51 protein-coding genes, 1 pseudogene and 1 riboswitch (2 of these 53 only partly in view) are annotated in these 57,671 nt (G+C 48.3%); of the genes and pseudogenes, 22 read left to right on the top strand and 30 right to left on the bottom strand.

The window, feature by feature from the left end; genetic code table 11:
* Positions 1 to 1,910: the 5' portion of a septation ring formation regulator EzrA gene (locus SB752_RS14355; RefSeq protein WP_410716298.1), read on the bottom strand. The gene continues 544 nt to the left of window position 1, outside the view; the window shows 1,910 of its 2,454 coding nt (coding positions 1-1,910); it begins with the start codon at positions 1,908 to 1,910; its stop codon lies beyond the left edge, outside the window.
* A gap of 23 nt (positions 1,911 to 1,933) precedes the next feature.
* Complete coding sequence (gene refZ, locus SB752_RS14350; RefSeq protein ID WP_410716297.1) at positions 1,934 to 2,563, bottom strand: forespore capture DNA-binding protein RefZ; 630 nt, start codon at positions 2,561 to 2,563, stop codon at positions 1,934 to 1,936.
* 209 nt (positions 2,564 to 2,772) lie between these two features.
* On the opposite strand from refZ, the gene SB752_RS14345 reads away from it, so the two are divergent.
* A complete protein-coding gene (locus SB752_RS14345) occupies positions 2,773 to 3,591 on the top strand; it encodes an endonuclease/exonuclease/phosphatase family protein (RefSeq protein WP_410716296.1) in 819 nt (272 codons plus the stop codon).
* Positions 3,592 to 3,682: 91 nt separating this feature from the next.
* Here SB752_RS14345 and SB752_RS14340 read toward each other — a convergent pair whose 3' ends face one another.
* From SB752_RS14340 to SB752_RS14325, 4 genes are all read right to left on the bottom strand, one after another.
* Positions 3,683 to 4,588, bottom strand: a complete 906-nt coding sequence (locus SB752_RS14340) for a hypothetical protein (protein WP_410716295.1) — start codon at positions 4,586 to 4,588, stop codon at positions 3,683 to 3,685.
* A 125-nt stretch (positions 4,589 to 4,713) separates the two neighbouring features.
* Entirely contained in the window at positions 4,714 to 5,709 is a 996-nt protein-coding gene (locus SB752_RS14335; protein WP_410716294.1) for an MBL fold metallo-hydrolase, read from the bottom strand.
* A gap of 76 nt (positions 5,710 to 5,785) precedes the next feature.
* A complete protein-coding gene (locus SB752_RS14330) occupies positions 5,786 to 8,029 on the bottom strand; it encodes a sensor domain-containing diguanylate cyclase (protein WP_410716346.1) in 2,244 nt (747 codons plus the stop codon).
* A 104-nt stretch (positions 8,030 to 8,133) separates the two neighbouring features.
* Positions 8,134 to 8,712 (bottom strand): histidine phosphatase family protein, encoded by a 579-nt coding sequence (locus SB752_RS14325; RefSeq protein WP_410716293.1) that lies wholly within the window; start codon positions 8,710 to 8,712, stop codon positions 8,134 to 8,136.
* 229 nt (positions 8,713 to 8,941) lie between these two features.
* Here SB752_RS14325 and SB752_RS14320 point away from each other — a divergent pair, with 229 nt between their 5' ends.
* The 6 genes from SB752_RS14320 to SB752_RS14295 all read left to right on the top strand — a co-directional run bounded on the left by SB752_RS14320 (position 8,942) and on the right by SB752_RS14295 (position 18,111).
* A complete protein-coding gene (locus SB752_RS14320; protein WP_410716292.1) occupies positions 8,942 to 11,239 on the top strand; it encodes a YcdB/YcdC domain-containing protein in 2,298 nt (765 codons plus the stop codon).
* A 296-nt stretch (positions 11,240 to 11,535) separates the two neighbouring features.
* A complete protein-coding gene (gene rpsD / locus SB752_RS14315; RefSeq protein ID WP_049742482.1) occupies positions 11,536 to 12,135 on the top strand; it encodes a 30S ribosomal protein S4 in 600 nt (199 codons plus the stop codon).
* Positions 12,136 to 12,411: 276 nt separating this feature from the next.
* Positions 12,412 to 15,549, top strand: coding sequence for a transglycosylase domain-containing protein (locus tag SB752_RS14310; protein ID WP_410716291.1), 3,138 nt, complete (start codon positions 12,412 to 12,414; stop codon positions 15,547 to 15,549).
* Positions 15,550 to 15,632: 83 nt separating this feature from the next.
* Positions 15,633 to 16,265 (top strand): N-acetyltransferase, encoded by a 633-nt coding sequence (locus SB752_RS14305; protein ID WP_410716290.1) that lies wholly within the window; start codon positions 15,633 to 15,635, stop codon positions 16,263 to 16,265.
* Between the two features lie 38 nt (positions 16,266 to 16,303).
* Entirely contained in the window at positions 16,304 to 16,948 is a 645-nt protein-coding gene (locus SB752_RS14300) for a CBS and ACT domain-containing protein (protein WP_410716289.1), read from the top strand.
* Positions 16,945 to 18,111, top strand: coding sequence for an acetoin utilization protein AcuC (locus SB752_RS14295; protein ID WP_410716288.1), 1,167 nt, complete (start codon positions 16,945 to 16,947; stop codon positions 18,109 to 18,111). The genes SB752_RS14300 and SB752_RS14295 overlap by 4 nt, the downstream gene beginning before the upstream one ends.
* Positions 18,112 to 18,494: 383 nt before the next feature.
* Here the strand turns inward: SB752_RS14295 and SB752_RS14290 are convergent, their stop codons facing one another.
* The 4 genes from SB752_RS14290 to SB752_RS14275 form a co-directional block, all read right to left on the bottom strand.
* Entirely contained in the window at positions 18,495 to 19,427 is a 933-nt protein-coding gene (locus SB752_RS14290) for a 5'-methylthioadenosine/adenosylhomocysteine nucleosidase (protein ID WP_410716345.1), read from the bottom strand.
* A gap of 43 nt (positions 19,428 to 19,470) precedes the next feature.
* A complete protein-coding gene (gene ccpA / locus SB752_RS14285) occupies positions 19,471 to 20,481 on the bottom strand; it encodes a catabolite control protein A (protein WP_213024890.1) in 1,011 nt (336 codons plus the stop codon).
* Between the two features lie 116 nt (positions 20,482 to 20,597).
* The gene (locus SB752_RS14280) at positions 20,598 to 20,906 is read right to left on the bottom strand and encodes a metal-sensitive transcriptional regulator (protein ID WP_103109385.1); all 309 of its coding nucleotides are present in this window, start codon (positions 20,904 to 20,906) and stop codon (positions 20,598 to 20,600) included.
* Between the two features lie 116 nt (positions 20,907 to 21,022).
* Complete coding sequence (locus SB752_RS14275; RefSeq protein WP_410716287.1) at positions 21,023 to 22,120, bottom strand: bifunctional 3-deoxy-7-phosphoheptulonate synthase/chorismate mutase; 1,098 nt, start codon at positions 22,118 to 22,120, stop codon at positions 21,023 to 21,025.
* 276 nt (positions 22,121 to 22,396) lie between these two features.
* Between SB752_RS14275 and SB752_RS14270 the strand changes: the two genes are divergently transcribed.
* Complete coding sequence (locus SB752_RS14270) at positions 22,397 to 24,574, top strand: cell division protein FtsA (protein WP_410716286.1); 2,178 nt, start codon at positions 22,397 to 22,399, stop codon at positions 24,572 to 24,574.
* Between the two features lie 208 nt (positions 24,575 to 24,782).
* On the opposite strand, the gene ytxJ is transcribed toward SB752_RS14270, so the two are convergent.
* The 3 genes from ytxJ to SB752_RS14255 all read right to left on the bottom strand — a co-directional run bounded on the left by ytxJ (position 24,783) and on the right by SB752_RS14255 (position 26,320).
* Entirely contained in the window at positions 24,783 to 25,109 is a 327-nt protein-coding gene (gene ytxJ / locus SB752_RS14265; protein ID WP_410716285.1) for a bacillithiol system redox-active protein YtxJ, read from the bottom strand.
* A gap of 421 nt (positions 25,110 to 25,530) precedes the next feature.
* Positions 25,531 to 25,929: a hypothetical protein gene (locus SB752_RS14260; RefSeq protein WP_410716284.1), complete on the bottom strand. Its 399-nt coding sequence runs from the start codon at positions 25,927 to 25,929 to the stop codon at positions 25,531 to 25,533.
* A gap of 157 nt (positions 25,930 to 26,086) precedes the next feature.
* A complete protein-coding gene (locus SB752_RS14255) occupies positions 26,087 to 26,320 on the bottom strand; it encodes a hypothetical protein (protein WP_049742494.1) in 234 nt (77 codons plus the stop codon).
* A 247-nt stretch (positions 26,321 to 26,567) separates the two neighbouring features.
* Here SB752_RS14255 and SB752_RS14250 point away from each other — a divergent pair, with 247 nt between their 5' ends.
* Together SB752_RS14250 and SB752_RS14245 are read left to right on the top strand one after the other, a co-directional pair.
* Positions 26,568 to 26,660, top strand: coding sequence for a YjcZ family sporulation protein (locus SB752_RS14250; protein ID WP_103109379.1), 93 nt, complete (start codon positions 26,568 to 26,570; stop codon positions 26,658 to 26,660).
* A 166-nt stretch (positions 26,661 to 26,826) separates the two neighbouring features.
* Positions 26,827 to 27,939 carry an aminopeptidase gene (locus SB752_RS14245; RefSeq protein ID WP_410716283.1) on the top strand — a complete coding sequence of 371 codons (1,113 nt, stop codon included), beginning with the start codon at positions 26,827 to 26,829 and terminating at the stop codon, positions 27,937 to 27,939.
* A 166-nt stretch (positions 27,940 to 28,105) separates the two neighbouring features.
* Here SB752_RS14245 and SB752_RS14240 read toward each other — a convergent pair whose 3' ends face one another.
* Positions 28,106 to 28,645 carry a PadR family transcriptional regulator gene (locus tag SB752_RS14240; protein WP_103109378.1) on the bottom strand — a complete coding sequence of 180 codons (540 nt, stop codon included), beginning with the start codon at positions 28,643 to 28,645 and terminating at the stop codon, positions 28,106 to 28,108.
* Between the two features lie 321 nt (positions 28,646 to 28,966).
* Between SB752_RS14240 and SB752_RS14235 the strand changes: the two are divergent.
* Positions 28,967 to 29,377: pseudogene (locus SB752_RS14235) on the top strand (S1C family serine protease); the annotation flags it as partial.
* A gap of 41 nt (positions 29,378 to 29,418) precedes the next feature.
* On the opposite strand, the gene SB752_RS14230 reads toward SB752_RS14235, so the two are convergent.
* Positions 29,419 to 30,531, bottom strand: a complete 1,113-nt coding sequence (locus SB752_RS14230) for a YheC/YheD family endospore coat-associated protein (protein ID WP_410716282.1) — start codon at positions 30,529 to 30,531, stop codon at positions 29,419 to 29,421.
* A gap of 249 nt (positions 30,532 to 30,780) precedes the next feature.
* Between SB752_RS14230 and SB752_RS14225 the strand changes: the two genes are divergently transcribed.
* The 3 genes from SB752_RS14225 (at position 30,781) to SB752_RS14215 (ending at position 32,967) form a co-directional block, all read left to right on the top strand.
* Positions 30,781 to 31,101: a winged helix-turn-helix transcriptional regulator gene (locus SB752_RS14225; protein ID WP_410716281.1), complete on the top strand. Its 321-nt coding sequence runs from the start codon at positions 30,781 to 30,783 to the stop codon at positions 31,099 to 31,101.
* Positions 31,102 to 31,214: 113 nt separating this feature from the next.
* Positions 31,215 to 32,672 (top strand): recombinase family protein, encoded by a 1,458-nt coding sequence (locus tag SB752_RS14220; RefSeq protein ID WP_410716280.1) that lies wholly within the window; start codon positions 31,215 to 31,217, stop codon positions 32,670 to 32,672.
* A gap of 16 nt (positions 32,673 to 32,688) precedes the next feature.
* Entirely contained in the window at positions 32,689 to 32,967 is a 279-nt protein-coding gene (locus tag SB752_RS14215) for a S1C family serine protease (protein ID WP_410716344.1), read from the top strand.
* A 30-nt stretch (positions 32,968 to 32,997) separates the two neighbouring features.
* On the opposite strand, the gene SB752_RS14210 is transcribed toward SB752_RS14215, so the two are convergent.
* Positions 32,998 to 33,144 (bottom strand): hypothetical protein, encoded by a 147-nt coding sequence (locus SB752_RS14210; protein ID WP_410716279.1) that lies wholly within the window; start codon positions 33,142 to 33,144, stop codon positions 32,998 to 33,000.
* Positions 33,145 to 33,206: 62 nt separating this feature from the next.
* A complete protein-coding gene (locus tag SB752_RS14205; RefSeq protein WP_049742501.1) occupies positions 33,207 to 33,488 on the bottom strand; it encodes a DUF2325 domain-containing protein in 282 nt (93 codons plus the stop codon).
* A gap of 288 nt (positions 33,489 to 33,776) precedes the next feature.
* On the opposite strand from SB752_RS14205, the gene SB752_RS14200 reads away from it, so the two are divergent.
* Positions 33,777 to 34,376 carry an IMEF encapsulin system ferritin-like cargo protein gene (locus SB752_RS14200; protein WP_410716278.1) on the top strand — a complete coding sequence of 200 codons (600 nt, stop codon included), beginning with the start codon at positions 33,777 to 33,779 and terminating at the stop codon, positions 34,374 to 34,376.
* Positions 34,377 to 34,412: 36 nt separating this feature from the next.
* Positions 34,413 to 35,261, top strand: coding sequence for a family 1 encapsulin nanocompartment shell protein (locus tag SB752_RS14195; protein WP_410716277.1), 849 nt, complete (start codon positions 34,413 to 34,415; stop codon positions 35,259 to 35,261).
* Between the two features lie 71 nt (positions 35,262 to 35,332).
* On the opposite strand, the gene SB752_RS14190 is transcribed toward SB752_RS14195, so the two are convergent.
* The 9 genes from SB752_RS14190 to SB752_RS14150 all read right to left on the bottom strand — a co-directional run bounded on the left by SB752_RS14190 (position 35,333) and on the right by SB752_RS14150 (position 46,315).
* On the bottom strand, positions 35,333 to 36,430 hold the full coding sequence (locus SB752_RS14190) for a GerAB/ArcD/ProY family transporter (protein ID WP_410716276.1): 1,098 nt from the start codon (positions 36,428 to 36,430) through the stop codon (positions 35,333 to 35,335).
* Positions 36,431 to 36,655: 225 nt separating this feature from the next.
* Positions 36,656 to 37,864 carry a Ger(x)C family spore germination protein gene (locus SB752_RS14185; protein WP_410716275.1) on the bottom strand — a complete coding sequence of 403 codons (1,209 nt, stop codon included), beginning with the start codon at positions 37,862 to 37,864 and terminating at the stop codon, positions 36,656 to 36,658.
* On the bottom strand, positions 37,861 to 39,402 hold the full coding sequence (locus tag SB752_RS14180; RefSeq protein WP_410716274.1) for a spore germination protein: 1,542 nt from the start codon (positions 39,400 to 39,402) through the stop codon (positions 37,861 to 37,863). Before SB752_RS14180 ends, SB752_RS14185 begins: the two co-directional genes overlap by 4 nt.
* A 161-nt stretch (positions 39,403 to 39,563) precedes the next feature.
* On the bottom strand, positions 39,564 to 40,772 hold the full coding sequence (locus SB752_RS14175) for an aminotransferase-like domain-containing protein (protein ID WP_410716273.1): 1,209 nt from the start codon (positions 40,770 to 40,772) through the stop codon (positions 39,564 to 39,566).
* Between the two features lie 209 nt (positions 40,773 to 40,981).
* Positions 40,982 to 41,452 carry a hypothetical protein gene (locus tag SB752_RS14170; protein ID WP_289139741.1) on the bottom strand — a complete coding sequence of 157 codons (471 nt, stop codon included), beginning with the start codon at positions 41,450 to 41,452 and terminating at the stop codon, positions 40,982 to 40,984.
* Positions 41,453 to 41,678: 226 nt separating this feature from the next.
* Positions 41,679 to 42,860: a pyridoxal phosphate-dependent aminotransferase gene (locus SB752_RS14165; RefSeq protein WP_410716272.1), complete on the bottom strand. Its 1,182-nt coding sequence runs from the start codon at positions 42,858 to 42,860 to the stop codon at positions 41,679 to 41,681.
* 96 nt (positions 42,861 to 42,956) lie between these two features.
* Positions 42,957 to 43,084: riboswitch (SAM riboswitch) on the bottom strand.
* 394 nt (positions 43,085 to 43,478) lie between these two features.
* A complete protein-coding gene (locus tag SB752_RS14160) occupies positions 43,479 to 44,738 on the bottom strand; it encodes an MFS transporter (protein WP_410716271.1) in 1,260 nt (419 codons plus the stop codon).
* A 3-nt stretch (positions 44,739 to 44,741) separates the two neighbouring features.
* Positions 44,742 to 45,224 (bottom strand): cyclic pyranopterin monophosphate synthase MoaC, encoded by a 483-nt coding sequence (gene moaC, locus SB752_RS14155; RefSeq protein WP_410716270.1) that lies wholly within the window; start codon positions 45,222 to 45,224, stop codon positions 44,742 to 44,744.
* Between the two features lie 143 nt (positions 45,225 to 45,367).
* Positions 45,368 to 46,315 carry a DNA-3-methyladenine glycosylase family protein gene (locus SB752_RS14150; RefSeq protein ID WP_410716269.1) on the bottom strand — a complete coding sequence of 316 codons (948 nt, stop codon included), beginning with the start codon at positions 46,313 to 46,315 and terminating at the stop codon, positions 45,368 to 45,370.
* Between the two features lie 186 nt (positions 46,316 to 46,501).
* Between SB752_RS14150 and SB752_RS14145 the strand changes: the two genes are divergently transcribed.
* From SB752_RS14145 to SB752_RS14125, 5 genes are all read left to right on the top strand, one after another.
* A complete protein-coding gene (locus tag SB752_RS14145) occupies positions 46,502 to 47,050 on the top strand; it encodes a methylated-DNA--[protein]-cysteine S-methyltransferase (protein ID WP_410716268.1) in 549 nt (182 codons plus the stop codon).
* Complete coding sequence (locus SB752_RS14140; RefSeq protein ID WP_410716267.1) at positions 47,043 to 47,756, top strand: 2OG-Fe(II) oxygenase; 714 nt, start codon at positions 47,043 to 47,045, stop codon at positions 47,754 to 47,756. Before SB752_RS14145 ends, SB752_RS14140 begins: the two co-directional genes overlap by 8 nt.
* 11 nt (positions 47,757 to 47,767) lie before the next feature.
* Positions 47,768 to 48,586, top strand: coding sequence for an SPL family radical SAM protein (locus tag SB752_RS14135; protein ID WP_410716266.1), 819 nt, complete (start codon positions 47,768 to 47,770; stop codon positions 48,584 to 48,586).
* 105 nt (positions 48,587 to 48,691) lie between these two features.
* The gene (locus tag SB752_RS14130) at positions 48,692 to 49,399 is read left to right on the top strand and encodes a molybdenum cofactor biosynthesis protein (protein WP_410716265.1); all 708 of its coding nucleotides are present in this window, start codon (positions 48,692 to 48,694) and stop codon (positions 49,397 to 49,399) included.
* A gap of 4 nt (positions 49,400 to 49,403) precedes the next feature.
* Positions 49,404 to 50,429: a ThiF family adenylyltransferase gene (locus SB752_RS14125; RefSeq protein WP_410716264.1), complete on the top strand. Its 1,026-nt coding sequence runs from the start codon at positions 49,404 to 49,406 to the stop codon at positions 50,427 to 50,429.
* Between the two features lie 40 nt (positions 50,430 to 50,469).
* On the opposite strand, the gene SB752_RS14120 is transcribed toward SB752_RS14125, so the two are convergent.
* From SB752_RS14120 to SB752_RS14110, 3 genes are read right to left on the bottom strand one after another with little or no spacing between them, the layout of a single operon-like run.
* Entirely contained in the window at positions 50,470 to 51,552 is a 1,083-nt protein-coding gene (locus tag SB752_RS14120) for a HAMP domain-containing sensor histidine kinase (protein WP_410716263.1), read from the bottom strand.
* Positions 51,549 to 52,226, bottom strand: a complete 678-nt coding sequence (locus SB752_RS14115) for a response regulator transcription factor (protein ID WP_410716262.1) — start codon at positions 52,224 to 52,226, stop codon at positions 51,549 to 51,551. The genes SB752_RS14120 and SB752_RS14115 overlap by 4 nt, the downstream gene beginning before the upstream one ends.
* Positions 52,227 to 52,228: 2 nt before the next feature.
* Entirely contained in the window at positions 52,229 to 53,983 is a 1,755-nt protein-coding gene (locus SB752_RS14110; RefSeq protein WP_410716261.1) for an ABC transporter ATP-binding protein, read from the bottom strand.
* A gap of 337 nt (positions 53,984 to 54,320) precedes the next feature.
* Here SB752_RS14110 and acnA point away from each other — a divergent pair, with 337 nt between their 5' ends.
* Complete coding sequence (gene acnA / locus SB752_RS14105; protein WP_410716260.1) at positions 54,321 to 57,053, top strand: aconitate hydratase AcnA; 2,733 nt, start codon at positions 54,321 to 54,323, stop codon at positions 57,051 to 57,053.
* Between the two features lie 197 nt (positions 57,054 to 57,250).
* Here the strand turns inward: acnA and SB752_RS14100 are convergent, their stop codons facing one another.
* A protein-coding gene (locus SB752_RS14100; RefSeq protein ID WP_410716259.1) for an ABC transporter ATP-binding protein crosses the window boundary here: on the bottom strand, positions 57,251 to 57,671 show its 3' portion. It continues 1,490 nt past the right edge of the window; only the last 421 of its 1,911 coding nucleotides appear in the window; the start codon falls outside the window, past its right edge — the gene reads right to left on this strand; the stop codon is at positions 57,251 to 57,253.

Genomic DNA, 57,671 nt, shown 5'->3' with positions numbered 1-57,671 from the left:
ATAACAAGCTCGTATTCATCTTCCTCCGCAGGCTGTTTTTCTATCACTGGCTGTGGTTCAACTGCTTTACTGTGTGGTTTTGAGCTTTCTGGTGGCGCAGCTGTTTTCTTCGACTGCTGTACTGCCTGGAGCAAGACAAGTCTTTCCGCCTCGCTCAGCTCCGTGGTGGTCATGTGCGGCTGTGCTGCATCCTCAACCGGCTGTGACCTTTTCTCTTCTACACGAGAGGTCTCCCGTTCGACGGTCTGTTCCGACTCTGTATCCCACTCAGGCAAAATCACATCTTCTGCTCTTTCTTTTGCCGAGACCTCTTGCTGCTTCGGTTCTTCAAACAATGGAGCAAGCTCGACTGGGTCATGAAGCACAATCGGCTCTTCTAGAATCGGCTTCGCTACCTCCACATCGGCAGGCGCTGTCGCAGTAGCTGCAATTTCACGCTTTGCAACGAGGCCTTCTTCTATCGTTTGGTATGTGGTGTCAATCAATACTTCAAATGCCTTTTGATGAGTAACCAATGTTTCCAGACTGCCTTCTTCCAAGGCGCTTTTGGAAGCTGAAAGAAGCTGCTTCGCCTGCAATAGAGAATTTTCCAGTGTATCCTGATTGAAATCATAACCGTCTCGGACTGCCTGATCGATTCCTTGTTCCAGCTGCTTGAACTCTTCTGGCATTTCTTTTTTCACGCGATGGACGAGGGTTGGAATCTGCTCCATCGTGCTGCTGATTTTCTCAAGCTGCTGCTGTGCTTTCAGAGTCGTGTTGTAGGCTTGCAGATCATCTCCTGCCGCTCTGGATGTTTTGATCATGCTGCGCATCGTCTCTACCTCATCAAGCGATGCTTTCAGCTCGTGAAAAGACAATCCGTATTCCAGTCGCAAATCAGACAAACGCCGCTCAATCTGCTCAACCAGCTTGCCGATTTCAGGGATGACGACTTTGTTTTCCTGTTTTGTCACTGCCACCTGTGTTGTATCTGTCTTTAGCTCACCTAGTTCCTGTTCAATCTGAGTGAGTGTTTCCCGTGCTTCATCCAGCATCCCCAAAGCGAGAGAAAAACGGAAACGGTCGCATGCTTCCTCCGCGTCCAAAATCATCATCTCAACATCGGGAATACGGTTGCGCAACAGGTTTTCCTTTTGATCCGCCAAATGATGGTAGCGCACTTCTGTTGTACCGCTGGAACGACGCATTGGCTTATCAACTTCGATCACATTGATCTTCTCTACTAACTCTTCCTTCCAATCCTCTACATCATCTACTTGGGCAAAAATGGAGCGTCGGCGAATCATCGCATAAATCAAACCGATCGATAGTCCAGCAAATACTGCTCCAATCACGTATATCCACCAAGGAATGCCGCCGAGTGCCGATGCGTCCTCCTTTGGTTCTTCTTTTGCTGTATTCGTCGTGTCAGTAGCCGCTGCTTGTCCTGATTTCCTCTCCAAACGGTTGATTTCCGCATGAATTTCCGAAATCAACGTTTGGATTCCGGTCAAATATTGCTTTTGGTTGCGGAAGGGCTCGTAGTAGGAAGTGATTTTTTCCTTGATCATCTCCTGGTTAGCCCCTTTTTCTTGCAGGCTAGGTCCAGCGTATACGCCGAGCGTCTCCGTCTCCATATTAAGAACGACCATGAGTGCATCGTCAGACAAATTATAGTTATTAAAAAGCTTGTTGGCGTAATCCTCAGGATTCTCTGCTTCTGGAGAAGTGCTCTCTACAACGACTACCTTGTAGGTTCCTGGCGTATCCTTCAGCGAAGCTTCGAATTTGGTAATGTCGTCTTTTTTCAGATATTTGTCAGAGTCCTGAACGACTTGGTCCGTTTTATCGGGAAATGGTGTGGCATAGGCCGGATTCGTATATAGCAACATGCCTGCCAAACAGAGCATGAATAGTTTTCGTTTCACTTGTTATACAACCCCTTAGCGTATTAATTCATGGGAGGGCGTAGCTGCGTGTCAACTGGAAGCAAGCAGCCTTGCAAATAACGCATTGCCGAAGCTTCCAGCCACCGAGCAAACTCCTCATCGGATGGTTCCAAATCATATACTTGGCGAACCATTTGCGGTTGCAAAAATGGATAATTCATCAGGCTTCCAAGAGCCAAAACAACCCGATCAACCGATACGGACAAAAAATCGCCAGAAGCAATTCCGCCCTCGATTACCTGCGAAAGACCATGCTTCCAACGACTAATATACAGCGTCAGTACTTCACGTGCCAGCATAGACTCGACACTCAGCTCTCTTTGTATAAACCTCGTGATCGCCGCATGCTCTGTTTGAAAGCTCACATAGAGATGAACCATTTGTTCCAGCTGTTGGTAGGAAGACGCACTCTTTTGCTCCTCTACCAATTCTTCGACGCGCCTAAATAAAGTCTCGAAATAGGAGGCTATCAAGGTTTCCAGCACACCCTGTTTCCCATGAAAATGATAGGAAATTAATGCGGAGTTTACCTGAGCCTCCTCGGCAATATGTCGAACAGACGTTCCTTTGTAGCCATGTATGTCAAACAGCTTCGCGGCTGCAGACAGAATACGTAATTTAGTTTGATCCATTGCCTTTCTTTTCCTCCTGTTCCGATTTTAAGAAAACGGACCAGACACCAAGGCCAGTCAGGCATCTTTCCCATTGTACAGATTGTTCGACGTAAAAAGATAGTCCTGTTGTATGTTCGACAAAGTTTTCTAGTATTCCTCCTATCTATTGAGGCGCTATGATAAAAATACCTCTACCGAGGACTTTTCATAAAAGCGGAGGTGAGTCCTTGCGCAAAATCTGGCTGCCGCTCACATTGTTTCTTATCCTCTTCCATTTTTCGCAAGGCACGGCGCTCATCCACAACTTGACCTCTTCTGCACCTGCTGTCCAAAGTTATTACGTAGATCGACTCCAAGTTGTTACGTACAATATTCGCGGCTGCAGGGATGATCAGGGATACGCCGACCCCAAAAAGGTTGTGGCTGCCCTCCGCCCGCTTTCGGCAGATATCATCGCATTGCAGGAGGTGGACAATACCCTTCCGCGCTCATCGTTTACCAATCAGGTCGCCGCCATAGCAGCGAGCTTGCACATGAATTATGCCTATGCCCCGTCCATCAATTTTCTTTTCGGCACGTACGGCAATGCTGTACTTAGTAAATATCCGATCCTGCATGCAGCTTCTACCCCGTTGCCAGCAACATGGGAGCCTCGCAGTCTGCTTGATGTGAGTGTGGATTGGTACGGAACACCCCTGCATGTATACACAACGCATTTGGGCGTAAAAGCGTCTGAACATCCCGAACAAATCCAATCGCTCTACACTTATTTGCAAAAAAAATCTGGAGATACTGGCGTATTGCTCGGTGATTTTAATATGTATGCGGACAATTCCTTGCTGGATTCGGTGCGTAGCCTGCTCCAAGATCCCTTGTTTGAGCAGCATGTCGTGCTCGGCACCTTAAGAAGCAAGCAATCACTCAAGGAGCTGGATCGTATCTTCCTTTCGCATGACCTGCAATTTCTCCAGGCAACCGCGCCTCCTATGGGACCGTCTGATCATTATCCTGTCCTCATGGAAATTGCCAAGCGTTCAGCCCCATGAGAAAATCTGGCTACGCCATGTCGTAATATCTTATCTGAGAAAAAGACGCTTGCTTTCCGCTGAATGAAAGGAAAGTGAGCGTCTTTTCTCGTTAACCTTCTGTCGTTGCTTCAGCAGGAGTGGGCAGCGGTTGTACTCGTCCATAGTTTTGCAGGTACGTCTCCACTTGCGAATGCTCGTGAACACGCTGATTGTTCAAATCATACACAGAGCGAATTGACATCGTCAAATTCGTCGGGAGCATGCTAGTTTTATTGTAGTAGATCGTGTATTCCGCTTCCAGATCCATTTGATCTACAATTTCGTTTACATCCGGATTCGCTTTGGATTGGATAGCTGGTCCAGCCTGTTTGGCATGCGTTCTTTGCCAAGCTCCTCCAGAAAGAGCCATTGCCAGCTTTAGTTTGGGCTTATGCATGAAGTCAGATGTAGACTGGATACTAGTCCCGGAAGCTGTCTGCTCTCTCATCTGCGTAGCCAGCCAGCTCTTCAGCTTTGCTGAATCAAGTGTAACCCGGATGGCTTCCAAGTCATCATTCGGATTTTCATCAGGCAAAGTCCGAACATCTCTCTTCATATCATCCATTTGCTGAAACGAAAAAACCGGACTCCAGTTATTCATTTCCTGCTGCAGGGCCACATCTTTTTTTGCTACGTTTTTCCAATCCTGGTTATCGCCCTCTTTGGCGTACAGCTTATCTCCCTGATGCAAGAGGGACAGTGTGTCGATCCGCTTCTCATCAGGAACCGATAGCTTTACCTTCATATACACGGCATCGCCATCTTTTCTTCCCGAAAAATTGACCATGTTGGCATTGGAGCTGTTTGCCGTCAATAGCTTCGTGCGGCCATAAAATGCGTAGGACTGCTGCTGCGAAAAATGATCGCGTATTTGATCGTAGGCAGAACCTGCATTTTGCTTGACTCCCATCTGATTGCAGCCAACCAGTGCTGTACAAAGCAGTGTCATCATACAAAGCGTCCAGCGCTTGCGCATAGTTGCCCCTCCTTCCGCGTGTTTCGGCAAACCCTGTTGGGTACCTCCAAGGCGGTCTCGTCCCCCTTATCGTTTCCGGGGAAGAAGGGGCTTATTCTGCTGGCTGGTCGGCTTATATGACTCACCTACAAGTAGTAATACACAATGCCGTTTTGCTCGCGGACCTCAACCTGGTGAAGAATGGTCAAGAGATCGATGTGACCAAGGGTTTCCGAAAGGGTTAGCGGCAGTTCTTTTTCATACAGAGTGGGAAAGAGCAATGCGGTAAGCTCATAGGCTGATTTTTCACCATCGGCTAGCATGCGGCGCAGTGTATCCGTCCGCTCCCAGTTTTTTTGCAAGCGCGTGAGCACCAGCTCCCGATGATTGGCGACCGGCTCTCCATGACCAGACAGCACGAGATCAATCTCCTGATCTGCACACATCTGCAAAGCAGTTCGGTATTGGACCAGCGTTAACGGGCGGGCCTCTGAACGATCACGCGGTGGCTCGATAAAGGCATTTGAAGAAATGTGCTTTATAATATGGTCTCCGCCGATCATGACACGGTCTTTTTCTCGATACAAGGAAAGATGGCTTTGACTGTGACCAGGCGTGTACAGTACCTTCCAGTCAGTCAAATGAGGGACTACCTGCTCATGCTTTAGCAATCCGTCAATTTGGCTAGGCTCCGAGAAGGTTTTCATGAGTTGATGAAATTTTTGAATGATGATCAGCTTCTCTTCTGGGACACCGGCTTTTTTGTACAGCTCTGTAAAAAAGCGATCGTGAAAAGCGATGAAGTCTTCATCCTGCTCTACGTAAGGAGCAGCCTGTGGATGTGCAAGTGTCGTTGCGCCAGAGACTTGTCTGACTTTTTCCAGCAAGCCGCAATGATCCACGTGATGGTGTGTCAAAACTACCTGCTCAATGTCCTCCACGCTGTGACCGATGGAAGCTAAACCTGTCGTAAGTGCCTGCCACGCAGCCTCTATTAGCGGACCGACATCCACTAACGTCAGCTTCTCTCCTTTTACCACATACACATTGACTGGCCCCACATTAAACGGGGTTGGTATCTCCAGACAAAATACATCCGGGGCCATTTCTGTCACGCTCTCGTTGCTTCGACCTGCTGTCATCTATTTATCACCCAACCTTCTCTTCACTATTTTTCCAGTGCCTGCTAAAAAAGAGAAAAGAGCCACTGTTTTGGCTCTATGCTAACACAACTTGATTTCTCCCTGAATTTTTCGCTTCGTACAAGGCCACATCCGCCTGATGGAACAAAGCTTCTACGCTAAGATTTACGTCGAGCTCCTTATTCCATTTGGCGAGGCCGCACGAGATCGTCACTCGCGGAGATGTTTGCAGCTCTACGCACTCCCGAATTCGCTCGGCGACGGTATGTGCCATAGCCTTGTCCACTCGCGGCAAATAAACTGCAAGCTCCTCTCCACCCCAGCGCGCGGCAATATCCGTGTCGCGGATACTGTGCCGTATAAGATCGGATACCTGAATCAATACTTCATCGCCAACCTGGTGGCCAAACGTGTCATTCACCGTCTTGAAGAAATCAATATCAATCAGGATCAGTGAGCCGTACGGGTCCTTTTCCAGCGAGGACCTGACTCTTTCGTTCAGATGCCTGCGCGTGAACAGCCCTGTTAGGTTGTCCGTAATCACCATGCGCTCCATTTCGTTATGCAGCACAGCATTGGTCATCGCCAGACTCGCATGTTGTCCGAATATCTCGAGGAGCTTGTAGTCGTCAAAACTAAAAAAATGATAGCGTGAATCAGCGACTAAAAGGACTCCACTGACTTCTCCCTCGACAACTAGCGGTACGCCCATCAGCGAAGAACAAGGCATCAGTGAAAACGGTAGCGGTCCAGTACCTGGCTGCGCCAAAAGCAATGCCTGTTTGTTCAAGAGTATTTCCTGAAATGGCTTTTCTGAGGCCTGAATACTCATGCCATTATACGCAGGAATCGAAGACGAAAGGACCTGAAAATTGTCTTCCCCGGGCGTCTTGTTTAAGATCGCACAAAATTCTGCATCAAACGTAGCCCGCATCATGGTGGTCACAAAGTCCAAAATCTCCTTTAAATTGAGACTTCGGTTCAACTGCCTCGCCATTTCGTTGATCAATCGTAGCTCACGGATCAAATTACGTGATTGCTGGTATAGTTGTGCATTTTCAAATGCAGTCCCAGCCGTATCAGCCAAAATCGCGATGTAGTTTGTTTCGTGCTGACTCAAGGAAACCAGCTGATCCGATGTAACCTGCAGCACTCCGTATATTCCTTGCTTGCCGAGAAGTGGCGCTGCGATCACCGTCACCTGCTGATCGCCTTGCTCGATTTCATCAACAACCAGCCTGCCTTCCAAATATGCCTTGGTACTAGTCGATGGCTCCTCCTCATGAAAGGAAAGCTGTTTCACCGGAGTAGTTGCATTCGGTTCCACCGTCAGGAACAGCTCCACGGATAAGTAAGGATACAAAATCGGGATGCTGGTCACGATCTCGTGTAGAACATCGTTCACATCAATCGATGCCTGAATCTTGGACATCAGTTGGTACAAGAGGTCCTTTTTGCTCGCTTCCCGGCGCAGTTCGTCAGACATCATCGCTCGCCAAAGGGCACAACTCGCTTTGCCCGCTACCTCTTGCAAAAACGCAACATCCCGTTCATCATACTTGTAATCGTGCTCGTCCGGAGAAAGATGTAAAAATAGTGCGTATAGCGGACTATCGTTGAAGCTGATCGGAACGACAACAATCCGATTATTGTCCAGTACGGCAGGCGTGACCGGATTAGTACCGAAACGGGATACCAAATGGGTAATTTGGATCAGTCCATAATCTACTTCTTGTGTTGTGACAAACTCTTGGGGAATCAACAAGCCATTTTCCGATAGCTTTACTGCCGAGCAATAGCCCTTTTGAATAATTTCACTGATCTGGCCCGTCAAGCTTTCTAGTAATTCTCGCGTGGTGTCATGCAAGGTCAAATCCATGACGATTTGACTAGTAACATGCTGGATGTATGCGTCATATCCCATTCGGATCAACGGCTCCAGCCCACGCATGTACGAGGTAAGGTCGAAATCAATTTCCGCCCGGGGAGTTACCATCCCAACCACTGCACGTATCTCACCGTCCTGCTCGTGCAGAGGAAATGCTCCGTAGACAAGTGAATCCTCACTACTGACCTTCACTACGATCTGACTCGTGCTGATTGTTTCCATTACGAAGTCATTCAACTCCCCGATTGGCGGAGAATCTTTTCGCAGTTCAAGCTCTTGAGGGTTCCATGATTGACCAACCTGCATCTCTATGATGTTAATGACACGGCCCCCGGAATCTGTCAAGAAAAGGATGCCTGGGCGCTTTTCCGGCCAAGATTGCAAAATAAAATGGGCCGTGTAGGAAAAGACTGTCTCTAACTTCCCCAACATTTTACTTGACACGAGAAACTCCCTCTCTCAGCATTTTCTCAACGTGTAAAAAACGGTTAGCACCTTCACCCGTATGAAAGCATTTTGCTTAGGTCCTTCTGGAATTAAGATTCCAAATGGTCTGTATCATTCACTTGCAAAACATTCCAAAAATCTGTAAAGCAAAATTTGGTTATCCCGGTATTGTCTATACGAGTAATCCCAGTTCCTTGCTCCCCTGATGTTACAAAATGTAAAAAGCTGTTGATAAGCCCGCCGTGAGATACAACGACAATTGTCTCGTTCGGATGAGCTTTCGCCAGCTCCGTTAATGCAGTTACAGCTCGTTTTTGCATACACTCAAACGTTTCAATTCCGCAAGCTGCTTCATCTTGGTTTTCAAAACGAGCACGAATCTCCTCGTAGGTTAGCCCCTCCCACTGACCATAGCAGCGCTCACGCAAGGTTGGGAGTGTGGATACAGTAAAATCGAAGTTTTGGGCAATCCTCGATGCAGTTTCACGTGCGCGGCTTAAATCACTCGAGTAGACAGCGTGAACCGATTCGCCCCGAAAACGACGAGCCACCTGTTCTGCCTGACGCAATCCCAGCTCATTTAAGTCAATATCGCTGTGCCCTTGTATGCGCCGGATCTGATTCCACTCTGTTTCTCCATGGCGAATGAGATACATGATGGTTTCCAAGACGACAAATCTCCTTTTATAGCAAACTGTGGATAGTACTCTTTATTATATAAGAAGCATGTTCACAATTCTAGATTGATCAATAAAACATTTGGTACAAAATTCCTATATCATCCATCGCTTTTACCAATGCCCGGACACATTTTTCCTGAAATGGATGAAACGAATGGAAACTTTTACTCGTCAGAGGTGATAAGTGAAAGATACTGACATCGTTGGAGGGGTCCACATGAAGCCATGGTTTATTCGATCAAGCTCCGTTTTATTAACCGCAAGTCTTTTGTTACCGATTGCACACGCACAGGCACAAACGCCTTCTACTTCAGTCAGCAAAATGGCATCTGGCAGTACACAAGGCAACAACACCGTTTTCGCTGCTGCCAGCAAAGTTAAGCTAACAAAGGAGGCCGCGCTCTCCATCGCCAGCAAGCTTGTTCCAACTAGCGGGCTGGAACTGAGCAATGTCTCTTTGCGCTCATCCGATTCCTGGCGTACATTTCCAGAATGGTCGTTTAGCTGGGTCAAAAAAGAAGCGAACAGCCAGGATATCAATCTCTCCTATAGCGTCAGTATTCACGCCGACACTGGTGAGTTAACTAGCTATTCCCGCTATGATCGCACAGATTCCAGTCTTCCTTATGCAAAACGAATCTCTTATCAACAAGCAAAAGGCTTTGCTGAGAATTTTCTCGCGAAGTACAACGCAGGCAAAGCTGATGAGACACGCCTGTATTTACGTGAGATGCCAGAGCCTAAAACACCATTGAACAATGATTTCTCCTACACGTTCCGCTTCGTTCGAGTCGTCAATGACGTCCTGTTCCCGGATAACGGCATTGACATCTCGGTTAACGGTGCTGGAACCGTTACGAATTACTCGCTTTCCTGGAATGACGTAAATTTTGAAAAGGCGACCAATACCATTTCTGAAGAAGAAGCGGAAAAGAAGCTGTTCGGTCTGGCAAAGGCCAGCCTCTCTTATCAGTTGTCGTGGGAGCGCACAGGTGCGGACCGCAATAAGCCGATTTTAGGCTACATGAACCCCTTTACGTTTTATGTGGATGCCGTGGATGGAAAAGCTCTGGGCCCATCTCTTTCACCTCGCAGCTCCACCACTGATCCGATCCCGGTCAGCACCAAGAAGCTGCCAGCGCGTCATTCGGGCAAAGCCCTTTCCCAGGATGAAGCTGTCAACATGGCAACGAATTTGTTTGATCTAAATGGCTACAAGCTGAGATCCAGCAATTACAGTGAGACCGATTATCGCGGCAACCGTCCTGTCTGGAACCTGGAATTCATGAGCGAGAGCAAATCGGACGTCCGCTACGCTTACGTATCCATCGACGCGGAAACAGGTGATATTTATTCCTATAACAAGGACCTTCCGATGGTAAAAGAGAAAGACAGCGAGAAGTCCGCGAAGAAGCAAAACCCTGAGAAGCTCAAGGAAAAGGCGATGGAATCGATCCGCAAATGGACGCCGACCTCTGCAAACGTGTTGTTCTTGAACGACAATAACCCTGGTGATGAGCAAATTTACAATTCAGATCGTTATCACATCAGCTTTACCAGATATATTGGCGATATTATGGCTGCAAGCGGTTCTGCGTTCTTCTCTTTTGATACCGAGTCGGGCGAAATCTTGTCTTACAGTACCGAGAGTGGAAGCGAGTCTTACCCAGAGCAGCCACCGAAGCATATCTCTGCCGAAGAAGCTGTCGACGCCTGGTCGAAGGAAGCGGAGGTTGAGGCTGTTTACATGCTGACTCCTTTCACTCCGGAAGAACAACAGAAAATACAGCAACAGTCGTCCTATACTCCGAAACGGTCTGCAAAGCTAGTGTACCGTGCGACTACGACTCCTATGGATCAGCCGTATTTTCTGGACGCGACCACAGGTGAATGGCGTTCCCTCGCATCTGGCAAAACCCTAAGCTTGCACCGTGCTGCACCTGAGGATTTAAAAGGACATCCTGCCGAAAAAGAACTGATGCTGATGTACGAATATGATGCACTCTCTCTGGAAGATGGAAAAATCATGCCGCAACAGCAAATTACGCGTGGTGAAATGATCGAAATGCTGATGATCAGTCTCAATCAAGGACGCCATTATCCGATGTACGCAGCAGACCGAAAAGCTACGTATAGTGATGTTGCCAACGGTTCCCGCTACTTCTCTGCTGTTGAGTCAGCGGTCGATCGCGGGCTGCTCGACAAAAATGCGTCCAAGTTAAATCCAGATGAAGCCATCAATCGGGAAGAGCTGGCTGATATGATTGTACGCGCTCTTGGTTACAGCAAGCTTGCCGACTACTCCGGCATGTTCCAATCCCAGCTCACTGACATTGCGGGTACAAAGCATCTCGGATCTATCGTCATCGCAACCACTTTAGGTATCGTTCCGACAGAAAAACAAATGTTCCAGCCACAAGCTAAAGTGTCGCGCGCTGACGCTGCCATCACCTTTACTCGCTTCCTCGAAAAACGAGGCGAGCAGGATACACAGCCTATCGTTTTCCGCGACTAAGAAGCTCGGTAAAAAAAGCCATCCAAGCCACTGCTGGCAATGGATGGCCCTTTCTTTTTGCTTGACTTACAGATGCCTATCCGAGTATTATTGATTGTATGTGTACAGGGTAGCATTGATTGTAGGTAAAAACGGAAGGAATCATCCTCTTAGTTCCCTCCCTTTCAGGCAGCGGCTGAACTACCTGTGAGGAGCACGATGCGGAAACGCTACCGTCTGAAGTTCGTGTAGATAAAGTAGGAACTAACCTGCCGGAAGTAAACACCTGCGAATCCATATTAAAGGAGAATGAAATTATGTCACGTTACACAGGACCTCGTCACAAACTGGCCCGTCGTCTGGGTATCTCTCTCGATGGTACAGGAAAAGACATCAAACGCAACTATCCTCCTGGTCAACACGGTCAAAACAACCGTCGTAAACTGAGCGAGTATGGTCTCCAGTTGCAAGAAAAGCAAAAGCTGCGCCACATGTTTGGCCTTAACGAAAAACAATTCCGTCGCACTTTCGACCATGCTAACAAAATGGCTGGCGTAGTGGGCGAAAACTTCATGAAATTGCTGGAATCCCGCCTGGATAACGTAGTTTACCGTATGGGCTTTGCACCAACTCGCCCTGCTGCTCGTCAGCTGGTAAACCATGGTCACTTCCTGGTAAACGGCAAAAAAGTGAACATCCCATCCTACCGTGTACAACCGGGTGATGTGATCACGATTCGTGAAAAGTCCCGTGGTCTGCAATTGATCAAGGACTCCCTGGAAAGCCGCAATTTCCTGCCGAACTACATCACATTCAACGATGCTGCAGCTGAAGGTACTTTCACTCGTCTCCCAGACCGTGAAGAAATGCCAGCTGAAATCAACGAAGTTCTGATCGTTGAGTTCTACAGCCGTTAATCGTTTGAGGATTAAAAGAGTAGCGCCGCTCATCGGCCTACTCTTTTTTGTTTTTTACCTCACTCCTCTCCTCGCACAAACCAATCCTCATTCGACTTTTTTTGCCAACTTCCGCCTTTCAGACGATCTCTTTTAGGGAGCATCCTATTTTTCATCGTTATAGTGACAAAATCGCTATTCATGCATACAAACTTGGATCTGTCAACTTCCCAGCTTCTATCCCTACAGGTTCCTCGTATGGTATAATCAGGGGGTATGCTAGGGGGTCGTAATAATATGTCGAATAACCACACATCTTCCTCTGAACCGCCAAAGAAAAAACGCAGACGCAGCCGTGGAAGGACGATTTGGATCATCGTTCAGCTGCTATTTCTGCTTGGGCTAATGGGAGCCGCGGCGGCCGGGGGAATCGTGACAGGTTATGTTGCCTCGCTCGTAAAGGACGAGCCTGTTCGCAACAAAGCGGAGTTGGAAAACAAGATTTTCACGAACTACCTTACCGGATTCGCCTACTACAATGACGGCACTCTTATCGGGCAATTACGCGCCGAAGAGGGCGATCGGCGGTTGGTGAAAAAAGCAGATGTTTCGCCCTATTTGATTAATGCCATCATCGCAACCGAGGACAAAAATTTCTACCACCATAACGGGATAGCATTTCAATCTACGCTACGCGGGGCGATCCAGGAATTTACCAATCAACCAGTCGTAACTGGTGGTAGTACGATCACACAGCAGCTAGTAAAAAATACGATTCTCTCCGCCGAAGTAAGCCATACCCGTAAAGTACGGGAAATCTTCAGTGCGATGCGGATCGAGCGCATGTTTTCCAAAGACCAGATTCTAGAAGCCTACATGAACGAAATCTACTTTGGGAAAAACGCCAATGGCTCCAACGTTTACGGCGTTCAGGCAGCAGCAAAAGGGATCTTTGGAAAAGATGTTAAAGAGCTGAATCTCAGCGAAGGATCTTATCTGGCAGGCATGATTCAAAATCCGGGCGCCTACACTCCTTTTGGCAATGAAAGCTATACGCGAGGCAAGGAACGCCAAAAAATGGTATTGGACCGCATGCTGGAAAATGGTTACATCACCCAAAACCAATACGATGCAGCCTACAAAACAGATTTAAAAGCGCAATTGGCCAAACCAACTCAACAGGCATACCGTGAAGTTCCGTTTTTGATGATGGAAATTGAAGAACGCGCCGCTAGACAGTTAGTTGACGCCGACCTCAAGGAAAAAGGTCGTGACAAATCAACAATCGGACGTAATGAGTACCGTCAATTGATTGAAGAAAAACGACGCGACCTCCTGCGAAAAGGCTACAAGGTCCATACAACGATTAACAAGAACGTGTATGATATCATGCAGAAAATCGCAGCTGATCCGAACAACTTCGGAAAAAATCGTTCGTATACGATCCGCCGCTCAAACGGCAAAACGGAGAAAATCGAGAATGCCCTAGAAGAAGTCGGCGCTATGCTGATCCATAACAAAACGGGTGCGATTCTCGGAATGATCGGTGGGCGTGACTTTAAAGTTGAACAGACGAACCATGCTACTGCTCCACGTCAGCCTGGTTCGGCGATGAAGCCGCTCGCTGCTTATGCCCCGGCATTTGAGCTCGGCATTTTGCAGCCAGCCTCTCCACTCGATGACTCACCAGTGCTGCTCGCAGATGGCCAAAACGGCTCTCACCTGCCGAAGAACTGGAATAACAAATGGCAAGGAATCATGAGTGCACGTGAAGCGTTGCGGATGTCATGGAACATCCCGGCAATCAAGACTTACCTCAAGGTTGGCATACCGACAGCACTTGAATACGTTAAGAAAATGGGAATTACCACCTTGGTTGATGCAGACAACTACGCTGCCACGGGAGTAATCGGCGGACTTACATACGGTACGACCGCTGAGGAAATCACAAATGCCTATGCTACCTTTGCAAATAATGGCTCTTTTGTGGATGCCTACCTCATTGACCGTATCGAGGATAGTCAAGGGACTGTCATTTACCGTCACGAATCTCAGCCTGTACAAGTTTACAGCGAGCAAACCTCTTACCTGATCACTGACATGATGCGCTCCGTCGTGAATGCAGGTACAGGTACACATATTCGCAAATATGTACCTCGTAAAGTAGATGTAGCAGGTAAAACCGGTACAACCAATAACAGTAACGACCTCTGGTTTGTCGGCTATACTCCTGAGCTGTCAATGGGTGTTTGGGTTGGCTTCGACGAACCGTATCCGATGCCAGATGCAGACAAGTACGTGCCCATGGTGGTATGGGGCAAGGTCATGAAGGAAATTATCGAGAAGCAGCCAGAGCTCTCTCCACCTGATGCTACCTTTAAAAAACCGGAAGGAATCGTAAGTGCAACCGTCGACTCGAAGTCCGGTTTGCTGCCAAGCGAGCTTTCCAGAGAAGCAGGCCACACCATTACCGACATATTCAATCGCCGCTTTGTTCCTTCGAAAGTAGATGACTCCCATCAAAAAGCGCGCTTGATTACGTATAATGGCGAGAGATACTTGGCCAAAGAAGGAACACCTGATGATTTTGTATCAGAAGGCGTCTTCTTCCGTTCACCTGATCCGCTCCCAACCAAGGAGCAAATCCAGGCGAAGAACTCTAAAGTGGCTGTCCAACCGCCAGACTGGGAGCAGCGACTTCCTGATCGCGAGGATCCACGTACAGAAGTAGCGGGAGCCCCTTCTGCTCCGAGTGGACTTACTGCCAATAACAATGGCAAACAGGTCGTTCTGAGCTGGCAATCTGCCAAGGAAGCTGACCTGCTTGGCTATCGCATCTATCGCGCGGACGGTCAAAACGGATTTGTTCACGTCTCCACTGTGAAGGATCCTTCTGTATTAACGTTTGATGCAGGTGCAGGCGGTAATTTCGGTTACTATGTCACTTCTGTTGATATTTCCGGAAATGAATCTCAGCCTTCTGAGATCGCTTCGGTCGGCTCGGGCTCGCATATATGGGAGCTTCCAGATCCAAATGCCGGCACTGAAAATCCAGATGGAAATGGAATATCTAATCCTGGTACAAACAGTGGACAAACAAATCCACCAGATATGACTACGCCACCTGATGGTCAAGAGGGCAATGGATCAAATACGTCCAATGCAGTTCCTCCTACTGCTCCTAAATCGTTGTCTATCAAGGCCAATGGCGGTAGTCTGAAGCTGCAATGGAAAGAAAATAAAGCGGCTGACCAAGTGATTGCCTACAACATATATTTCAGTCCAGACGCTGCCAGTGGCTATCTGCTTCTCGACACAGTATCGGCTACGAGCTACACCCATCCAACAAACGTAACAAACGGTACCTACTACGTCACTGCAGTCAATAGTTACGGAGAATCGTCACAATCCAACAGCGTATCCGCGACACCATAGAATAAACTTACAGCAAGAACTCACAGAGATGGTTATCACGCCATCTCTGTTTTTTACACAAAAGGCTAAAACAGGAGGTACGAATGGACCACGTCAAGCGCTATTATTCCACGAGAATGACTGTGAATGGAAAAGAACTGTTCATTGAAGGTCCCATTTCTGGAAGCGATCTGGCAGCATTGCGGTTTGACGAGGGGCTCAAGGCTTTTCGTGTTCCAGAACAACAGCACGAGGCCCTCATCGAAATTGCTGATCTCCCTGAGGGCAGGATCATTGTTGCCCGCGATGGCAATCTCGTTCTCGGCTATGTCACCTTTCTCCATCCGGACCCACTCGAGCGCTGGTCGCAGGCAAAGCTTCCGGATCTCCTAGAGCTAGGCGCAATCGAAATCTGCCAATCCGTAAGAGCTGGCGGTGTGGCAAAAAAACTTCTTGAGGTCTCCTTTTCTGATGATGCCATGGAAGACTACATCGTGATTGCAACCGAATATTATTGGCACTGGGATCTGAATGGGACTGGCCTGGACGTGTGGCAATACCGAAAAGTAATGGAAAAGGTGATGGGCAGTGTCGGTATGAGCTGGGTAGCCACAGACGATCCCGAAATATGCTCCCACCCCGCCAATTGCTTGATGGCCAGAATCGGCAGCCGCGTCCCTCCAGAAACCGTTGTGGCGTTTGACGCCATTCGCTTTCAAAATCGGTTTCTGTACTAATTCTGTCGTCCTCTCTAGGAAAAAAGGAGGTCTCTCTCATGCGCGTAGAAGATATCATGCGAAAAACGGTGATCACCGTAAATCCCACGACCCCGATCGGGGAAGCATTACTCCTGCTTAGAGCCAACAGAATCCGGCACCTACCAGTTATCGAGAGAGACATTCTTGTCGGCATCGTCTCTGACCGTGACCTGAGGGATGCCTTGCCTTCTCGTCTCATCACTCACGATGATGACGAAACGGTCCTGCAAAAACCGGTAGCGGACATCATGAAAAAGCATGTCATCACCGCTCACCCGCTTGATTTTATCGAAGATGCAGCCCTCCAGATATACGAGCATAAAATCGGCTCTCTCCCGATCGTCGAAGGCAACCGGCTCGTCGGCATGATCACCGAATCTGATCTGTTTTCCAGCCTGATTGAATTGTTTGGTGTGAACAGACCGAGCTCCCACATCGAGGTGGAAGTCGATGATCGTGTCGGAATGCTCGCAGAAGTAAGTCAAATCTTTCGCGAAGCACATGTGAATGTATCGAGCGTCATTGTTTATCCATGCAAGAAGGCAAACAAAAAGAATCTGGTTTTCCGCGTACAAACGATTGATCCGCGCGCGGTCATGCAGCTGCTTACTGACAAAGGATTCAAGGTTATCGGTCCGACGGAAGGAGAGATATTCCTGTGAGCCGCAATGCTCGTCTAATCTACTCTCCGGACTACACGCAGTATTATTTTAACGATGATCATCCTTTTAACCAGCGTCGTTTGCTCCTTACCCACGATCTGATGAGCAGCTTTGGAATTCTCACGGAGCCAGACATCCTTGCTCCCCGGCTTGCCACTGATGAGGAGCTCACCTTGGTGCATGATCCGCGGTACATCCAGTTTGTACGCGATCAGGGGCACAGTGAAAAAGAGCTTCCTCAAGCAGCAAGCTACGGTCTGGGCACGGAAGACGTTCCTTGCTTTGCCAATATGCATGAATCCGCAGCGCTCATTGTTGGCGGTACGCTGAATGCGGTGGATGCCGTGATGAAGGGGCAAGCGCAGCACGCCTTTAATCCTGCTGGCGGATTGCATCATGCCTTTTCTGGGCGTGCTTCGGGCTTTTGCATTTACAACGACTGCTCTGTAGCGATAGCGTACATGCGCAAGCACTGGAATGCCCGTGTCTTGTATATTGATACAGATGCTCACCATGGAGATGGTGTACAATGGTCCTTTTACGACGATCCGAATGTACTCACTATCTCCATGCATGAGACAGGTAAATATTTGTTTCCTGGTACCGGAAATACGACTGAGCGTGGAGACGGGTCTGGGTACGGCTATTCGATCAACGTTCCCTTGGATGCGTTTACAGAGGACGATTCCTTTATAGACATTTATCAAGAGCTAGTGTCTAAGCTTGTCAAGGGCTTCAAGCCTGATGTTATCCTGACTCAAAACGGTTGTGATGCACACGCTTACGACCCGCTTACGCATCTCTCCTGTACGATGAAAATTTATCAGGAGATTCCCCGGCTCGCCCACCGCTTGGCCCATGAATATTGCGATGGACGATGGATTGCTGTCGGTGGTGGTGGATACGATATATGGCGGGTCGTCCCTCGTGCCTGGACACTCTTATGGAGTGAGATGAGCGATCAGCCCTTGAGCGACCAGCCTCTCCCCAAGGAATGGCTGGAGCGTTGGCAGCCGCAGTCTGAGCTGCAATTACCACCCCGTCTGTTTGACGAAGGGTTTCCTGCGATTCCTCGGCGCGCAGAAATCACGGAAAAAAATCGGCTGACGCTGGAGCGGGCAATTATGTATGGGCCTACCGGGACGAATTCAAGCAAGGAGTAATAGATTGTTCGTTCATACTTCTGTGGAGGAGAGGAAAAAGGAGAAAATGCTCCAGCTTCTTGGGGATCTTGCATGGGGGTCATTCCTGTACAGCTACATGGAAAAAGAGAAACCGCGTCCAAAGTGGTTGGTTCAAGAAGCTATTCAGAGGTGGACGCTTAAAACCGTGTTTCTCTTTTTCCATTTCGCTTCGGCTGGTCCCCAAAGAGCTTCGCCTTTTCTCCTTTTTCCTCAGCCAGCTTTTGGTTTGCACCATCGCTTCCTTTTGGGGGATGGTCACGGTGGCTTTTTGGGGACGGTGAGGGATAAGACATGGATGTAATACATTTGTATAGAAAAACGGCCTCTCCGGAGAGAAGCCGTTTTTTAGTGTGTTTTATTTTTTATTTGTTGCCAACTAGCTCTTCCAGCTCGGATGGAGCATAGCCTTTTACGGCTTTATCTCCTACTACGGTTACTGGTACGCCCATGAAGCCGAAGCGTTCGACTTCTTCCTGGTAGGCGCGGCTGGTCATGACATCACGGACCTCGAAGGAGATTCCTTTGGCTTTCAGCCATTCCTTAACCAGATTGCAGTCTACACAATTTTTCGTGGAATAGACGATTACTCCAGCGTCTTGAGAGGTTGCTTTGAGCATATTGCGAACGATCGCGTACGAGCGCTCAGAAGCGAGCTTGGTAAACTCAGCAAAGTTGACGTGAGCGGAACCGTCAGCCTTGTCCGACATAGAACGGACAACAACGAATGGTACGCTGTTCATCGCGCACACTTGTCCAACAGAAGCGCCCTCCATCTCCGTGCAGTGTGCTTGAAATTGCTCGTGCAGCCATTGTACTTTTTCCCGGCTTGCCACGAATTGATCGCCTGACAGAATTCGTCCGCTAACTACTTGTATACGGGCATCCAGCTCTTTTCCCGCATCGATTGCTTGCTGAATCAGGTCCTGGTCTGCACTCCAGATCCACTGTTCTGTAAACGGTATCTGACCTGGCGCGAAGCCGAGCGGCGACACATCAATATCATGCTGAATGCAATCGGTTGAGACGACGATATCACCAATATTCAGGTCAGGGTGGACTGCACCGGCTACTCCTGTAAAAATGACACGCTCTACTTGAAACGTATCAATCAAAATTTGGGTGGTCACTGCTGCATTTACTTTGCCGACACCCGATTTGCACAGAACGACTTCTTTGCCTTCCATTACACCAGCATAGTAAGTGATGCCAGCCTTTACTGTTTTCGTCGGCTGCTCCATCGCTTCCAAATACAGCGCAATCTCCTCATCCATTGCGCCGATAATTCCGATCCGCATCATCCATCCCCCTCTTGCTGCTATTCTACTCGTTATCCGTGAATCAAGACTGCTCCGGTCTAGTGCTTTCCCGGTACTCGATTCGATGCGGCAGAAGTACGACATGCTCTTCGACGTTTTCGTTATTCATATATTTGGTCAACAGGCGCATGGCCACAGCACCGATATCATACATAGGCTGTACGACAGAGGTCAGTCGTGGGCGAACCATTTCCACCAGGCGAATATTGTCATGACCGATCACTTCAATATCATTTGGTACATGAAGCCCGGAGTCTTGAATCGCATGAATCGCTCCAATCGCCATTTCATCATTCGCTGAGAAAATCGCTGTAGGCGGTTCCGCCAGCTTGATGAAGTCCTTTGTCACGCTGAGACCTGACTCATAAAAGTAATTTCCAGTAGCAACCAGCTCATCGTTCAAGCCGATTCCTGCGTCCACCAAAGCTTTTTTGTAGCCTTCAAAGCACATCAGACCACCCAGCGGATCATTCAGCGGTCCTGTAATCATGGCGATACGCTTGTGTCCGCGATCAATCAGAGCTTGTGTCGCGTCGTAAGCGGCCTGGAAGTGGTCGATACTCACAGACGGCAGTACGTTATCAGCGTCGCGTGTAGCGGCTAGAACGGTCGGTACAGAGGTGCTGGTAAGTGCCTGCAGGTGATCTTCCTTAATCTCCGCACCCATGAACAAGAGCCCGTCCACCTGCTTTTCAAGCAAGGTATTGATCAGTTGCAATTCCTTTTCCATGCGTTGGTCGGAGTTACACAAAATGATGTTGTACTTGTACATCGTAGCGATATCTTCAATTCCGCGTGCCAACTCAGAGAAAAACAAACTGGAGATGTCCGGGATGATGACACCGACTGTTGTTGTTTTTTTGCTGGCGAGACCACGTGCGACTGCATTGGGTCGATATCCCAAGCGATCAATTGCAGCCAACACCTTTTTTCGGGTTAAAGGTTTTACGTTTGGATTCCCGTTTACAACACGGGAGACCGTCGCCATAGAAACCCCCGCTTCTCTTGCCACATCGTAGATAGTAACCGGCATCACACACCCTCACTTTCCCCATATAATGGTTTTCATAATTATTTTCATAAATATATGCACTTATGATACGACAAGCTGTAAGTGGTTGCAATCGTTTTTACAGCTTGCGTATCCTCTCACTTCATTAGTTTGTTCATTGTTTTCAAGAGCTCGTCAATGACCTCGCTATCGCCCTGCTGAATACGCTCCATGACACAGCTTTTCATGTGTCCCTCAAGGAGTATTTTACCAACCGCATTCAGTGCAGATTGAACAGCTGCGATTTGATTGAGAATGTCGTCACAGTAAACATCCTTCTCCACCATCCCGCGAATTCCACGTATTTGTCCTTCTACGCGATTAAGTCTGGATACGAGATTCGACTTGATTTTATCCGTCCGGGGAGTGGCTCGTTCAGACGAGCAGCATTGGTCGTGTTCATTCATCTGGCACATCCTCCTTCGCCGATATAGCACGTACTCCTAGCTTACTTGGTCACATGTTTTTCGTCAAATGAGAAAGGCCCTCCCGTATGCTGGAAGGACCTTTCGTTCAGACTGATTTATCCGCGTGAAGCAACTGCTTCACCTTTGTACAGTCCAGAAGCAATCAACTCGTCTACAAATTCATTGAATTGCGGGATGTTCAGCTGTTGCTTCGCATCGGAGAGAGCCACGTCTGGATCAGGGTGAACCTCAACCATGATACCGTCAGAGCCAACCGCGATACCAGCCTTCGCGCAAGGCAGGAGCAGATCACGACGACCTGTGGAGTGCGTCACGTCTACGAATACAGGCAAGTGAGTCTCTTGTTTGAGAAGCGGTACAGCAGAGATGTCCAGTGTGTTGCGCGTCGCTTTTTCATACGTACGAATACCACGCTCACATAGCATGACTTGTGTATTGCCCTCAGAGAGAATGTACTCTGCAGCGTAAATGAATTCTTCGATCGTTGCTGCCAGACCACGCTTCAGCAAAATCGGTTTATTTACACGACCAGCCGCTTTCAACAGCTCAAAGTTTTGCATGTTGCGCGCACCGATTTGAATCACATCGATGTACTTGGAAGCCATCTCGAGGTCGCCAGGTGTCACGATCTCGCTGATCGTCACGAGGTTGAATTCATCCCCGATGCGCTTCAGGATTTGCAAGCCTTCCTCACCCAAGCCTTGGAAATCGTATGGGGAGGTACGTGGCTTGTAAGCTCCGCCACGCAATGTACGCAGACCGCGCTCAGCATGGTTTTGCGCTACTGCTCTTACTTGCTCGTAGCTTTCAACCGAGCAAGGTCCCGCAATCAGAATCGGGTTGCTTCCGCCAAACTCTACACCTTTTACAGTGATAACAGTGTCTTCGGCTTTTTTCTTGCGGCTAACCAGAAGAACCTTTTTCTTGTCATCGTTTTGCAGATCCAAAGATACTTGGAAAATTTGTTTGAACAAATGACGGACAGTGCTGTCATTGAAAGGACCTTTGTTATTTTCTACCAAGAGGTTGAGCATTTGGCGCTCGCGCTCTGGATCAAAACGGTTGCTTCCCTGTTTTTCTTTTTCTTTGCCCAGCTCTTGTACGAGGGCCGCGCGCTTGTTGATCAGCTCGAGAATTTCCAAGTTGATCTCGTCTATTTGTTTGCGCATAACTTCGATTTGATCGTGTGCCATCTCTCTCCACTCTCCTCTTTTTATAGTTGCTTCTGCGTACAGCTCATTTAAAATTAGGGTTATTATAATTGATTCGAAGTCCCTTGTCAGCAGTTTAGCGCCAAAAAGCGCGAAAGTAAATTGTAAATATTTTTCCGCATTTGCATAAAGTTCGCCAAATCCGAAGAAGATTCCTTGTTTCGACAGGATTCTTTTCGTTTCGAGTCGAACTCTTCATACATATGTTTTCCATATTTTATTTACTGATACTCATCTGGAACGAGGAGTGACCTACTTTTGTCAGAACATACAGAAACAGCCTCCACTGAGCTGATTTTTTCTTTAGATATTGGCACACGAAGCGTCGTTGGTCTGATTGTTGAGGCTGATGGCGAGCAGTTTCGCGTATTGGACTGCGCGATTCGAGAACACGATGAGCGCTCCATGCTCGACGGACAAATCCACGACATTATCGCTGTAGCCAAAGTGATCCAACAAATAAAAGAAGAACTGGAGCAAAAATATGGAAAGCTGCATCAGGTGGCCGTAGCTGCTGCTGGCCGATCTCTGCGTACGCGCCGCGTCCGTATCGACATGCCGCTCTCCCGCCATGCCTTTATTACGCGCGATGATGTAGTCACTCTGGAATTTGCCGCTGTACAGGAAGCGCAAGCCCAGCTCGCGAAAGAACTTAACGAGCAGGATGTGACCCGTTATTACTGCGTAGGCTATAGTGTCGTGAACTATCATCTGGACGGCGAGCTTATCGGCAGCCTGATCGATCAGCGCGGCGACACAGCCAGTACAGACGTCATCGCTACCTTTTTACCGCGGGTCGTTGTCGACTCCCTGATTGCTGCCCTAAAACGTTGCGATCTGGAGATGCAGGCTCTCACCCTCGAGCCAATCGCCGCGATCAATGTGCTCATACCCGTCACGATGCGTCGCCTCAACATTGCGCTCGTTGATATCGGAGCGGGTACATCTGACGTCGCTCTGACCGAGGAGGGCGCTATTACAGCATATGGCATGGTGCCTGTCGCAGGCGACGAAATTACCGATGCCCTGATGAATGCCTTTCTGCTGGATTTCCCGATGGCAGAAGAGGTCAAGCGTGTGCTTTCCACCGCTGAACATGTTACCTTCACAGATATTTTAGGCCTGGAGCAGACTATGGCAGCTGCTGAGGTAATTGCTGCTATCGATACTGATATCCAGGTGCTTGCAGAAAAAATCGCCTTTAAAATTATGGAGTTAAATGGAAAAGCGCCTCAGGCTGTAATGCTGATCGGCGGCGGTAGCTTGACACCTGGGTTGACGGGAAAAGTCGCTTCGGTGCTGCAAATTCCGGCAGCACGAGTCGCTGTACGAGGTGGCGATGCGATCAAACAATTCGTAGGTGACCATCCGCTCTTGTCCGGGCCTGAATTCGTCACCCCTGTAGGGATTGCGGTAGCTGCACGCCGTCACCCTCTGCGTTATGTCACAGTTACAGTCAACGACAATCCAATCCGTATTTTTGACCTGCGGAAAATGACCTTAGGTGATGCCCTGATCGGAGCTGGTTTGGACATTCGTCGTCTGTATGGACGCCCTGGCCTTGCGATGACCGTTACTATCAACGGCCGTATCAAAATGATTCCAGGCGGCCACGGCACCCCCCCCGTTATTGAAAGAAACGGGGAAGCCGCAGGATTGGATACACCTATTGGAGATGGAGATACGATCGTTATCGTCGCTGGGGTGAACGGTGAGGATGCTCATGCTGAAGTAAAGGACTTGCTGGATCGTCTGGATACATTGGAATTGATCTGCAATGACCGTCCACTCTCTTTGGGTCCGATCATTTTGGTTAATGGTGAGCCACAACCGCTAGATGCTGCTCTCGTGGATCGCTGTGAGGTCGAGATTCGCCTACCACGCACGATTGAGGAAGTGCTCCGCTCTGCTGAAATGTCTGCAGATAACGAAGAAGGGCCTACTTCTTACTTACAGTTTAGCGTGAATGGACACAGCTATTCGATTCCGTCTCGGAGCGAGGTTATCCTCCTCAACGGGAAAAACGCCACACTCTCTGATTATGTCCGTCAGGGTGATGAGCTCGTTTATCGTAGAGAAGAAATCACTTCCCCCACCATTCGCGATGTCATTCCTTTGGATGAGTGGGTACAAGAGACCGTCACTGTTTTATTTAACGGGGAAAAGGTCGTGCTGCCTGTCGCACAGGTTGCTATCACGATGGATGGTCGTGCGGCAAGCCCAGAGGATACAGTAGTGGATGGCGCTGTAATCACGGTCAAGTCGTCACCCTCTGCTACCCCTGTGTTCAGTGATGTGTTTCGCTTCGTCGAGGTTTCGCTGGAGAAGCCTGATCGGGAAAGCATCTCTGGCTTTGTCATGCTGGTCAATGGCGAACTGGCAACCTTCCAGACTGAGCTAAAAAGCGGAGACAAGCTTGAACTGTTTTGGGAGTAATAAGCCTAGGTAAGAAAACCTCTATCGAGGCATGCTCAAGGAAGAGCGATCGCGTTTAGCGGAAAGTTTCACCGAAGTAATGCCGGGAGCGGACGCTGAGGTACCTTGTCATGCGCTCCAGAATTCATAAGCGTCCCGCTTATAAATTCCTATACGTCAAAAAAGAAGAGCTGCCGAACTCAGACGCGAGTTGGTAGCTCTTTCTCATTTATTCTTGTACGGCTTGGGCAATGGCATCCTTGGTAATTTTCCAGTGGGAGGTGTGCCATTTTACTTGGCCATTCTCCAGCAAAAAGATTTGCGGGGATTCGTGCTTGATTTCAAAGCGCTCTGCTACTGCGTTGGATACAGGGCGATCCTCGCGCACGAGGATGACAGCGGATGGAACTGTATGATCTTTTACATACGCTTGGAACTCATCGTAGGCTGCCGTGCTGATCGGGCAGATCGTGCTATGCTTAAACAAAAGTCGTTTACCGTTTTCATTTACAAACTGGTCCAGCTCTTCAGTTGAGTGCAGCTGTTTTTGGCTCACAAACCATCTCTCCTTTTTATCTGATGCCATGTGATTTCCAGTATACAAAAAGCACAGCCTGTAAGTCTATGGTGGGGCTTGGGTTAAGCTGTAGGGGAGGAGAGGAAACCGGAGAAAACGCTCCGGATTCTTGGGATACTAGCTAGGGGGTTGTTCTGGTCAGCTCCGTGAAAAAAGTGAAACCGCGTCCAAAGTGGAGGGTTCATGATGCTTCTCAAAGGTGGACGCTTAAAGGCGTGTTTCACTTTTTTCACTCCGCTTGGGATGTATCCCAAAGATCCTCGCTTTTTTCTCCGGTTTCCTCTCACCAGCTTTAGCTTTATGATTAGTTGATAGAAAGGCAGAGGGAAAAAGACAATAAGCGAGAAAAAGACGCCTACCGTAATGCAGGCGCCTTTCCTCCCTCTATCTGTGTGCAATGCTATACCATGATCTTGGTTAACCGCTCGCGCAGCTCCAACATCCACTTTTCGTCACCAAGGGACTGCGCCAACAAAAACAGATCCAAAAGCTCATTGACCCGTTCGCTGAGTACCTCACGCACGGTGGAGTCTTCCCCCTCATTAGCAATCAATACCAATAAGTTGGATAACTCTGACATTTCTTCGAACTCAATCGCCTGACGCTGCGGGTGTTGGCCCAGTTCCTCCATGAGTGATTTTAGATCGTCTTTAATTACGTCCACCACCTGGGAATAAGCGCAAGCATCGTCTACGCAAACGTGTACAGGTACATTCATAATTTTTACGCGGTTACGGTATACGACGTTACGCAGCGCCATCTCCATTTCACTTCCGCAGCGGCTGCATTTCTTCTGCAATGAATTTCACCCCTATTCCATATGTATAGCTCTCCTACGTATTCGTGAAACCTCCCTTCAATCCTGCTAAACAACAGGTGGTACTTGGTGGATACAGTGGCAGGAAAGAACAAAAAAACGATGCCTCCATTGGCATCGCTTTTGCTGTGTCCTTCGCTCAAGCGTAAATCGCGTTGACCTTCTCACAATGCGGGCAAACCGCTACCTTGCCTGCGTGACCCGCTTCATCCTCTACGCGGTAACCGGTAATCTGATCGGAAAAACAGAAGAGGCATTCCGTGTTGAAATCCATATCATACTGAGCTTTCCAAACAATGGATTTAAAATCTTCCCCTACATTGATCGTAATGGGAAAGAGGTCGTGTTGAAGACTGGATAATGATCTTTGCATATCACTGACATCCTTTCGTTATTGCAAAGTCTTTTGGTATCCTCTAGCTTTTCCTGCTTTTCAGAATAATAAACGTAGCAATCGCAGAACTGCGGATTTTTCGTGGAAGTGCGAGTACCGAAAATGAATTCAACAAAAAGAATCTTCCCAAAAATGGGCGAATGCCCGTATCGGCGCTATGCGAAAACCCATATGTTATGGATGTAAGCACAAGACGCTTAACACACTAAAGGAGGATGTTTATCACATGAGTAGCATTTTCAACGGAGACTTCGACGGTTTCACTTTGGTCTTGATTCTTTTCATCCTGCTGGTAATCGTTGGTTGCGGCTGCGATTAATTTCGCTAACCACTAGCAATTTATAGCAGGGAGTTGCATATATAGTAAAACCGAATCCTGTTGTGCGTTTCACCTGACGCTACCCACTCACATTGGGTAGCTTTTTTCTGTGCAAGTTGTGTACAATACTATAAAAAAGACATGGAAAGCGAGGGATTCTTTTCCTATGAAAGATCCACGTATTGAGCAATTAGCAGATGTTCTTGTCAACTATTCTACCCGTGTACAAGCGGGTGAAAATGTATTGATTTATGCAATCGGCAGCGTTCATGAACTCGTACGCGCCGTGATCGCCAAGGTTTATGCAGCTGGCGGAAATCCGTACGTGCAGCTGATCGACCAAAGCATCCAGCGGGAGCTCTTGCTCGGAGTAAGCGAAACACAGCTTGGCGTGATGCGCGAGGCAGACGTTACCTTCATGAAACAAATGGATTGCTACATAGGGATTCGCGGTGGCGATAACATTAGTGAGCTGGCTGACGTTCCTGGCGACAAAATGCAGCTGTACTCCAAGCTTTTGATGCGCCCTGTACTGGATGTTCGTGTCCCTGATACCAAATGGGTCGTTCTGCGCTACCCGAATGCCTCGATGGCACAGCTCGCGAACATGAGCACTGCCGCTTTTGAAGATTTTTACTTCAAAGTATGTACGCTTGATTACGGCAAAATGGATAAAGCCATGGAAAGCCTGGTTGAATTGATGGAGAAGACTGACAAGGTGCGCCTGACTGGTCCAGGCACTGATCTTACTTTCTCCATCAAGGGAATTCCAGCGATCAAATGTGCCGGGGAAGCCAACATTCCAGATGGCGAAGTATTCACGGCTCCGGTTCGCGACTCTATTAATGGAACGATCGCGTACAACACACCATCTCCTTACCAAGGCTTTACGTATGACAATATCAAGCTGACCTTTAAGGATGGCAAAATTGTCGAGGCTACCGCAAACGATACGGAAAAAATCAACGAAGTGTTTGATACTGATGAAGGCGCTCGTTATGTTGGGGAATTTGCGATTGGCGTAAATCCGTACATTCAAAACCCGATGAAGGACATTTTGTTCGATGAGAAAATCGATGGCAGCTTCCACTTCACACCTGGTCAAGCCTATGATGACGCATTCAATGGAAACAAGTCCTCCATTCACTGGGATCTCGTTATGATTCAGCGTCCAGAATGGGGTGGTGGAGAAATCTGGTTCGACGATCGTCTGATTCGCAAGGATGGCCGTTTTGTCGTACCAGAGCTGGAGTGCCTCAATCCTGAGAACCTGAAATAATCAATCAGGTCATGACCGTTTTCCCCTCTCGTCGGGGGACAAAAGTGTTTGACCGTAAGCGGTCACATCCACTTTTATGAAAAACGTCGAGACGTATTTCACAGAAAAAAAAAGCGAAGCACCTCGCGCAAGGTCGCTTCGCTTTTTCTATTTATTTGTCCGATGTTTAAACCGGAACAGAATAGGCTGGTTGTTTGACTAACGAAGACATTTTTTGCTCCAAAAACGAAATGGTCGTCTCGAGATGATGAATCGTATATTCCCAGCAAAAACGCTGATACTCGTCAAAATGAACCTCGAGCTTTTTGAAGTTCACCTTGCTTTGTTGCAGCATATCGCGCTGTAGCTCGATGCAACCTTCTAGCAAATTTTTCTGTTCTTCGTTTGTACGACTTTTGCCAAAAAACATTTTTACTAACATATCTGAGCGCAGAACAGGTGGCAAAATCGGTGTTTGAATCTCTTGGCGGAAAGCTTCTTTCCCAAGGTCAGTGATGCTGTATAGGATTTTGTTCGGTTTTCCCGATTGGATAATCTCCTGCTTGGTCACAAAGCCTTCTTCTTCCAGTTTGCGGAGCGCCGGATAAATCGCACCAAAGCTAGCATCATAGAAGAAACCGATGCTGTTAGTAAACGCTTGCTTTATGTCGTATCCACTCATCTCGCCATAGTTCAAAAACCCAAGTATGATCGTTTTAACGTCCATCTCTTCGCATCCTCCATTAGCTTTCTTTTTCTCTCTCTAGCAGCCGTACGCAGACTCCTCCCTCCCGTTCGAAGGTATCTGCAAAGCCTTTATGTTCGAAATATTCTTTAACTACAGGTATTATAATTCGATTCTAATAAATATACCAATGCTATTTCTTTATTATATCAATCAAAAATAATGATAATCGTACATAACGACTCTAAATTGGGCGTCCCTTCCCTTTCGTCCTCCCATAAGATGATACATACCTATCTGCTGTAGGGGGAGAGATCGTTGAAAAGTAAAAAATGGTCCCAATATACGCGAGTAAAGTACCCTGTGAGCAGCAGCAGCTTGCATCCCTTTAATTTTTTTGTTCCGATTGTAGAGCGCGTACAGGAGGGTGTCGTCTCCATCGTTACCGAGGACGCACCCCATACCAAAGATGTAGATTCATTAATCCGCAGCCTGATTAATGAGGAAGAGCCTTCGACTCCAACCGAGCGTAGCTTTGGTTCAGGATTCATTTTTCATCACAAAGGCTACATTCTGACCAGTGAACATGTGATTGGCAAATCAAAAAACATCTTCGTCAAGCTTTTCAACGGGCGGGTGTTTGAAGCCAAACGCATTCTCGCTGATCGTGTTCGCGACTACGCTGTTATTAAAATTGATGCAGATTGCAGGCTGTATCCGCTAGCACTTGGCCACTCGTCTCATACTAAGGTTGGCGAATGGGTCATCAGCGTCGGTTCCCCACTCGTTATCATAGAGACAAAAACCAGGCTATGCTACCCAGCTCCTTTTATTTTCTTCGCGGGCAACCCCGCGTCGTTACGGGCTATATACAAGGCAAATTTCATCGGCCTCGCGATGGCCTCAGCGTACGTCTGCATGCTCCCCATTTGCCGAAAGACTTCTCGCCCTGGCTTCGGATTTACCTCGATCAGCCACGCACGCCCGCTCACATCTACGCCAATATCAAGACCAAACTCCATCATCCTGCCAAACCTCTCCTCCAACGTGTGCGCGATTTGATGGGCCATCGTATGACACTCATTCAAAATCCGCATGGCGCCGTCCTCCCCAAAGCGCTTGGTCATGAACGCCTCGAAAGGTATTGCTTTGCCTCCCCCATGCAGATTCGAGGTAGAGCTGCCACTCGCCCCCATACGAACGCCACAGCCGGTCACATCCCATTCTCCATCCCCGTCTTTTTGAATCAGAAGCCGAACATCCGCTACCCGGTTAGGCATCAAAGCCAAATCCAGACCTTGCTGAACCAAAAAGTTGCCGTCACTGATTCGCTGCTTAATGACCCAGCGCTTTACCCAATTCTCTACGGCAGCTGCATTGTCCACCCGGACTTGGTGTTTGCCGTATTGCTTGTCGCGGCCCTGAAGCTGGTACTGCTTGCCCACAGCAGCGACTTTCAGAATGCTTCGGCCGCCTGTGCCGTTTCCAGGCTTGATGTACAGGAGCGGATGCCGACGCAGCATCGCTATCACTTTCCCTTTTGTGTACACATGTGTTTCTGGCACCCATCGGCTCACACGTTCATCCTCGGCCAGGAGCTGTGTGACTCTCCACTTTTTGCTGAACGGACTATTTGCAAAGTCGAATAGACCGCTGTGCCGCAGCTTCATATACTGTGGAACCCGTTTTCGGTAGCGATCGATGACTACATCCGGCCACGGGTACGACTTGCTCTCCCAGCCGCCACCCGTTTTGGGAGTGAAGCCTTTGATTCTGCGTTCTTTGGCATTCACATCCTGATGGGAGAATACATACACCTCCGCCCCGAGCTTCCAGCCTGCCTTTACCAGGCGTCGCAGATAATCCGGTTCGGAAAAACGCTGTCCCTCTCGCCATGTCAAAATGCCAATCACCCGCTTTTGACGCATTTCCCCACCCTCTCCTTATCATTGCTTCGCCTACAGTCTATGTGTTGGCGTAAACAGGAGAGACGATTCTTGTGGGAATCGGGCTTGGACAACTTTTTCAAAACAAAGTTTCCAGCATAAGCAGCTGTGCGTCTGGTGACAACTAGAGATGGGCTGCATGCATTTGTCGTACACTTACCTTACTTACTTTTTTCAAGTTATTGTGGTACAATATATCGCAAACATGCTTTATTTAGAGGTGACGCCGTCATGAATTATGAATTTGCTGGCGAACACATGTGTCCGAAGTACGAAGGTGCGATCAATGTTCTCGGCAAAAGATGGACTGGTTTGATTATTCATGTCTTATTGCGTGGAACTGTGCGCTTCAAAGACATTCGTGAAATGGTTCCGCATATGAGCGATAAGATGCTATCGGAGCGGTTGAAGGAGCTTGAGGAGCTGGGGATTTTGGAACGCAGGGTGTACCCTGAGACTCCCGTTCGCATCGAATACGAGCTAACAGAAAAAGGAAAAGATTTACGTCCGGTCATTGATTCCATACATGAATGGGGTCAAAAATGGATGTAGCTCTATCCCCGTCTAGTCCTATAAAGGATGACGGGGCTTTTTTTGTTTGGACAGACATAAGCTCTCCCCTCATGCTGTAGACTCTAGCATCCTGAAAAGGCTGGAGGGGTTCGATGAGAACGGCTGTCTACATGAGGGTGAGCACAGATGATCAGGCAAAAGAAGGCTTTTCCATACCTGCCCAACGAGAAAAGCTGCTCTCCTACATTCACTCCCAGGATTGGGAATTAACCGACATCTACGCAGATGAAGGCGTCAGTGCCAAAGACACCAATCGTCCAGAGCTGACACGTCTTTTAGCAGATGTACGCGCAGGGAAAATGGATGTTGTCCTCGTCTATCGGCTTGATCGACTCACGAGATCTGTCTTGGATCTTTATCAGCTTTTACAGGAGTTTGATCGCCATGGTGTCCGTTTTAAAAGCAGTACAGAGGTGTACGACACGACGACTGCTATCGGGCGTTTATTTATTACACTCGTTGCTGCTCTGGCCCAATGGGAACGTGAAAATTTGGGTGAGCGGGTGAAAATGGGAATGGGACAAATGGTGAGAGAACGCAAACGCCCTGGCGGACCACCACCCTATGGATACGATCTTATCGATGGACGCTTACTGATCAATGATGTGGAAGCAGTCGGAGTTCGTACAATGTTTGCTCAGTATGCACAGGGAGAATCCCCGCGTCGAATCGCCGATGCAGCCAACCACCAAGGCTGGCGTGGAAAAAATGGCGCTCCATGGAGCGCAAGTGCCGTATTACGCCTGTTAAAGAATCCCGTTTATTATGGAGCACTCCGCTGGAATTATGCCACCGCAGAGCAACGGCAAAATCCATCCGAGGATTGGCTAATCGAGGAAAAAACGCATCCGGCAATTATCGATGAAGCTTCCTTTTGCCGCGTTCAACAGCGCCTGAACAATCGCAGCACAAAACACCCGCGAACCCTTGGCTCATCCTTTCTCTTTTCCGGACTTCTGTACTGCTCGCGCTGCGGAACGGTCATGCGTGGCAAAACGACTCGTACAAAGCGCGCCAAAGGTGGGCACTACACGCATCACTACTATTGGTGCAAAAATAAAACAGCTGGTACATGTGATGCTCCCCCACTCCGGCAAGACTGGATCGAGCAAGAGATTGTGAGCGAGCTAAATCGTTTTCCGCTGGAGGCCCGGGCAGCTGCCTTGGAGACGATTGCGCTCCTGCAAAAACAAGAAAAGCTTGCTTATGAGGGCAAAAGAGAGCACATGCAGCAGCTAAAGCGGGCACGCTGGGAAGAGGCATACGCAGCAGGGCTGCTCACCTTGTCTTCTTTTAAAAAGAAGCTGCAGGGTTTGGAGCAAGCAGTCCCCCAAGATTTTTCACAAGCGCTCAGCTCTCCCCACCCGTCCACCTCCCCTGTCGATGACAAAGGACTCGCGCTGCTCACAAACTGGAATCATGTTTGGCTAGAAGCAACAGAGGACGAGCGAAAATTGCTCGTCAGCTGCTTGATCCAACGACTCGAGGCTGAGCTTGATCCGACAACTTCAAAACGTTCCATCCGTCTCACGCTTCTACATTTTCATTAGCTTGTATTTTGCCTCTATGAGGATCTGTGGTTCCCCATTAGGTTTGGAAAATTCCGTCACGGCCGGTATCATTAGTGCTAAAAACCGACGCTTGCAGGTAGCCAAGCGGCTGTATGAGGAAATTTTCCAAACAGATGCAGCAATCAATCCCGGTAACAGTGGTGGTCCGTTGATTAATTTGAATGGCGAAGTAATCGGATTGAATGCCTTCATCATTCAATCCAGCCAGTGTCTCGGCTTTGCGATTGGAATTGACGCCCTGAAGATTCAGCTTGATCAATACGTTTTCAAATGAGAAGCTGTGCAGGAATAGAAAAAACCCCGTCTATCGGGACGGGGCTTGCTTCTCAAATGCAATGAGGTAAACATTTTGACCTTCATGGTTGATCTGTTCTTCTGCCTGCTTCAACTGTTGCAGCTGTACGGCCGTCAGCTGCGCGATAGGCAGATCAACGAGTGAATTGGGTTCCATGCTCCATTCCTCCATCGGTATCAAACTCGTTATGTAGTCTGTCCAGGTCAGGAAGTATGTATTTACGCAGTCATGTCAAATGCTTTGGCAATAGCAGCGCACGAGCGTTTACAAAAGAGAATCGGGAGCTCGCGGTCTTTCGCCTGGCTTTTCACAGTCTTCGCCAGATTGTGGTTGACGAAATCGGTCAGGACGAGAATCATATGAATCCCCGAAGGAATTTTTACACCCGTTTGGGAGCTTTTGCGCCCTGTAACGTGGTGAATTTCACGAAAACCTTGGCCTTGCAACAGCTCAATAATATTTCCGAGGCGATCTCCGCCGATTACTAAAATGGATGACATACTTGCTACCTCCTTCAATTTGGGTATGCGTTTGATTTATGTTTTTGTTCTCAGTCATTTAATTGATAATGAATATCACTCTTATTGATAAATATTATCATTCCCAATTACCTTTGACAATACTCTCCACGATATCTTTTTTGTAAAAATAGAAAACTAGAGGAAATGGGCAAGGGGAACGAATCGCTGTTTTTCACATATATAGGGGAAATTGTACATAGTTGTTGCCCGGTGCATTTTTCCAAATGTATAATGATTAAATAGATCGTAATAAGGAGGTGGCGTAGGGTGCAAGAAATTACACAGCTGCACGCCATTTTTGATCGAACCAGAGGTTATATCAATCGTTTTATGGGGATCATCCAGCCGATTATTGACGCTGCCCAGGACGAGCATACGCGCCTGTACTACCACCATATTTTGGAGGAAGAAGAACAGCGTATGGGACGCCTGCAAGAGCTGATTCCATATTTAGAATCGCTCGCTGCTGAGAATAAGACGGACAAGCTGAGTGACCGCGAGCTGTCGCAAATGCTTTCCGATATTAATTTGGAGCGTTTTGGACTGCACAACTTCCGCGAGCATCTGGAGCTGTCTTTGTATGAGTTCCAGGATGACGCGACTCGCCAAGTCCTTGACGGCATGCGGGAAAAAACGCATGAGGACTATTTGCAGGTGAAAGAGATGATGGCTACACTGAGCAGCAGATTTTCTGACGTGTACCAAGCAGATCTGACCGATCACGATGAAGGGCACGACATTCATCAGGTGGATCATCTCAAAGCCTCTGCTTCTGCTCCGCACGGTGTTGCATCCGTGGTCAAGCACTCCCCCGCTCCTGCTCCTGGTAAAAAAGGACTGACGGTAGGCAGCTTGAAAGGAAAGTAAGGCAATCACGATCCTTTATGACTTGGAGGTTACGCTATGGACAAGCTTCGTAAATACCCTGACTCCCCATTGACCCATGATGAATGGAATCAATTGGACGCAACCGTTATTGACATGGCCCGCCACCAACTCGTTGGTCGCCGTTTTATCGATATATACGGACCACTGGGAGAAGGCATTCAAACCATTACGAACGACGTATATGATGAATCCCGCTTTGGCGGACTCTCCCTGCGCGGGGAATCGCTCGAAATGACGCAGCCAAGTCGCCGTGTCAGCATGACGATCCCGATTTTGTATAAAGATTTCATGCTCTACTGGCGTGATGTGGCACAAGCTCGTACACTTGGCATGCCGCTTGACATGAGTGCTGCTGCCAACGCTGCTGCTGGCGGTGCACTGATGGAAGACGACCTCATTTTCAACGGTGCTGCTGAATTCGATCTGCCTGGCCTGATGAATGTCAAAGGCCGCCTCACCCATCTGAAAAGTGACTGGATGGAATCCGGTAATGCGTTTGCTGACATCGTAGAAGCGCGCAACAAGCTTTTGAAAATGGGTCACAGCGGACCGTACGCCCTGGTTGTATCTCCAGAGCTGTATTCTCTCCTGCATCGCGTGCACAAAGGCACCAACGTACTGGAGATCGAGCATGTACGCAATCTGGTTACAGATGGTGTTTATCAATCTCCAACCATTAAAGGCCGCTCCGGTGTGCTCGTAGCAACCGGTCGCCATAATCTGGACCTCGCAATCGCTGAGGACTTCGATTCTGCCTTTCTCGGTGACGAGCAAATGAACAGCCTGTTCCGCGTGTATGAGTGCGTGGTTCTGCGTATCAAGCGTCCAAGCGCGATCTGCACGTTGGAAGAAACCGAAGAATAAAAACCCGCCACAAAATAAAAGGCGTATCCATCGACGAAAGTCTGGGATGGATGCGCCTTTTTCGTTTTGTCCTACCCTTTTCTCAATCGTGCTCGTACTCCATCAACCAGTAGGTACAGAATCGGAATCGACTCCGTCACAATCAAAAAAGCGACTTCCCCATGAGCTAACAAATGAGCGAGATCGGCCCCCGTTTTCACCATGTAAAGGGAGAGACCTACCATAATGGCTGTCATCGACAAAGAAAGCGGTCTGTGATCATGCAAGCCAAACGTATGCGTAAGTGCTATGACAGCCACGTATAGAAATAAACTGATTTTGATAAACAAACTGGTTAGCCAAATAGCAATCAGCACCGGATCCAGGTTTTCCAAGAAATAACCTGCCCGTATATAGCGGATAAGCTCTAACTCAGGATAAATCAAATTACTGGTTAACTCAGGTCCGAAGATCAATATTGTGGGTATCAAATTGGAGAGGATGATGATGATGGACGTAAAGCTAGCCCATCCCAATGATTTCATCGTTTTATGAGGATGGGAAAAGAAAGGGAGTAGAAAGAGGATGAATCCCATTTGTCCATAAAGAGCAGCGACAAAATAACTAGCATTACCTATGCCCTCTTTTTGAAAATGATTGAGAAAGGCAATTGCCATATCCTGATTCATCTCACCCATGACAAAAATAGGAATGAGCAGCATGCCGAAAAGAGTCACGAAAAAAATCCCTTGCGCACACCGAAAGATCGTCTGAATCCCGGAACGGACAGCATACGCAACACAAATACTAAAGATGGCGGTAACAGCCCAATCCGGAGTATCGGGCAAAAAAACCTCTACCATAAAATCTTGCATTTCCCGCAGGACGAAAGCCGCTGAATACAAAAAAGAAAAGATCATCGTAAGAACGAGCGGATAATGTAACCATTTCCCGATAATCTCTTTTCCATAATGACCAAAGAATCGTGTTGGACGCCTAATCGCTAAGCGATAGGAGCAATAAGTAAGGATCAAACCGCCAAATGAGCCTACAAGTAGAGAAACCCACACGCCAAATCCGGCTTCCTCCACTAGGCTACCTTGACGAAAGCCAAGGATGGTTGTAAAAAGATACTGGGAAAATAGCATATAAAGTTGGGTAGGCGTGATCTTTTCCTTTATGTTATTCATTTTTTTCAGCTCTCCACAGGATGAACTTTTCGATGGGATCAAACACCATTTCAATCACGTTCGCAAGCATAAATTGTTCCCTAAAGTAATATAAGGCTTCAAAACAAAGAAACATAGAGATAACAAAACCAAATACAATGCGGTACGTGCGTGGCTTTCGCTTTCTTTGGTACAGGTATCGCCACTCAAAAATGGAAATAAAAGCAAACAAAATTGCAATCGCGATCATTCTTTTCCCTCTGGATGTGACGTCTTTCGTATCCGCATAGGCTCCTTGACACTTCCGAGCTGTTTGATGGTAATATCGGCCTTTGCAATCACCTTTATTTTGTGACTGTACTGCTCTCTCCATGTCGAGGCAATAGCCTTCCACTGCTGCGGGTAATGCCAATCTATATAAGAGCCAAACTTAAACACATCCGCACCCATCCTCCTAGTCTTTTCAATCGCTTTGTTCATCCTCTCCTCGATTAAAGATTCAATTCCTTTTTCTAGCTTTTTTCGTTGATGAGGATCCTGCAAATCGACATTTGACTCAGATGAAATGAGGGAGGCATCAGCCCTCGCCTTAATCATGATTGTTATCTGTTCACCCGTAATCACAGGGAGAATTTGGGTATTCGCTTTGCTGACCATATAGTCTACATCTTTTCCGTCGGTGGTGGAACGGACCGAAATCTCGGAATTCTTAATTTGACCAAGAATCCATAAGGCTCCTCGCATCTCCTCTGTTGTCAGAGTCCGCTGCAGCTTTCCCTCTTTAAATAGGGCTGCACCATCTGTTCCTAGCCAAGTACGTTCTTTTTGCTTCTCGCTGGGTATGATTTTCTTGTCAAACTTCAGCATAGGTAGGATCATGTCTCCCCCGTGATAGGTAGCAATCAGGCAATCAGTCGTCGTCGTGCTAATTGTCACGTGCTCTCTCCCATAGGCAATGAGGATATCTGCAGGGAATCGCTCGAAAACAACAGGGGCAGTAGTTAATTCAAGCACCTTTCCTGCTGTTACAAAGATATTAGCATTGATATGAAACCTCGGTTCACGAGCGATAAACTCCAAAATCGGATTGATTCCTGCTTTAGCAAACTCATTGCCAATGACCACTACGCTGGTTTGTCCAAATGTGATGCTGCGGGACAAATCGGCCTGAATCGAGCGATAGGCTTCACCAATGTCTTTTCCTGTTTTGGTTATATAGGTATAGGGGTTGCCTGTTTGCTCACCAGTTGTGCCTGCTTGCCCTGGAATCAATCGATTCGGTAGCGGGAAAGCAAGAGTAAGCTCAACACCTGATTCTGTTTTATCTAGCAAAATCATTCTTACAAAGCTTCGGCTGTTTAGTTCTACGGATGACCAGCACCCCGACAAAACCAACGATGGAAGGATCGCATATATCGCTATGAAAAGCATCTTTGCTCCAGTAACCAGCTTCAATCTCCATTCTCCTCTTGTTCATGCTCCTGCTTCCGTACTAGATTCTTCTGCCTCATTTTGTTCCGATTAACCTGATACGGCCTTTTGTTCATGAACCACCATGGCACGCGGACGAGGGTATCCTTGAGATCACTGACAACAAACGGAGTGATTGGGGTCAAATAGGGAGTACCCAAGGATCGCAGGTTAATGAGATGGATGTATATCAGGATCAAGGCACATGCAATCCCAAATAAACCGAATAACCCTGCCAAAATCATGATGGGAAACCGGAGAAAGCGAAATGCCAAACCAAGATCAAAATGCGGAATGATAAAGGACGCGATCCCCGTAAACGAAACGATAATGACCATAGCCGCGGATACGATTCCTGCCTCTACTGCAGCAGTACCAATGATCAAGGCTCCAATGATGGATACTGCTTGACCAATCGATTTGGGGATTCTGACAGCAGCCTCTCTGAGAGCTTCAAAGGAAATTTCCATAATAAATGCCTCGATTAAGGCTGGGAAAGGAACTACCTCTCTTGATGCAGTTATCGTTACCAACAGCTTGGACGGTATCATTTCCGGGTGAAACGTCGTAATAGCGATATAAAAAGAGGGTAAAAGCAACGAGATAAAGACAAAGAGGTAACGAATCCACCGAATCCAGGTACCTGCAACAAACCGCTGGTAATAGTCCTCCGCTGACTGCAGCAGCATGAAAAGAGTAACTGGTACGAGAAGAACCATCGGCGTGCCATCGACGATTAAAGCCAGACGTCCTTCGAGCAGAGCAGCAGAGACGACATCTGGACGCTCCGTATATTGCACCTGGGGAAAGGGAGAAAAAGGGGAGCTGTCAAAATATTCTTCTAGATAGCTACTCCCCAGAACACCGTCTATTTCGATTTGAGACAAGATCTTTCGAACTTTTTCTAGCAATTCATTTTCACAAAGACCATCGATATACAAAATCATTACTTTTGTTTGTGTATATGTACCAATTTGCATTGTCTCTGTCTTGAAATCTGGTGTTTTCAATCGCTTTCGGATCAGAGACAGGTTGTCGTCTGCACTTTCGATAAAGGCTTCGCGAGGTCCTCGGACAGTTGCCTCATTGGAAGGCTCATCCACAGACCTGCCCTTTGTGCAAGTAAGGGGAAGCTCGATGGCACGCTGCTCATTATCTACAATAAGTAGGGCTCTGCTCTCTAAAATAGCATTTACCCCCTGATGGAGGGGAATCACACGATAATTCGAAACAGGCAACTGCTTTCGCTCAAAAAGACGCTCGCGAAAATCTGTGGAATCGCTCACATCCATAGATAAGATGGCAGTGAGCACATCTTCCTGAATAGCTTGCAGGTCAATCATTCCCGACAAGTAAATAAGCGCACACTTTTGATGAAGCCCAACCTCGAAGGTATGGAAGACAACATCCGAGCAATTGACGAGCTGTTCTTTCAGCCAACTCAGTTGGATCTCTATCTGGAGATTTTCATCGACATTTTTGACTTCCTTGCTCCCCAATTGTTTGCCCCTTTTTTTATCCATAGTCTTCTCTACCCTCGCTCATTGTCCACATCGGAACTTTTCTTTTGTGAATATCCTTACACGAACTACCTCCCTTTATTCTTTGCTGGAAAATGAGGAAAAAACGACAAAAGAGACAGCCAAAGAATGGCTGCCTCACGTGCTTACATCTTCGTATAAAATTACTGGTTTACTACCTGGCTTTGGTTGTACAGCTCAAAGGCCTTGCCAAGTCTGGAAATCGCTAATTGTGTGTCTTCTTTATTCAAGAGCGTATAGTTCAGGCGCATCGTATTCGCTTGTGCTTCAGCGGCGTAGAACGGTTTACCTGGGACAAATGCCACACCTTCCTTAACCGAAGCAGCAAGCAATTTTTCGGAATCCACATGCTCAGGCAAGGTTACCCAGAGGAACATACCTCCGCGTGGTTTTTCCCACTTCACGCCATTCCAGTTTTGAGCGAGCATCAGCTCATTCATCCATTCCATCCGTGCTTTGTAAGAGGCGCGGATTTTCTCGATATGGCTCTCGAGGTCAAAGTTTTCCAGTAATTTATGCAACGCAATTTGGTCAATCGTACTGGATTGCAAATCAACTGCCTGCTTCGCTTTTACCATCATCTGAATCACACGCTTATCGCCGATTGCCCATCCTGTACGCAGGCCTGGTGCTACGATCTTGGAGAAGGTGCTGGTGTAAACGACGCAAGAGTCCTCCGGATGCTCGTCGAGAGAGAAAATCGAACGATACGGCTCTTGCCCGTCAAACTGGATTTCGCCATACGGATCGTCTTCCAAAATCAAAATATTATTTTCTTTACATTGACGAAGCAATCCGAGACGGCGCTCCAAGCTCCAGACCTTTCCGGTAGGATTTGCAAAGGTCGGAATCACGTAAGCCATTTTTGGGCGATACTGCGCAATTTTACGTGCCAGATCATCCAAATCCATGCCCTCTTCATCACCATCCACCGGAATGGCGCGTATCCCTCGAAATTGGAACAGTTGGACCGCAGCCAGGTACGTAGGATTTTCTACCAGCACGACGTCGCCTTCGTCCAAATAGACACGACAGAGCAAGTCGACGGCCTGCTGGGAGCCGGTAGTCAGCAACATATTGTCCACGCCAACATTCATCTGTTTTTGCTTCATGCGAGATGCAACCCACTCGCGAAGTGGAAGATATCCATCTGTTAAGCCATATTGAAGAGCTTTTGCTCCGAGATCAAATGATCGGACAAAGGCTTCACGCATTTCTGCGATGGGAAAAGAGTCCTCCGCTGGTAAGCCTCCAGCCAGTGAGAGCACTTGATTGCCTTGGGTCAGCTTCAAGATTTCCCGGACCGCCGAAGAGGATAATGCTTCTACCGATTTTGAAAATTTGTACTCCATGTTCCGTTCCCCCTTGATTTTGCCTATATTTGTTTTATCACTGTCATTAAACAATGTCCAATCCTCGCTAGCTATGGGGAGATAGGTTTTGACTATGTCGAGCGATTGTTCGCTCGATTGGTGGTTTTATACCACGATTCCTGCTTCAAACAGGCGCAAAAAACCCCTTTCCGTAAAAAGGAAAGGGGTCTATGTATTCATCAAAGTATCTACGCGATACGGAAGACACGCGCTTTTTCTACCTGTGGCAAGAATGAGAGGTCCACATGCTTCAGCGCTTCTTCTACACCAATGTCCTCTGCCAAAAGCAATGCTTCCTCTTGGAACGTTGGTGTACAGCTGCCTTCATTCAATTCACAGAGGCGCTTTAGACGCTTCAGGCGATCTGTTGTTTTTTCAGCTCGCATACAATCGTTGGTCAGCTCACACACATTTACGTGACGCGCATCAGCAATCATGCTGATATCATTTACGTGAACAATGAGTCGCTGTCCTTCTTCCGTCACAAAACCGATCGAGCAAAAATGCGCACCTGACATTTCCATACGAGTGAGAACAGCATTGGCAAAGACCTCACCTGTGCGTAGCCGAACCTGGCCCGCTTCAATGGCTCCGCCTACCTTACGCTCGTTGGCGATCACCGTATACATATCCGTGTAACCGTTAATCTGATAGCGCATGTTACCCTCCTGCTTTGCATAAATGACAAGTAATTTGTTGAGACTAATTATCATTAACATCGTATAATGAAAATCATTATCTGTCAACGCTGAGAATGATTTTTATTGATAATTACCCCTACTTTTTTCGCTCACCACTATTCTTGCCCACTTTTCCGTTTTCATCGCAAAAAAAAGACCAGACCTGCTGCTTACCAGCATATGTGGTCTGATCCTTTGCAAACACCTATTTTTTGGGGGTAAACAAGCCCAATTTTTCAATACGCTTTACGGCCTCAGCCAGTCGCTGTTCATCCGATAGCAGCGCCGCACGAACGTAGCCTTCGCCCGTCGGCCCAAAGCCATCCCCCGGAGCTACAACGACATGCGCTTTTTCCAGTAACATATCGGAAAACTGGACGGAGGTAAAGCCGCTTGGGATTGGCAGCCATGCAAAAAACGAGCCTTGGGATGGCTGTGCTTGCCAGCCGATGCGATGCAGGTTGGAATAAAGCGCATTGCGCCTACCCTCGTATACAGCCACCAGGTCGCGGACACACTGCTGCGAACCAGTCATGGCTCGTGCAGCAGCCATTTGGACAGCTCCGAACAAACTCACAAAATAATGGTCTTGAATCAAATTGATCAAACGAACGAGCTCACGATTTCCAACCATCGCGCCTACGCGCCACCCAGCCATATTGTAAGTTTTGGACAGTGTATAAAACTCCACGCCCACTTCCTTTGCCCCTGGAACCTGCATGAAACTGACCGGTTTTTTACCGTCAAAGCTGATTGCTCCATAGGCAAAATCATGGCAAACAACAATTTCGTTTTTACGAGCAAAACGAACCGTATCTTCATAAAATTCGTACGGTGCATTCACCGCAGTCGGATTGTTCGGGTAGTTCAGAAACATCAGCTTGGCCCGCTCCAAATCCGCTTGGGATAGCTTGCTGTAATCTGGAAGAAATTGATTTTCCGCTGTGAGCGGCATCATGACCATCCGACCATCGACAACGGCTACACCTGACCAGTAATCAGGATAACCCGGGTCTGGCACCAGAGCTACGTCCCCTTTGTTCATCAGCACCTGGCAAATCTCTACAAGCCCGGTTTTGCTACCGAACAGAATCGCTACTTCTTCTTCCGGATCGAGATCGACGTCAAACTCTTGCTTGTACCAGTGTGCAACTGCCTGCTTCAGCTCCACTCGACCAGAAAATGGCGGATATTTGTGATGAAGCGGCTGAGCTGCCTGGGCCTGCAATTCCTCAATAATATGGGGCGGTGTCGGCAAGTCAGGATTGCCTTGTCCTAGGTTGATAACGTCATGACCAGCAGCAATGACCTTGTTTACCTTTGCTACCAAGGTAGCGAAAAACTGGGTCGGCAACCGATCAATCATGTCGGAGGGTTGGATGCGCATCGTTCTTCATTTCCTTTCTGTCGGGTACTGCATGATTCTACACTGCAAAAAAACCCCTCCTTCTTTACAGAAAAGGGGTAGATCAGCTTCGTCACGTCCTTATCTGTCAGGAAAGATCCTGCTGGAATTGGCACAGCATCTGTTTTCTTCAACCTGAATCGATATGAAAACAGATCCGCTGCCGGGCTTCATAGGGCCAGTCCCTCCGCCTCTCTTTATAAGTAAAGCACACGGAATATAATGTTTTAGCAATTTTATATTACTTGAGCGGGTGTTTTGTGTCAAGACACCTGGGGGCGCTGGGGAAAAGCACTTTATTGAGCTGTGGTGGTGGGGAGGAAAACGGAGAAAATGCTCCGGATTCTTGGGATACTTGCTGGGGGCGTTACTGCTCAGCTCCGTGAAAAAAGCGAAACCGCGTCCAAAGTCGTGGATTCGCTGAGGCATCTCAAAGGTGGACGCTTAAGGGCGTGTTTCGCTTTTTTCACTCCGCTTGGGATGTATCCCAAAGATCCTCGCATTTTCTCCGTTTTCCTCACGACAGCTGGCGTGTTTTCCCCTGTTTGGAAAAAACAAAAAAGACGCGCGTGGCGCCTTTTCATTATAAAAAAAGAAGAATTACATTTTTTCTGCGGTTTGTACTGGAATCTGGTGACTGCGTTTTTGGAAAGAGCTGTGGAAAGCAAAGAATACGACGGATAACAGTGCCAAACCAGCCATGATGTACAGCAGTCCCTGGGCCTGGAAGTTTTGAAAGATGAAGGCACCGAGGAGTGGGCCAAGCATACGTCCTGCGGAGCCTGTACCTGAGACAAGACCTTGGATGAAGCCTTCCTGCCCTTCTGGTGTGAACTTGGCAGCTACAGCTGGAACCGCTGGCCATACGAGCATTTCGCCCAGTGTCATAACGAACATCGCAGCAACAAATCCAGCGTATGACGTCGTTTGCGACAAGATGAGCATCGACAGAACAAATACATACGAGCCGAGCAGCATTTGAGCCTTGAGTGTTCGAGCATAACGACGAATGACCCACGCGATCAACGGCTGACCGAACAAAATCAAACCTCCGTTAATTGTCCACAAGAGGCTATATTGGCGTAGGGAAATACCTAGTGACTGCATATATGCGGACAGGACAGTCGTCCATTGGACATACACGATCCAGCTGATCAACAGTCCCCCACAGAGCATGACAAGCGCTCCCCAGGCAACCCTTTTCGCCGGCTGAGTGGGTGGAGTTTTCATTCCTGTCTTGTCAGCACCCTGTGTAAGCTGCTCTTCCTTGTTCTTCGCTTTCACAGCCATCGCTTTTACATGCTGCGGCAAAATAAAGGCAAACATGGCAAGTACGATAATTTGGGCGAAGGCATTTCCGAAGAAAGTCCAGGCAAACGACACGCTCGCCAGAATACCGCCCAAAGCAGCCCCGGCAGCTACCCCGGCATTGAGCGCCACATAAATCATGTTGATTCCTTTGCGGCCTCCCTCTGGCCACATGACAACAGCTAGTGCATTAATAACCGGAGACAATGTCCCGTAAAAAAGTCCATTTAATAAGAACAAAATCGTGTAGATCGTAAAATCATGGGTCAAGCCCAAGCAAACCGACATCAGAATGATTCCTGCGGAGGACAAAATGATCGTTCTCATTTTCCCCCAACGGTCAAACAGCATCCCGCCAACCAGGCTGCCAACCAGAAAAGCCCCTTGATTCAAAAGCAACAAAAAGCCGGCAACAGTAAGCGGCTTTCCTAAGAAATCGTGAATATAGATCGTTACAAGCGGCCATATACATGCCATTCCTGTAGAGAAAATGACGGCAGCAATCGCCAATAGCCGAATGCTGCTCGGATAGGATTCCCATTTCTCTTTCATGAGTTACTTCTCTCCTCGCATGAAGTCGCCGCTTTTTCCGCCTGTCTTTTTGAGGAGGCTTGTAGGTCCAATTACCATTCCTTTGTCCATTGCCTTACACATGTCATATACAGTTAGGGCTGCCACACTGACAGCAGTCAGCGCTTCCATCTCCACGCCTGTTTTCCCGGTGGTTTTTACAGATGCTTCGACTTCAAGCGTCGTTTCATCTGCAAACGAAAAACGGATATCAATACCAGTAAGTGGCAGTGGATGGCACATCGGGATGATTTCCCACGTCTTTTTCGCAGCCATCACACCGGCAACCTGTGCTACCGCCAGTACATCCCCTTTTTCCACACGTCCCTCGCGAATACGCGCGAGTGTTCCTGGCTTCATAATGATTTGGCTGTGGGCAATGGCTTCACGCTTCGTAATATCTTTCTCAGAGACATCCACCATTTTTGCCCGATTCTGTTCGTTAAAATGCGTCAATTGGTCACTCATGCTATTCCTTTATCCTCCATGGAAGCAAGTATCCATAAATACCATGCCCAAATGTAATTCGTCGGTCGCTCTGTCATCTACTTCTTACCTTACTCCCGCTGCTTTCGAAATGCAATGAGAACATAGAGGAGGATGTGCCTTATTTAATAGAGAAATCTCCATAAGTAAAAGGTTGCATAGGATTCCCAGTTCGTCCAGCCCACTGACAGTCGGATCATTTCCTCCTTTGTAGGCTTTTCCTTTGTCTCTAAAAGATGCCGGACCGCATTATGCAGCCCCACATCGTCGATGGGAAAAGCGGACGGAATTCGCAAGCAGCGCATTAATACATAATTGGCTGTCCACGGACCGATCCCGCGGATTTGAACGAGCTGCTTTTCTGCTGCCTTCCCTGAGCCAGCGGTGAGAAGCTGCTCCTTACTCAGTTTCCCTTCTACGATGAGCCTCGCTACATCAATGAGGTATTCACTTTTTTTGCCTGTCATTTTGAGTGCATGCAAGTCCTCTACGCGAAGCTCTGCGATCCGTTCAGGCTCTGGAAACAGCCAGTACACCTCTCCCTCACAGGTTACTTGCCGACCAAAGCTCTCTACCAGACGCCTTTTCAACGTATACGCAAAGGTCATATTGATTTGCTGACCGATAATCCCCCAGCTGATCGCCTCAAATAAATCAGGAATCCCGACATTGCGCAGACCATAAAACGATTCTACCGCGCGTCGGAGAAGATCATCGGTTTTTGCCAACTCATAAAAAGGCTGCAAATTCGTATCCAGATCAAACCAGTCATGTACATACCTGGCTACGGCTGCTCGCCCCTCTTTTGACGTTGGGGCTGTGTCTCCCAGAAACCGAATCCTCAAGGTGTTTTGGTCTGCCGCACCAATTTCCACAATCGACAGCTCTTGCAACGTGGGAATAGCTCGGTATATTCGCTCCTCCCTCAGATGAAACAGACATTCATTGGGGGCACCTGCCAAGTAGTTTAGATTTTGCGCAAAGGAAAACTCCTTTGGTACAATCAGCAGCAGCTCCTGCCCATGATCCTCCCAGGAGTCTTTCCACTCCAGATCTTCCTTGTATGAATGCATCGTTATCCTCCCATTCAGGTCCTGATACGTTCGCCAGCTCTCTTTGTTTTATCATAACAGGATCACAACCTATTTCGTTATCTTGCTGTTCCATTCCAAAATCCGTACATCATGCCCTTGGCAGCGCTATACTGTGCTTAAGTTGAACACAATGAATAACGGTAGCTGATTGAGGAGGAAATAGATATGCGTACAAAAAAAAGTCAAACGGTTTTTTGGACAAAGCTCGTTAACGGGGAATGGAGTCTGTTTCTGGCAGCGACCACAAAAGGACTTTGCTATGTCGGTTCGCTGAACAAGCCATTCGACGAGCTGCTGGCATGGACAAATAAGCACTTTCCCAATTGCACGCTCGTCGAAGATGCAACCGCACTAGAGCCTTATACGACGCAAATCACCGAGTATATAGAAGGAAGCCGGAAGCAATTTACTATTCCCTTTGATTATCAGGGCACATCCTTTCAGCTCGCTGTATGGGACGCGCTATGCCAAATTCCTTATGGAGAAACCAAGTCTTACTCGGATATCGCCCAGCAGATTCAAAAGCCAGCAGCGGTGCGGGCAGTAGGCACAGCAATTGGTGCCAATCCCGTATTAATCACCGTACCTTGTCACCGCGTCATCGGGAAAAATGGTGCTCTCACCGGTTATCGCGGCGGTTTGGCGATGAAGACCAAGCTGCTTGAGCTCGAAAGTGCAGGCCAGCACGCGAAAGGAAGGATGCAGAATGCCTAATCGTCTTGCCGAACGGATCGCCGCTCTCGATTGGGCCCACCTGCAACAAACGCTGGACGAACAAGGCTATGCCATACTACCATCCATACTAGAGCCTGATCAATGCAAAGACATCATCGCAACCTATTCCGATGATGCTCTTTTTCGCAGCACAATTGATATGGCGAGATACCGTTTCGGGATTGGACAGTACCGTTACTATCAGGCTCCCCTTCCGCCGCTGTTGCAGCAGCTTCGCGAGGGCTTTTATCCTGAGCTTGCCAAAGCCGCAAACCGCTGGCTTGGACAGCTTGGAAAGGATGCTATCTACCCCGCTACTCTTTCCGATTTTTTGGATCGCTGTCATCAGCATGGACAATCCCGCCCCACTCCTCTGCTTTTGAAATATGAGGCTGGCGGGTACAATTGCTTGCATCAGGATTTGTACGGTGAGGTTTATTTTCCTTTTCAAGTCGTGTTTGTCCTGAGTCAAAAAGAGATCGATTACACTGGTGGAGAGTTTTTACTGCTGGAGCAGCGCCCTCGGGCACAAAGCAGAGGGCATGTTATTACACTTGCGCAAGGTGCCGGGCTGATTTTCCCAACGAACCATCGACCTGTTGCCGGAGCACGCGGCTATTATCGGGCTACGCTGCGCCATGGCGTCAGTACGATTACTGCTGGAAACAGATACAGTCTCGGGATCATCTTTCATGATGCCAAGTAAGGAGAGTCTATGTGAAGACTGCTTTATTTTACAAGCATCCGAAAACATTGCTGAATAAAGGAAGCGGATTTCTTTCCGATTATACGCACTCCCTCAATCCGTATACGGGATGCTCATTTGCCTGCTCGTACTGCTATGTGCGGCAAATGCCTGTCTCGCTTTTTCGGGATCAGCCGTGGGGAACGTGGGTAGATATCAAGCAGGAAGCTGGAAACCTACTCCGCAAAGAGCTTCTACGGGCAAAGGCGAAAGGGAAGGTCACAATCTTTATGTCCTCTGCTACAGACCCGTATCAACCCGTCGAGCAAAAGGAGCAGGTTACTCGTTCTCTGCTAGAGGTAATGGCAGATGACCCACCCGATTTTCTGCTGGTTCAAACTCGCAGTCCACTGGTTCGCCGCGATATCGATCTGCTGTTGTCGATGCAGGACCGTGTACGCGTCAGCATGACTGTAGAAACTGATTTGGATGACATCCGCAAGCACTTTTCCCCGCAAGCACCGCCGATTCAGGCACGCCTGAAGACCTTGCAGCTCCTGGCAGAAGCTGGCGTCCCCACACAAGTTGCCATTGCCCCTGTTTTACCAAGCAGCGAAGCGTTCGCTCATCGCTTGCGGCCTTTAGTCAATCGTGTGTGTATAGACGATTTTTATATGGGAGATGGCAGCGGAGGAAAGCGAACGAGGAAATTGGGAATAGCATCGCTCTATGAGCAGTTGGGACAAGAAAAATGGTATAATCCCGACGCTTTCCAGCTTGTATATGAGCGTTTTGTTCGCGTATTTGGCAAAGAAGACGTGTATTTGAGTCAAAAAGGCTTTGCTCCCTAAGCTAGCGTGCAGGTTTGGCCTCTCTCGCTCATTGGCATATGTGCCCGATTATGATATCTTCAAGCCATAGAGAACTGTTATCTCAACGGGAAAAGAGGAGTTGCCTTGACCATTACTATTTTGCTGTTTGCTGGCCTAGCCGAACGAGCCAATGTTCGAGAAATACAATTGACCCTGCCAGAAAATACGAATGTACGTGATCTTCTGCAGTTAATCGGGGAACAGTATCCTGCCCTCTCTCCTCTGCTTGGAAGCTGCTTTGTTTCGGTTAATCATGAATACGCTGCACCAGATAGAGTCATCGGACCAGCTGATGAGGTCGCCCTGCTCCCTCCGGTCAGCGGCGGTGAAGAAGAACCTCGCTTTGCGATTACGACAGAGCCGCTTCAGGCAGACAAGCTTGTTCGCCTGGTCAGCAATCCTCATGCAGGAGCGATTCTGACCTTCGTCGGAACCGTTCGTGAATTTACCCATGGGCAGCGGACTGTCTATCTTTCCTACGAGGCATATGCCCCAATGGCCGTTGAAAAAATGAAGCAGATTGCCACAGAGATCGAGGAGCGCTGGCCCGGTGCCGAAGTGGCGATGCACCACCGTATCGGGGATTTGGCTGTCGAGGAGATCGCCGTGGTCGTAGCAGTCGCTACCGCTCATCGCAACGAATCCTTTGAGGCTGGACGCTATGCGATCGAGCGCCTGAAGCAGATCGTTCCGATATGGAAAAAAGAAATGTGGGAAGATGGAAGTGAATGGAAGGGTCATCAGCAAGGTCCCTGGAACCCCTTGGAGATGACAGAAGGAAAGGTGGAATAACACCGTGGATACCCGCTATTCGCGCCAGATCTTGTTTGCTCCGATCGGGCGAAGTGGACAGGAGAAGCTCGGGCAAAGCCGAGTCGCCATTGTCGGGATGGGAGCACTCGGGACCGTCTTGTCCAACCATATGGTCCGCGCTGGAGTCGGCTTTGTTCGCCTGATTGACCGTGATTTTGTAGAGCCAAGCAACCTGCAACGCCAAATGCTCTACGATGAGTCGGATGCAGCCGAGCATTTGCCAAAAGCGATTGCTGCCCACGCCAAGCTGAGTAAAATCAATTCGCAAGTCACCATCGAGCCGATTGTTGCTGATCTGACCGCATACAATGCAGAACAATATTTGACAGACGTCGATCTTGTGCTCGATGCTACCGATAATTTTCAAGTGCGTTACCTCGTTAACGATGTTTGCGTCAAGCACGGCATCCCATGGGTTTACGGCGGGGCTGTCAGTGCGACAGGGACTTTTACCGCGATTCGACCGGGAACGACCCCTTGCTTGCGCTGCCTTTTCCCCGAGGCTCCAAACCCGGGAGAAATGGCCACCTGTGATACAGCAGGTGTCATCGGTCCGATTATTCATATCGTTGCTTCCTATCAGGCAACAGAGGCTTTTAAAATGCTAGTGGGCGCAACTGATGCACTCAATCCAAACCTCGAGCATTTTGAGATTTGGAACAACCGCCATCAGCAGATCAAGGTCTCACATGGCCGACGGGCAGACTGCCCCGCCTGTGGACAGCGCGAATTTGCCTTTTTGCAGCCGGATACGCCAGAAGGACAAGCTGTATCTCTTTGTGGACGCGACACGGTACAAATCTCTCCCTCTGCTGCGGTCTCGCTCGATCTCGATGCGCTTGCTGAGCGTCTTGCCCCTCTTGGTCAAATCGAGCGAAACAAGTTTTTGCTGCGCTTTCGGGTCGAGTCGTATATGCTTGTCGTTTTCCCTGATGGACGTGTGCTCGTCCAAGGTACAGACGACAGCAGCCTGGCACGTACGCTGCACGCCAAATATATCGGAGCATAATCGCTCTTGTTTTCACTACACAAAAAAAGTCCCCTTTCCTCTACGAATGGGGACTTTTTGTATCCGCTACTGCAGCCGGCAGTCGAACCGTAAAAGTCGTGCCTTCTCCAAAGTGACTTTTCACTGTAATCGTACCTTGATGCATATCAATAATTTTTTGAACGATGGATAGCCCCAGCCCACTTCCGCCCTTACCCCGGTTGCGCGATTTATCTGCTTTGAAGAATCTCTCGAATATTCGCCCCTGATCCTGCTCGGTAATTCCGATCCCAGTATCTGATACGTTGACAACGAAATCATCGCCTGCTAGATTCAGCTGTACCGTGATCGTCCCGCCTGCTGGAGTAAATTTGATCGCGTTGCTTATCAGATTCACCCATACCTGACTGAGCATATCTTCATCAGCTGTTATTTCCGCCTTTTCCAGCTCCACATCCATCTCGATTTCTTGCTCCAACCATTGCGGCTCACAAGCCAAAATAATTCCCCGAATCTGCAGATCCAAGCGGTACGTCTTGCGTTCGAGCGGCTGTTGTACTGCTTCCAAAGAAGTCAGTCTCAGCAGATTGTCACTTAGCTTGGAGAGTCTTTTGCTCTCTGTTTCAATGATCTCTAAATAGTGCAAACGCTGCTGATGTGTAAGCTGCTCATTGTGCAAGGCGCGGGCAAATCCGCTAATCGACGTCAGTGGAGACTGAATTTCATGCGATACGTTCGAGATAAACTCCTGCTTCATCTGCTCCATCTGATTCAGCTGCTCTGCCATATGATTGAAACCATCGATCAGCTCACCCCACTGATGCTTCAGCTTAAAATCAAGATTCACCTTGAAATCACCCTTTGCAATCCGGTTGATCGCATTGCGAAAAGCATCGAAAAAATCGTATTGTCTCGGCTTTTTAAATCTGATGATCGCCGCCAGCAGGAAAAACAAGACGAAGCTGAGGAACGTGTTTATGATCCCCTTGAGGTATTCAGATAGATTTAGATTGGCATTACTATAGAAGAAATTCGTTAGCCAATACGCAAGTGACCAGCATATAGCTATGGCTAGCAGAAATGCGCAGAGTCCAAGCAACCTGAGAAAAAATATTTTCCACGAGTGATCCGGGTTTCTGCTCATTGGTCCAGCTCCAGTCGATAGCCCAATCCGCGAACCGTTCGAATCAAAAACCTGCATTCCTCCTGTGGGAACCTCTCGCGCAGCCGATTGATATGCACATCCACGGTCCGCTCATTCCCTTCAAAATCATAGCCCCAAATTTGCTCGATCAGCTGCTCGCGAGTAATCGTTTTGCCCGGATTGCTGCCTAGCTTAAACAGAAGCTCAAATTCTTTTAGCGGAATCGTTAGCGCCTTGGTTCCCTTTGTCATTTCGAACGTTTTCTTGTTCAGTTGCAGCTGCCCGATCTGCACGGTGTGGGAAGACTCGATCCGATAACGCTTTAGCAGTGCTTTTACCCGAACGACCAGCTCGGCGGGTTCGAACGGCTTGACGAGGTAGTCATCGGTTCCCAGCTCAAAGCCTTTAATTTTTTGCGAGGTTTCGCCTTTTGCTGTAAGCATGAGCAGCGGGATATCGGGATAGAATCGTCGCAGCTCCCGGCACAGCTCCCATCCGTCCATATTCGGCATCATGATATCCAGGATGACGAGGTCTGCAGGAGCGGTAGAAAATAAGGAAAGAGCTTCTTCCCCGTCTGCCGCCTCCATGACTTCAAAGCCCTCTCTCTCCAAAAAGACGCGAACCAGCTCACGAATATGCGGATCGTCGTCTACTACCATCAGTTTGGTCATGATTACACCCTCTCTTTTACACGTAATTGCTGCGTCGCAAATTCTTTGTACATATCGTGGCTGTCGAATAGCTCATCATGTGTTCCCTTGCCAGTAATTCGGCCTTTTTCCATGAACAGAATCTGGTCCGCATCAACGACTGTCGACAAGCGATGGGCAATCACAAGTGTCGTGCGTCCCTTCATTAAATTCTGAAGCGCCTGCTGAACGATGATTTCCGATTTGCTGTCCAAACTGGAGGTTGCCTCATCCAGCATCAGAATTTGTGGATCGCGAAGCAGCGCCCTGGCAATGCCAATTCGTTGTCTCTGTCCTCCTGAGAGCTTGACGCCTCTCTCTCCTACCTCGGTGTCATAGCCATTCGGGAATTCAGAAATAAACCCGTCCGCATAAGCCATTTCTGCTGCCTTTCGCAGCTCCTCCTCACTTACTTCACGAAAGACACCATAACAAATATTTTCACGGATCGTTCCGGCAATCAATGGGCTTTCCTGTGACACATAACCGATTTTGCTTCTCCATGATGCAAGTGTAAAGTCAGCAATTGATTCATCCCCAAGCTTGATGTGCCCTTGCTGTGGCAAATAGTAGCGTTCGATCAAGGAAAAGAGGGTCGTCTTTCCGCTTCCGCTAGGTCCTACAATGGCATTTACTTTTCCTGCCTGGATGGTAAAGCTGACATCATTCAGGATCGTTTCTCCATTTTCATAGGCAAAGCTCACATTCTCTACCCTGATCGGCAAGCTGGCGTTTTCCAGTATTTTTCCTGAAGTATGGTCTTCCTCGTCAGCTTCCAATGTCGTTATCATTCGCTCTGTAGCACCCATCGCCTTTTGCAGCTGTGTAAAGAAATGCGTGAACTGTCCGAGCGGCATCATGATTTGTACGAGATACAAGATGAAAGCAACCAGCTCACCTGCTGTCAAAGCACCTGACGATACACGCATGCCCCCATATCCCATCACCACGACAAGTAGTACCATGATAACCAGCGACATGAGTGGACCAATCATCGCCTGTACTCTGCCTTCGCGGATGCCAAACTGAAACAGCTTGTCAATCCCTCGCTTACCGCTGGCATATTCGTGCGGCTCTGCATTTGATGATTTTACGAGGCGAATCTCAGACAGCACTTGCGTCATAATCGTTGTAAAGCTTGCCGTTTCGTCTTGCAGCCCTTTGGAAATCTTGTACATTTGGCGACCCAACGGCAGTAAAATCACCAGGGCGAGCGGTACTGCAATCAGCATAGTCATGGTCATTTGCCAATCAAGGTAAAGCAACGTAGCGATTGAACCGATAATAGAGATGGTTCCGGTAAAAAAGTTGGAAAGATGGTCGGTGATCAAGCCTTTGACTACACCTGTATCGTTGGTCATTCGGCTGATCGTTTCCCCCGTTCGGTTATTATCATAATACGGGACAGGCAGGACAAGCAGCTTTTTCCAGAGGCGATCCCGGAGTGCGGCGACGATTTTTTGTCCCACATGATTTAACATGTAAATAGAGAGGCCGCTAACAACGGCTTGCGCGACAAATGCCCCGATCAAAAGAACAATTTGTCCCTTGCTTATCGAGGACAATGTGAAGCCATCGATCAGATCCTTGGTGAAAAGCGGAATTACCAGGCTCACAAGAGTGGTTGCAATGCTCAGGAAGAGCGCGGTCCCGAGCATCAGCTTGGATGGCTTCGTTTCCTTTATTAAATGAAAGAACGGTCTCAGCTTTCCTGACGTATGTTTTTGTTTTGTCGTCATCTTTTTGTATCTCCTATCCGTATTTACTTCACTCTCTTGCAGGAATCGCATACCTTTCGTTTGACGATATAGAAGCATGTCAAGACCTGCTAGAGAAAAGATACCGCATGAATGTAAACGAAATATAAACGGGATAATACAGGAAGTCTGGAAATTTTCCTTTCCTTTTCGCAGGAAAATGGCTTCGGCGCTTTTTCTTCACTGATTTTGTATAGAAATGATGAATTTGGGGTAGAAGACGAGAAACAAATCGAGTATAATAGGGTCGTGATGAAGAAGAAACGAAACTATGTTTCATCTGATGAAACTCCAAGTAACAATAGGGAGGTTGTATACATTGGCTAACAAAGATGCTTACAAAGTAAAATCTTCCCTGCAGGTAGGCGACAAGTCTTTCGCGTATTATCGCCTGCAAGGATTGGAAGAACAAGGACTTGGTGATGTTTCCAAGCTGCCATTCTCCATTAAAGTTCTGCTTGAGGCGGCTGTACGTCAGTTCGACGGACGCGCGATCACTAAAGAACACGTACAACAACTCGCGACTTGGACAAAAGGCCGCGACGAAAACCAAGAAGTACCTCTCATGCCAGCTCGTATCGTACTTCAAGACTTCACTGGTGTACCGGCTGTAGTTGACCTCGCTGCGATGCGTATCGCGATGAAACGCGCTGGTGGAGATCCAAAACGAATCAACCCACTCGTACCAGTAGACCTCGTTATCGACCACTCCGTCATGGTAGATGATTTCGGTAACGCAGCTGCTCTGGACAACAATATGAAATTGGAATTCGAACGCAACCAAGAGCGCTACCGCTTCCTGCGTTGGGCACAAACTGCGTTTGACAACTTCCGTGCGGTTCCTCCGGCAACTGGTATCGTTCACCAAGTTAACCTGGAGTACCTCGCAACTGTAATCGCTACTCGCGAAGTAGACGGCGAGCTCGTTGCTTTCCCTGACTCTCTCGTAGGTACTGACTCCCACACCACTATGATCAACGGTCTTGGTGTTCTTGGTTGGGGTGTTGGTGGTATTGAGGCAGAAGCAGGAATGCTCGGTCAACCTCTATACTTCGTAACTCCAGAAGTTGTTGGCTTCAAACTGACTGGTACTCTGAGTGCTGGTGCGACTGCAACCGACCTCGCTCTGACTGTTACTCAAATGCTGCGTAAAAAAGGCGTTGTAGGTAAATTCGTTGAGTTCTACGGCCCTGGCTTGTCCAACATCTCGCTGGCTGATCGCGCAACCGTAGCTAACATGGCACCTGAATACGGCGCTACTATGGGCTTCTTCCCAGTAGACTCCGAAACGCTCAACTATATGCGTCAAACTGGTCGCGAAGAAGACCTCATCTCCTTGGTTGAAACTTACACCAAAGCACAAGGTCTCTTCCGTACAGACGCTACGCCAGACCCAGTATTCTCCGAAACATTGGAACTGGATCTGTCCACTGTAGTACCAAGCTTGGCTGGTCCAAAACGTCCACAAGACCGCGTAGAACTGACTGCTATGAAGGAATCCTTCAATAACAGCCTCGTAACACCGATCGACAAAGGTGGTTTTGGTCTCTCCGAGGAGAAAATCGCAGCCTCTGCAGATGTTACGTATGCAAACGGTGAAACAGCAACTGTGAAAACAGGATCTGTTGTTATCGCAGCGATCACTTCCTGTACCAACACATCAAATCCTAGCGTAATGCTGGGTGCAGGTATCCTGGCCAAAAAAGCCGTGGAAAAAGGCCTGACAAAACCTGCTTTCGTAAAAAGCTCTCTGGCTCCAGGTTCCCGCGTAGTTACGCAATACCTGACTGACGCTGGTCTGATCGATTCCTTGAACGCGATCGGCTTCAACGTGGTTGGTTATGGTTGCACCACTTGCATCGGTAACTCTGGTCCATTGCCAGAAGAAACCAGCAAAGCAATCGCTGACGAAGACCTGACTGTTGCAGCTGTACTTTCCGGTAACCGTAACTTTGAAGGCCGTATCCATGCACAGGTAAAAGCGAACTACCTCGCTTCTCCTCCATTGGTTATCGCTTATGCACTGGCGGGTACTGTTGATATCGACCTGACTACAGAGCCAATCGGTACTGGCAAAGACGGTCAGCCTGTATTCCTAAAAGACATCTGGCCAACTCCACAAGAGATCTCGGCAGCAATGGGTAAAGCAATGAACCCTGACTTGTTCCGTGCTGAGTACGGCCAAGTGTTCACACAAAACGAAGCTTGGAACAAAATCGACGTTCCTACTGGCGATCTCTATGAGTGGGATGAAAAATCCACGTACATCCAAGAACCGCCATTCTTCCAAAACCTGGCTGGCGAAATCGCAGCGATCGCAGACATCAAAACAGCGAACACCATCGCTCTGTTCGGTGACTCTGTGACAACTGACCACATCTCTCCAGCTGGTAACATCGCGCCAACTAGCCCAGCAGGTCTGTATCTGCAAGCAAACGGCGTAGAGCGCAAAGACTTCAACTCCTACGGCGCTCGTCGTGGTAGCCATGATGTTATGATGCGCGGTACATTCGCTAACATCCGTATCCGCAACCAAGTGGCTCCTGGCACTGAGGGCGGCGTAACCAAATACTTGCCAACTGACGAAGTTATGTCTATCTACGATGCTTCCATGAAGTATCAAGCAGATGGTACTCCACTCGTTGTATTGGCTGGTAAAGAGTACGGTACTGGTTCTTCCCGTGACTGGGCAGCAAAAGGTACTTTCCTCCTCGGCATCAAAGCGGTTATCGCTGAGAGCTTCGAGCGTATCCACCGTGCTAACCTGGTTGGTATGGGCGTTCTGCCTCTGCAATTCGCTGACGGCCAAAGCTGGAAGTCCCTTGGCATCGATGGTACTGAGTCCTTCAGCATCCTTGGTCTCTCCGACGATGTTCAACCTGGCCAACGCGTAAAAGTAGAAGCCACTCGCAAAGATGGCAGCACCTTCGAATTCGAAGTAATCGTGCGCCTCGACTCCATGGTAGACGTAGACTACTACCGCAATGGTGGTATTCTGCAAACGGTTCTTCGCCAACTGCTGGACGAAGGCAAACCTGTAACAACAAAGTAAGAGCTTGAAATAAGTTCGTAGCAGCACCCACCCAACGAAAAGGGCGGTCTTTCGAGAAATCGACAGACTGCCCTTTTGTTATTTAAGCCTACCAGATCATTTACCCGTAAAAAGCCAAGGCAAAAACCACCCTGAGGAATACAGGGTGGTTTCGTCTTGAAAGCAGCTTTGATTTGGGTGCCGTGTAGCTTTGGCTGTCAACTCACCTGCTGACTCGTACTGCTTTCGGAAAATTGACTGTTATACAAATCTGCGTAGAAGCCGTCTTGTTTAAGCAGCTCTTCATGATTGCCCTGCTCGATGACCGTTCCTTGATTCATGACCAGGATTAGATCCGCGTCACGAATGGTAGAAAGTCGGTGGGCGATGACAAAGGACGTTCTGCCTTCCATCAGTCCCTCCATTGCTTTTTGGATCAAGAGCTCTGTCCGTGTGTCTACACTACTCGTTGCCTCGTCGAGAATCAAAATTGTCGGATCAGCCAAAAAGGCACGGGCAATTGTCAAAAGCTGCTTCTGACCTTGTGAAATATTTGATGCTTCTTCATTCAACGTCGTTTCGTAGCCTTCTGGCAGAGTCCGTACGAAGTGATCCGCATGCGCTGCACGAGCCGCCTGC

This window comes from Brevibacillus sp. SIMBA_040 (assembly GCF_046535075.1).
Taxonomy (GTDB): Bacteria; Bacillota; Bacilli; order Brevibacillales; family Brevibacillaceae; genus Brevibacillus.
Note: the sequence above shows the minus strand (reverse complement) of the source record. Positions and strands in the feature narration are given on the sequence as shown.

Coding starts and splice junctions, on each gene's coding strand:
- refZ (WP_410716297.1), bottom strand. CDS start 2,563: ATGGATCAAACTAAATTACGTATTCTGTCTGCAGCCGCGAAGCTGTTT.
- SB752_RS14340 (WP_410716295.1), bottom strand. CDS start 4,588: ATGCGCAAGCGCTGGACGCTTTGTATGATGACACTGCTTTGTACAGCA.
- SB752_RS14335 (WP_410716294.1), bottom strand. CDS start 5,709: ATGACAGCAGGTCGAAGCAACGAGAGCGTGACAGAAATGGCCCCGGAT.
- SB752_RS14330 (WP_410716346.1), bottom strand. CDS start 8,029: ATGTTGGGGAAGTTAGAGACAGTCTTTTCCTACACGGCCCATTTTATT.
- SB752_RS14320 (WP_410716292.1), top strand. CDS start 8,942: ATGAAGCCATGGTTTATTCGATCAAGCTCCGTTTTATTAACCGCAAGT.
- rpsD (WP_049742482.1), top strand. CDS start 11,536: ATGTCACGTTACACAGGACCTCGTCACAAACTGGCCCGTCGTCTGGGT.
- SB752_RS14310 (WP_410716291.1), top strand. CDS start 12,412: ATGTCGAATAACCACACATCTTCCTCTGAACCGCCAAAGAAAAAACGC.
- SB752_RS14305 (WP_410716290.1), top strand. CDS start 15,633: ATGGACCACGTCAAGCGCTATTATTCCACGAGAATGACTGTGAATGGA.
- SB752_RS14300 (WP_410716289.1), top strand. CDS start 16,304: ATGCGCGTAGAAGATATCATGCGAAAAACGGTGATCACCGTAAATCCC.
- SB752_RS14290 (WP_410716345.1), bottom strand. CDS start 19,427: ATGCGGATCGGAATTATCGGCGCAATGGATGAGGAGATTGCGCTGTAT.
- ccpA (WP_213024890.1), bottom strand. CDS start 20,481: ATGCCGGTTACTATCTACGATGTGGCAAGAGAAGCGGGGGTTTCTATG.
- SB752_RS14280 (WP_103109385.1), bottom strand. CDS start 20,906: ATGAATGAACACGACCAATGCTGCTCGTCTGAACGAGCCACTCCCCGG.
- SB752_RS14275 (WP_410716287.1), bottom strand. CDS start 22,120: ATGGCACACGATCAAATCGAAGTTATGCGCAAACAAATAGACGAGATC.
- SB752_RS14255 (WP_049742494.1), bottom strand. CDS start 26,320: ATGCAAAGATCATTATCCAGTCTTCAACACGACCTCTTTCCCATTACG.
- SB752_RS14250 (WP_103109379.1), top strand. CDS start 26,568: ATGAGTAGCATTTTCAACGGAGACTTCGACGGTTTCACTTTGGTCTTG.
- SB752_RS14245 (WP_410716283.1), top strand. CDS start 26,827: ATGAAAGATCCACGTATTGAGCAATTAGCAGATGTTCTTGTCAACTAT.
- SB752_RS14240 (WP_103109378.1), bottom strand. CDS start 28,645: ATGGACGTTAAAACGATCATACTTGGGTTTTTGAACTATGGCGAGATG.
- SB752_RS14230 (WP_410716282.1), bottom strand. CDS start 30,531: ATGCGTCAAAAGCGGGTGATTGGCATTTTGACATGGCGAGAGGGACAG.
- SB752_RS14225 (WP_410716281.1), top strand. CDS start 30,781: ATGAATTATGAATTTGCTGGCGAACACATGTGTCCGAAGTACGAAGGT.
- SB752_RS14220 (WP_410716280.1), top strand. CDS start 31,215: ATGAGAACGGCTGTCTACATGAGGGTGAGCACAGATGATCAGGCAAAA.
- SB752_RS14215 (WP_410716344.1), top strand. CDS start 32,689: ATGAGGATCTGTGGTTCCCCATTAGGTTTGGAAAATTCCGTCACGGCC.
- SB752_RS14210 (WP_410716279.1), bottom strand. CDS start 33,144: ATGGAACCCAATTCACTCGTTGATCTGCCTATCGCGCAGCTGACGGCC.
- SB752_RS14205 (WP_049742501.1), bottom strand. CDS start 33,488: ATGTCATCCATTTTAGTAATCGGCGGAGATCGCCTCGGAAATATTATT.
- SB752_RS14195 (WP_410716277.1), top strand. CDS start 34,413: ATGGACAAGCTTCGTAAATACCCTGACTCCCCATTGACCCATGATGAA.
- SB752_RS14190 (WP_410716276.1), bottom strand. CDS start 36,430: ATGAATAACATAAAGGAAAAGATCACGCCTACCCAACTTTATATGCTA.
- SB752_RS14180 (WP_410716274.1), bottom strand. CDS start 39,402: ATGGATAAAAAAAGGGGCAAACAATTGGGGAGCAAGGAAGTCAAAAAT.
- SB752_RS14175 (WP_410716273.1), bottom strand. CDS start 40,772: ATGGAGTACAAATTTTCAAAATCGGTAGAAGCATTATCCTCTTCGGCG.
- SB752_RS14170 (WP_289139741.1), bottom strand. CDS start 41,452: ATGCGCTATCAGATTAACGGTTACACGGATATGTATACGGTGATCGCC.
- SB752_RS14165 (WP_410716272.1), bottom strand. CDS start 42,860: ATGCGCATCCAACCCTCCGACATGATTGATCGGTTGCCGACCCAGTTT.
- SB752_RS14160 (WP_410716271.1), bottom strand. CDS start 44,738: ATGAAAGAGAAATGGGAATCCTATCCGAGCAGCATTCGGCTATTGGCG.
- moaC (WP_410716270.1), bottom strand. CDS start 45,224: ATGAGTGACCAATTGACGCATTTTAACGAACAGAATCGGGCAAAAATG.
- SB752_RS14150 (WP_410716269.1), bottom strand. CDS start 46,315: ATGCATTCATACAAGGAAGATCTGGAGTGGAAAGACTCCTGGGAGGAT.
- SB752_RS14145 (WP_410716268.1), top strand. CDS start 46,502: ATGCGTACAAAAAAAAGTCAAACGGTTTTTTGGACAAAGCTCGTTAAC.
- SB752_RS14140 (WP_410716267.1), top strand. CDS start 47,043: ATGCCTAATCGTCTTGCCGAACGGATCGCCGCTCTCGATTGGGCCCAC.
- SB752_RS14120 (WP_410716263.1), bottom strand. CDS start 51,552: ATGAGCAGAAACCCGGATCACTCGTGGAAAATATTTTTTCTCAGGTTG.
- SB752_RS14115 (WP_410716262.1), bottom strand. CDS start 52,226: ATGACCAAACTGATGGTAGTAGACGACGATCCGCATATTCGTGAGCTG.
- SB752_RS14110 (WP_410716261.1), bottom strand. CDS start 53,983: ATGACGACAAAACAAAAACATACGTCAGGAAAGCTGAGACCGTTCTTT.